Origin of the sequence: Kitasatospora sp. NPDC059648, assembly GCF_042734825.1 — a bacterium.
Lineage (GTDB): Bacteria > Actinomycetota > Actinomycetes > Streptomycetales > Streptomycetaceae > Kitasatospora.
The window spans coordinates 31,335-74,628 of record NZ_JBHWDU010000036.1; the positions used below are offsets into that span (position 1 = coordinate 31,335).

The window sequence follows — 43,294 nt, forward strand, 5'->3', positions numbered from 1 at the left end:
CTTTTTTTTATATCCCCCTGGGCGGCGGGGGGGGGCGGCCGGCCCCGCGGGCCTCCCACCCGGCGGGCGCCTCCAGCCCGGGCGGGCCGCAACCCCCCCCGGGGCGGTCCCCCCGCCCCGCGTCGGTCATCTCGCCGTTGCGGACAGTTGAGACCAGGACCAAATGACGAAATGGCGCCTTACCGAAGCGTCGGTAGGACTGCCACAATGCGCCAGTGCACAGATCAACGGCCTCGCCCACCCACCCTTCGGGCAGAACCCTCGGCCTCAGCCTCGCCCTGGTCTCCGCCTTCGCGTTCGGCGGTTCCGGTACCGCGGCCAAGCCGCTGATCGAGGCCGGACTCTCCCCCCTGCACGTGGTCTGGCTCCGGGTGACCGGGGCGGCCGTGGCCCTGCTCCCGATCGCCTACCGGCACCGGGGCGCCGTCCTGCGCCGCCCCGGCCTGCTGCTCGGCTTCGGCCTGCTCGCCGTGGCCGGCGTCCAGGCCTGCTACTTCGCCGCGATCTCCCGCATCCCGGTCGGGGTCGCCCTGCTCATCGAGTACCTCGGGCCGCCGCTGCTGATCGGCTACGTCAGGTTCGTGCAGCGCAAGCCGATCTCCCGGGGCGCGGCCGTCGGCGCCGGAGTCGCGGTGGCCGGGCTGGCCTGCGTGGTGGAGGTCTGGAACGGCCTCAGCTTCGACGCGCTGGGCGTGCTGTTCGCCCTCGGCGCGGCCTTCTGCCAGGTCGGCTACTTCCTGCTCGCCGACGCCGGCCGCCGCGGTGACCGGCCGGTCGACCCACTGGCCGTCAGCGCGTACGGGCTGCTGATCGGCGCCGTCCTGCTCACCGTGTTCACCCGGCCCTGGCAGGCCGACTGGGGCCTGCTCGGCGGGTCCGTGGTGATGAACGGGCACAGCCTGCCCGCCCTGGTCCCGGCCGCCTGGATGGTGCTGATCGCGACGGTGCTCGCCTACCTGACCGGGGTCGTCTCCGTCGGGTACCTCTCGCCGCCGGTCGCAGGGGTGGTCGCCAACCTGGAGGCCGTGGTCGCCACCGTGCTGGCCTGGGTCCTGCTCGGCGAGCACCTGGGGCTTCCGCAGGTCGCGGGTGGCCTGCTGGTGCTGGCGGGCGCGTTCGCGGCGCAGACGAGCAAGCCGCCCGCGGTGGAGGCGGGGGCTGGTACGGGTGCCGGCGCGAGTGCTGCTGGTGGTTCCGCCCCTTCCGGGGCCACCGCTTCCCGGGCCACGACCGCTGCCCGGGAGCGGGTGGCAACCGCCGACCGCGGGGTCAGCGGCCGGTCCAGCCGAACCAGTCGAGGTGACTGACCGGCCACACCACAGCCGACACCGGGCCGACCACGTTGCCCACCGGCACGGCGCCGCCACCCGGGCCCTGCCGGTGCCAGCGGGAGTCCGCCGAGTCGCTGCGGTGGTCGCCCTCGACCCAGATATAGCCCGAGGGGACCTTCACCGGGCCGAAGTCCATGCCCGCGCAGGAGTCGTCGCCGGGGTGCAGGTACGGCTCGACGACCTTCCTGCCGTCGACGGTCAGCGTGGCGCCCGCACACTGGACGGTCTGGCCACCGGTCGCGATCACCCGCTTGACCAGGTAGTTGTCGTCCTTCGGCGGCACCAGCCCGACGAAGCTCAGCACCGAGCTCACGGCGTTGGTGATCGGGTTCGAGTCGACCGGCTGGGGCGGCAGCCAGTTCCCCGGATCCTTGAACACCACCGGCTGCCCCTGCTGCGGCGTCCAGCCGGTCAGCGGCGCGAGCTTGTTCACGCCGACCCGGTCGCCCACCCGCAGGGTGTTCTCCATCGAACCGGACGGGATGGTGAAGACCTGGAACAGGCAGGTCTTGATCAACAGCGCGACCGCCAGCCCGACCGCCACCATCACCGGCAGCTCGATCCACCACGGCCGGGGACGGCGCGCCGTCCGGCGAGCCTTGCGGTCGCGCGATCCGCCGGCCCGCCCGCGGGCCTCGGCCCGGGCCCCGGACCCGTCCCCTTGGAGCCGCTGGCCGTACGGGCCCTGCTGGGCGTACGGGCCGTTCGCGGCCTGCTGGCCGTACGGACCCCGCTGGTCGTACGAGCCCTGCTGGGCGTACTGGGTGTCCCGGGCGGCTGGTACGCCGGGCTCGGCGGGTTCGCTGGGAGCTCCGCCGGGCGTTTCGGGCAGGTTCACCGCCATCGTCGCTGCTCCACCTCTCCGGCTGGGGAAAGTTGCACGCTACGCCAACCGGGGAGCCTCACGAAATCCGGCGTTTAGCCGCGCCCGACATCGCCGCCTGCGGGTTTCGATGCCGGGCGCCGCCCTCTGTGCCCTCAGGCGCGGGCGATGGCCTCGTGGTGGCGGATCACCTCGGCGATGATGAAGTTCAGGAACTTCTCCGCGAAGACCGGGTCGAGCTTGGCCCCGGCGGCCAGCTCCCGCAGCCGCTCGATCTGGTCCCGCTCCCGGGCCGGGTCGGCAGGCGGCAGCTTGTGCTCGGCCTTGAGCCGACCGACCCGCTGGGTCGCCTTGAAGCGCTCGGCCAGCATGTGGACCACTGCGGCATCGATGTTGTCGATGCTCTCGCGCAGGCTGGTCAGCTCCGCCCGTACCGCGTCGTCGATGCCCTCGGTCACGCCGGCGTCGGGGGTCGTGGGCTGGTCCGTCATCGGGTCGGCTCCCGGTGTCTGGGGTGGGCGCCCGACCGTACGGCGGCCGGGCTCGGGCCCGGGCAAATCTAACAGGGCACCCGGTCCGGACCGGCACCGTTCGGAGGAACCGTCCAGCATCCGGACAGCTCGCCGGACCGCCCGGCACCCGGCTCCGCGGCCGGGCTGCCCGTAGGCTGGTGCGTGCATGACCGGAAGTGACGACTCAGCAGTCCCTCAGCACTGGAGGAACCGATCGTGGCAACCACCCGCACCGCCCGCACCGCCTGGGAGGGAGACCTCCTCCACGGCAAGGGGCAGGTGACCTTCGCCTCCTCCGGGATCGGCGAGTACCCCGTCTCCTGGCCGGCTCGCGCCGAGGAGCCCAACGGCAAGACCAGCCCCGAGGAACTCATCGCGGCCGCCCACTCCGCCTGCTTCTCGATGGCCCTCAGCAACGGCCTGAGCAAGGCCGGCAACCCGCCCACCAAGCTGGACACCAGGGCCGACGTCACCTTCCAGCCCGGCACCGGCATCACCGGCATCCACCTGACCGTCACCGGTGAGGTCCCCGGGCTGGACGAGGCCGCCTTCGTCAAGGCCGCCGAGGACGCCAAGGCCAACTGCCCGGTCAGCCAGGCCCTGACCGGCACCACCATCACCCTCACGGCCGAACTCGCCTGACCGCCTCCCGGCCCGTCCTCCCCCGGCCCGTTCGGGGGGCGCACCTCGGCCCCGCCCCCGCGCGCGACCAGCGCCCGGGGGCGCGGCTTCGGCGCACGCGCTCCCGGCGCACCTCATGTGATGTGCACTGAAGGCAGCCGAACGTTCCGTCATGCATGATCCCAAACGGGGCGAATCACCCTGGCGGCGGTCACCGCGCGTTGTCGCCGCGGCCTATGATCGGCCGAAGCGCCCTGTCCTTCACCCGGGTCCCCGTGCGACAGCGCCCCACGGCGGACGCCCCGCAGCGGACCGACTCCGAAGACTCCGGCAGAGCGCGGAGCCGGCCGCCGGAATCCCGACCGGCCAGGCAGACCATCGTCAAGCGTCAGCAGCGGACGGGAGCATGCCGTGCCGGGCCAGAACGAGGGGGCCGACGCACACCACCCAGGCGTGCGGCACAAGGAATCGTCACACCACCGCCACCTCGCCGCGCCGGCCCTCGATCCGCCGGGTGCGACCGGACCGGCCATCCCCGCGGCCTGCGGCACGCTGGAGGATCCGGAGCTACTGCTCTGCCCCACCTGCTCGGCCCCGTTGACCGACGGTGCGTACCTGGGCGCCGGTGGGGCCCCCGGCCGGGAGGGCGGCGACGACCGGCTGCTGGCGGCACTCCGGGCCAGCGAGTCCCGCTTCCGGGCCGCCTTCTGCGACGCCGTCATCGGCATGGCCCTGATCGACCCCGAGGACCGGATCATCGAGGTCAACCCTGCCTTCGCCGCCCTGATCGGCCGCGGCGTCGGCGAACTGGTCCGCACCCACCTGCACGAGATCATCGACCCGGAGGGCATGCCGTCCCGGCTGTTCACCGCGCTCGTCCACGGCAAGCGGGAACGGTTCCGCGTGGAGAAGCAGCTCAAGCACCGTGAGGGCCACACGGTCTGGAGCAAGGTGACCGTCTCGCTCATCCGGGACCCCGCCGGGCGGCCGCTCTACACCCTCGCGCTGGTCGAGGACATCACCGAGCAGCGCCGGCTCGGCGACCGCCTGGAGTACCAGGCCCTGCACGATCCGCTGACCCGGCTGCCCAACCGGACCCTCTTCTTCGAACGGCTCGACGCCGCCTGCCTCCCGGACCCCGACGACCGCGGGAACCACGGAGGCTCCGGTCGGCCGGTGGCGGTCGCGGAGGGACGGCGGGTGGGTGTCTGCTACCTCGACCTCGACGGCTTCGCGGCGATCAACGAGACCCTCGGCCACCACATCGGCGACGAGTTGCTGATCGCCGTCGCCGCCCGGCTGCGGCGCGGACTCTCCGAACGGGACGCCCACCTGGTCGCCCGGATGGGCGGTGACGAGTTCGCCGTCCTGGTCACCGACAGTGTCGGCAGCGAGCAGCTGACGGCGCTGGCCGGCCGGATCCTGGAGGTGCTGGAACGTCCCTTCGACGTCGCCGGGCACCGGCTGGTGGTCACCGCCAGCGTCGGCGTCGTCGAGCGTTCGGTGCACGAGACCACCCCGACGGACCTGGTCAAGGACGCCGACGCCACGCTCTACTGGTCCAAGGCCGACGGCCGGGCCCGTTGGACCCTCTACGACCCCGACCGTGGCGCCCACCGGCTCACCCGCCAGCTGCTGGCGACCGCACTGCGGCCGGCCCTGGAACGCGGCGAGTTCACCATCGAGTACCAGCCCCTGGTCGGCCTGGCCGACGGCGCGGTGCACGGCGCCGAGGCCCTGGTCCGCTGGCGCCACCCCCGCTACGGAACACTCTCCCCCGACCGCTTCATCCCTCTCGCCGAGGAGTCCGGTGCCATCGTGCCGCTCGGCAAGTGGGTGCTGGAGGAGTCCTGCCGTCAGGCCCGGCAGTGGCTCACCGAGTTCCCGGACACCGAGACCTTCGTGAGCGTCAACCTGGCGGCCCGCCAGATCTGGGACTCCGATGTGGTGGCCGACGTCGCCCAGGCCCTCGAAAGCACGGGCCTGCCCGCCCGGCTGCTGCAGCTGGAGATCACCGAGAGCGCCCTGCTCGGCCCCGGCGGCCGCCCGCTGCAGGCGCTCCAGGCACTCGCTGACATGGGCGTGCGGATCGCCATCGACGACTTCGGCACCGGCTACTCCAACCTGGCCTACCTCTCCCGGCTGCCGGTGCACGTGCTGAAGCTCGACGGGACCTTCATCGAGGGCTTCCGCGACCCGGCACCGGCGACGGCGGGGCACTCCGCCCCGGCTACGGCTGCTCCCTCGGCTGGTTCCTCGGCATCGGAATCAGGATCATCGGCATCGGCATCGGCATCGGCATCGGCGGAGCGTCCGGGTCTCCCGGAACTCCACTCCCGCCGACGCGACGCGGACGAGCAGATCGTCGGCGCGATGGTCCAGCTGGCCCACACCCTCGGCCTGACCGTCACCGCCGAGGGCATCGAGAGCGCCGCCCAGGCCGAGCGGCTCCGGCTGACCGGCTGCGACACCGCCCAGGGCTGGTACTTCGCCCGGCCCGGCGAGGCCGAGCTGGTCGCGGCGATACTCCGGGAGGGCCGCCCCGCCCCGAGCGGCCGCTAGGCCGACGGGGCGGGGGCCGTCGCCGAGGTGATGGCCCCCGGCCGACGCTGTCAGGCCGACGCCGTCAGGCGTCTGCCGTCAGGCCGTACGCCTCGGCGACCAGACCGTAGGAGCGGAACCGGGCCTCATGGCCGTGGATGTGCGAGGTGACCATCAGCTCGTCCACCCCGGTCCGCTTGCGTAGCACCTCCAGGCCGTCCGCGACCTGGCCCGGGGCACCCAGCACCACGTTGTCGAGCCAGCTGTCGATGAAGTCCGCCTCTGCCGGGCTGTACGGGTACTCCTCGGCCTCCTCCGGGGTCGGGATCGGGCCGGGGTTGCCGCGTCGGAGGCGCAGCATGCCCAGGGCCGCGGAGCGGGCGAGGCGACGGGCGGCGGTCTCGTCGTCGGCGGCGACGGCACTCACGCCGATCAGCGAGTAGGGCTCGCTGAGCACGGCGGAGGGGCGGAAGGATGTCCGGTACAGGTCCAGCGCCGGAAGGGTGTTGGCGCTGCTGAAGTGGTGGGCGAAGGCGAATGGGAGGCCGAGGCGGCCAGCCAGCTGGGCGCTGAAGCCGGAGGACCCGAGCAGCCAGACCGGCGGACGGCTCTCGCCCCTGGGGACGGCGGTCAGCCGCTCGTACGGGTGGCCGGAGGGGAAGTCGCCGTCGAGGAAGTGGGTCAGCTCGGAGAGCTGCAGCGGGAAGTCGTCCGCACCCTCGGCGAGTCCGCGGCGCAGGGCGCGGGCGGTGGCCGGGTCGGTGCCGGGGGCTCGGCCGAGCCCGAGGTCGATCCGGCCGGGGTGCAGGGCCTCCAGCAGGCCGAACTGCTCGGCGATGGCCAGCGGGGCGTGGTTGGGGAGCATGACGCCGCCCGAGCCGAGCCGCAGCGTGGTGGTGTTGGCCCCGAGGTGGGCGAGCAGGACGGCCGGGGTAGAGCTGGCCACGCCGGGCATTCCGTGGTGCTCGGCCACCCAGAAACGGTGGTACCCCCACTGCTCGGCCCGGCGGGCCAGCTCGGTAGTGGCGGCCAGGGCCTGGCCGGGCGTGTAGCCGACGCCGACGGTGGCCAGGTCGAGGATCGAGAGCGGAGCGGGTGCCGTGCCGCGGGCGGTGCCCCGGATCACCGCACCGGCCTCCGGTCCGGTCCGCTGCTCCTGCTGGTCCTCGGTGGTCATGCCGTCCGCCCTCCTGGCTGTCCTTGGCCCGGCTCTCCTCCGAGCCGGCCGTCGTGGGCGGCCGCGCGGGTCTCGGTCGGCCCGGCGGTCGCTGCTGCCGACGGGGATCAACCACGGCTGCGGGCCCGCTGTTCCCGGGCCGGCCGCTCGATGCGGCCGCGGCCGGGAGTGACCGGGATGTGCGGTCCGGGGTTCGGCCCGGGTGCGGCCCGAGCGGTTCCACACGACCGCACCGACCGACCGTTCGGATGACGGAGAGCCAGCAGCCCGACACGGTTGGCGACTTCACGCCAGGGTCGGAAGTCGCCAGCCGGAGCGCTCGCGACCGGCGGCCGGCTTCGGGCAGGGTGGTGATCAGGAACGGGGCACCGAGCGGGCCCGCGTTCCGTCGCCGAGATCTTCGGGCTGGACCAGCGCTGAACGATCCCTGCGGGCCCTCGGCGCGGCACCCCGCCCCGGGGGCTCGTTCCATTTGCGGGGGCCTTCGCCCGCGCGCTCCAGGCGCACCTCGCCGGCGACCGCATCAGGGCCGTGAGCTGCGGCCGACTGCGGTGATGCCCGGCACACCGGGGTGCTTCATGGCAGCGTGAAAAGTCGAGGCGCTAGCGTTGACCCCAGCAGCCACCTGCTCCCCCAGGGCGGCGTGGAGGGAGTAAGGCCTTGAATTTCGTGGCGGCGACGGGATCCTCGTGGATCTGCGCCCTTGCGCTCTTCGCCGTACTCGGCGACGCCCTGCTCCCCTTCATCCCGAGCGGAACGCTGGTCATCCTGGCCGTGCTCAAGACAGCACAGATCAACGGCGCCCCGGTGTTGCTCGGCCTGGGCGTGGCGGTGGCCTCCTTCCTGGGTGACCTCCTGCTGCTCCAGCTCGCCCGGCGCGGGGCCCCGCTGCTGCAGCGCCGGCTCGCCCGGCGCCCGAAACTGGCGGCCAGCGTGGCCCGGGTCCAGCAGTCACTGGTCGAGCGCCCGCGCGGCGGGGCGGCCGCGATGGTGGTGGTCGCGCGGTTCGTGCCGGCCGGACGGACCGTCCTGGACCTGGCCATCGGTCACTCCCCCGCCCATCCGCACCGCTTCCTGCACTGGTCGGCGCTGGCGGCGCTGGTCTGGGCCGCCTACATCGTGACGCTGGGCTGGCTGAACAGCCACTGGTTCAACACCGCCTGGCTGAGTCTCGCGGTCTCCTGTGCGGCAGCCACGGCCGTCAGCACCGCGATCGCGCGAATAGTGCGCCGCAACCGGCGGCTGGCCGCGCTCTGACCGGCCCCGGAGCGGTCGGCGACTTTCGGCCGCAGAGCACTGTCGGGAGCATAATTTTCCCTCACGGGCGACGGCCCGTGCCGAGCGCTGACGCACTCTGACCGGTCCTGACAGGGCGGCGGTACCGTACTCCCCTGACGTCGCGCAGCGCGAAGCGTCACAGGACCGCAACAGACGACGGATCCCTGCAGCCCGGTCGGGCGCCCCCGACGTGTTGACTGTCGTCGGAGCCCGGCGGCCTTGGTAGCCGCTGCGCGACATGACATGCTAACGGCGGAATATTCATCAATTGCCCGATTTGACCGGAGCGGCCCAGGGCCGCCCCCACCACCGGCGATCGGCACCCAGGGGAGACCATGACCAGCATCTCGCGCAGGACGGTGCTCAGTGCGACCGCTGCGACCGCGGCCCTCGGCGCGGTCGCCGCCTGTTCCAGCAGCGGATCCGGTTCGGGGCAGGACTCCACCTCGCATTCCTCTGACGGCAGTACGAAGGCCGGGCAGAACGGCAACGCCGACCCGACCCAAACCGTCGTGCCCAAGGGCACCCCGATCGGCGACGGCTCCAACGCGGACACCGGTCCGCAGCCGAACCAGCCCAAGCCCGAGAAGCTCAAGCCGGGCGAGCGCCCGCCGCAGTTCGTGGTGTTCTCCTGGGACGGCGCGGGCGGCACCGACGACGGCCAGTTCCCCCGCTTCCTCAAGCTGGCGGAGCAGTACAAGGCCACGATGACCTTCTTCCTCTCCGGCATCTACGCCCTGCCCAAGGGCAAGTCCGACCTGTACCACCCGCCGAAGCACTCGGTCGGCGCCTCCGACATCCCGTACCTCTCGGACGGCGCGGTCAAGAGCACCCTCAAGCTCGTCAGCCAGGCCTGGCTCGCCGGGCACGAGATCGGCACCCACTTCAACGGGCACTTCTGCTCCAGCCGCCCGGACAAGAACGGGGTCAACATGTGGACCCCGGACGACTGGCAGAGCGAGATCGACCAAGCCATAGCCTTCGTCACCCAGTGGCGGACCAACACCGGCTTCACCGACGTCGACCCGCTGCCCTTCGACTACAAGAAGGAGCTGATCGGCGGCCGCACCCCGTGTCTGGAGGGCCAGAAGGCACTGCTGCCGACCATAGCCAAGCTGGGCTGGAAGTACGACGCCAGTTCCTCGGGCGGCCTCCAGATATGGCCGCAGAAGGTGCAGGACGGCAAGATCTGGGACTTCCCGCTGCAGTCCATACCGTTCCCCGGGCACACCTTCCAGGTCCTGTCGATGGACTACAACATCCTCGCCAACCAGTCCAACGGCAGCACCAAGGGCGACCCGTCCAAGTACGGCGACTGGCGGACCCAGGCCACCAACTCCTACCTGGCCGGCTTCGAGCGGGCCTACAACGGCAACCGGGCCCCGTTCTTCATCGGCAACCACTTCGAGCAGTGGAACGGCGGCATATACATGGACGCCGTCGAGGAGACCCTCAAGACCATCGCGGGCAAGCCCGAGGTCCGGCTGGTCTCGTTCCGTCAGCTGGTCGAATGGCTGGAGGTGCAGGACCAGTCGACCCTGCGCAAGCTGCGCACGCTCAACGTCGGCCAGGCGCCGTCCGGCGGCTGGGAGAGCTTCCTCGGCGCCGCGGGCTGACCCGGCCGTCGCCGTTCCATGCTTCCGGCCGGGCCCGTCACCCGGCGGCGGGGACGTCCGCGAGCAGCTTGCGGACGATGCGGTCGGCTCCGGCCTCGCCCCAGAGGATCGAGTAGTGGTTGGAGTCCGGCACGGGTGAGGCGGGCACCCGGTCCGGATCCAGCCCGGACAGCCCGATCCGCTGGGGGTCGTAGAGGCCCTGCGGCTCGTTGAGCAGGCCGCGCTCCGCCCAGAGCAACTCGGCCGGGCAGGGCAGCCGGTGCACGGCCCCGGCTGCCTCACGGTCCAGCAGGACCTGGGCGCCGTCGGTCTGCACGGCCTCCAGCACGCAGGAGGAGCGCAGTTCGGGCTCGGCGCCGACGAGGTCGCGCTGGGTGTAGGCGTCGATCCCCTCGGACCAGCTGCCGTCGAAGGCCGGGTGACGCTGCCAGAACTCCCGGTAGGCGGCCCGGTCGGGGAAGGTCATCGACAACCGTGCCAGCGCGGGGCCGAGCACTGCGGCCAAGGCGTCCTCCTCCCGGACGCCCTCCGCAAGCGGGAAGCTCAGCGCGCCGTCCACCAGCAGTACCCGGCGGACGAGTTCGGGGTGCCGGACGGCGGTCAGGGCGGTGACCCAGGCCCCCATCGAGTGGCCGACGACCGTCACGGGCGCCACACCCAGGGAGGCGATCAGCGCGGCCACGTCGTCGGCGTGCCGGGTCAGCCCGTACGGTCCGGCGACCGAGCGGCTGGCACTGCGACCCCTCAGGTCGGGCGCGAGCAGGGTGACCCGCCCGGAGAGCCGACGGGCGACCTCGTACCAGGCGAGGCCGTTGGCGGTGATGCCGTGCACCGCCACGACCGTCGGGGCCCCCGGCCGGTCGGCGGACCACCGCAGGACGGCGAGGTCCCCGCCGGGTACGGGGACGGTCAACTCCTCTGGCTTCAGGGGTGGCTGGCTCACGCGGGGGCACCTCCGGTGGGACGGGCGGCGGGCCTGCCGGTCGGCGTGCGGGCCGCCGAGCGGGCGGATCGGGCGGTGCGGATACGGGCGGGGAGTCCGGCCAGGCCGCCGGGGAGCAGGTAGACCACGGCGACGAACAGGGTGCCCATCAGGAAAAGGGGTTGGGAGAGCGGCACGCGCAGCACCGCGGGCATGCCCGCGACGGCGTCCGAGTTGGCGAGGTCGCTGAGCCGGTGGCCGGCCCAGGTGTAGAGCACCCCGCCGAGCAGCGGCCCCCAGCGGGTACCGGAGCCGCCCAGGACCACCATGACCAGCAGCGCGAGCGTGGCGTCCGAACCGGCGGCCTGCGGGGTGGCCCCACCGGTGAGCAGCAGGTAGACCACCCCGCCCAGACCGGCGAGCGCTCCGGAGAGCACGAAGGCGACCAACTTGTAGCCGTAGGGCCGCAGACCGAGCACCTCGACCCGGCGCTCGTTCTCCTTGACGCCCTCCCAGACCCGGCCGGCCGGGGAGTTGACGGCCCAGTGGACCGCGGCGACCGTCAGCACGAGGTAACCGACGGCGATCCAGTAGAGGTTGGCGGTGTTCTCGATCCCGATCAGGCCGGACGGCAGCAGGTCGGCCGGGGCGGACCGGCCCTCCTCGCCGCCGGTGACACCACCGGGGTTGCGCAGGACGAGGATGGCACCGGCCTGGGCGAAGGCGAGGGTGACCATGGAGAAGCCGATGCCGGTGACCCGCAGGCTCACCGAGCCGAGCAGCAGGGCCAGCAGCACGGTGCAGGCGACCCCGAACACCGCGGCGGCGGCGAAGGGGAGTCGCAGTTCGAGCATGCCGAGGTCGGTGGCGTAGAGGCCGGTCGCGAAGTAGAGCGCGTGGCCGAAGGAGAGCAGTCCGGTACGGCCGAGCAGGAGGTCGTAGCCGGTGGCGAGGGCCCCGTAGAGCAGGCACAGGGCGATGAGTTGGAGACTTCCCGGGCTGCCGAGCGGGCCGTCGAGCAGTCCCGGGACGGGAAGCGCACTGTATGGGGCGACAAGGAGCGTGATCAGCAGGGCGATCGGCCACCAGCGTAGCGCTGCGTGCATCCGTGTCCAGCGATTAGTGACCGAATCACCTGTTCGAGGGATGTCGCCGGGCTCGCCCGTTTGTTCACAATGGTTTCCGGCAAGGCTGGTGTCAGTCCCCCCTGCCACAGTGGGGCTGTCGGCGGAGCTGGTGTCAGTCCCCTCTGCCGACACGGCGGTCACGGCAGGGCTGGTGTCAGTCCCCCCTGCCGAGGTGGCGGCGCTGCGGGCGGCCGCGGGGCCACCGGTGCTCGTGATCGGAGTTTCGGCGCTCACGCGAGCCTCCCGGTGAGTCCACGGGGTCGGACCAGAAGCAGCACGGCGAGCAGGACGACGACCGAGAGGTCGCCGAGCCCGGCGCCGGTGTAGTAGTTGGCGAACTGCTGGACGAGGCCGACGCCCACCGAGGCGGCGGCGGCCCCGGTCACGGAGCCCATGCCACCCATCACCACGACGACGAAGGCGAAGATGAGCAGGCTGGTCCCCTGGCCGGGATTGACCGAACCGAAGTAGAGGCCGCCGAGGGCGCCGCCCAGTGCGGCGGCCGCCCCACCGATGGCGAAGACGAGGGTGAACGCCCTTCGGACGTCGATGCCGAGCGCCGTGACCATCGCCCGGTCCTCGACGCCGGCCCGGACGATCAGCCCGTAGCGGGTTCGGGCGAGGAACAACCGAAGAATGAGCAGCAACAGTGCGGCGGCGGCCACGAGCACGAACCGGTTGACCGGGACGGTCGCACCGAGGACGTGCCAGGTGCCGGCCAGTAGGGCCGGTTGGGGGAAGGGGCGGGCGTCCGCGCCCCAGATCCCCATGAGCAGGGCGGGCACGGCGAGCCCGACCCCGACGGTGGCGAGGATCTGGTCGCGCGGGCGGCTGTAGAGCGGCCGGATCAGGAAGAGTTCCAGCAGGACGGCGGCGGCCGTCCCGACCAAGGTGCCGAACGGCACCGCGAGCCAGAAGGAGAGGCCCGCCTCCGTACCGGCCCACCAGGTCGCATAGGCGCCGATGGAGAGCAGGGCGCCGTGCGCGAAGTTGAGCACGTCCATCAGACCGAAGATCAAGGAGAGGCCGGAGGCGACCAGGAAGTACAGCGCGCCGAGACCGAGACCAGTACAGGAAAGGAGAACGATGGTGTCCATCAGGGCTTCACCTCCGTGGTGACGACCGGGGTGGCGGTCGGGGAACCGGCCGCGGAGGCGGCGGACGGCCGGTATCCACCGGCGAGCGGGTGACGGGAGCCGACGCCGAGGAGGCGGCGGGCGGCCTCCTCGTCGGCCAACAGCTCGGCGGTGTCGCCCCGGTGGGCGGTCCGGCCGTCGGCCAGGACGGCACAGGTGCCGGCCAGGCGGCGGACGAGCGCGAGGTTCTGCTCGACCAGGAGAACGGGCACCGCCTCGGCCGCTCGCGCCAGCACTTCGGCCACCTCGGAGACGATCTTCGGCGCCAGGCCCTTGGTGGGCTCGTCGGCGATGATCAGCCGGTTCCGGTTGAGCAGCGTCCGGCCGATCGCCACCATCTGCTGTTGGCCGCCGGAGAGCGTCCCGGCCAACTGGCCGGCCCGCCGCTTGAGTTCGGGGAAGAGCTCGTGGACGAGCGCGTAGTTCGGCTCGCCCGCCTCGGCCCCACCCAGCGCTCCGCGTTCAGCGAGGCGGAGGTTCTCGGCGACCGTCAGCCCGGCGAAGATCCCGCGATCCTCGGGTGCATAACCGATACCACGACGAACAACTAGATGAGTTGGGAAGGAGGAGATTCCAGCACCGGACAGTTGAATGCTCCCGGTGCGCGGCACCAGACCCATGACGGCCTTCACAGTGGTGGTCTTGCCGGCACCGTTGCGGCCCAGCAGTGCCGTGACTCCGGCGGAGGCCACGTCGAAGTCGACACCGTGCAGGATGTGCAGCCCGTCGATGACCACCCGCAGGTCACGGACGGAGAGAAGGGGTTCGGCAGCGGACGAGGGCGAGGACGGCCGCAGCGAGGAGTGCGGATGCGGCGAAGAAGTCGGAGAGGAGGTCACAACGCCTCACCCAGGTAGGCCTGTTGCACTGTCGGATCGGCCATCACGGCTTCGGGGGTGTCCAGGGCGAGCAGGGTGCCGTGGTGCATCACCGCCAGGCGGTCGGCCAGGCCGAGCAGGACGTCCATGTGGTGCTCGACCATCAGGACCGTCCGGCCGAAATCTCGGTGCACGGAACGGATCAGTTCGGTGAGGGCCGGCACCTCCTCCGCGCTGACGCCGGCCATCGGTTCGTCCAGCAGGATCAGCCTCGGATCGGAGACGAGCAGGACGGCGAGTTCCAGCTTGCGCTTCTCGCCGTGGGAGAGCGCTCCGGCCAGGGTGCCCGCGCGATGGGCGAGTTCGGTGCGATGCAGGGTGTCGGCCACCTGTTCCGAGAAGCGGTCGGCGCGGCGCCAGAGGCGGTAGGAGGCTCGTGGTCCGGCTGCCGCCTGGGCGGCTAGTCGGACGTGGTCGGCGACGGTCATCCCCGGCCAGAGGGAGGAGGTCTGGAAGGTGCGACCGAGCCCGCGGCGAGCCCGGGCGTGCACGGCCTCGGTGGTGATGTCCGTGCCGTCGAGGTGGAGACTGCCCCAGGTCGCCGGACAGATGCCGGAGATCAGGTTGAAGAGGGAGGTCTTGCCGGCTCCGTTGGGCCCGATGAAGGCGATGAACTCGCCTTCGCCGATCGCGAAGGAGACGTCCTCGACGATCGGCACGCCGCGGACGGACCAGCCGAGGCCGTCCAGCCGCAGCACCGGAGTAGAGGGAGGACAAGAAGTGAGACGCGGAGAGGAGGAACGCGACACGGAGGAGCGTCGGGCGGAGGGCGGAGGAGTGGAGGCCGGAGGAGTGGAGGCGGCGGGAGCGGGCATCGGGATCAGCCCGCCATCGGGACGACCGGGGGCGCCACCTCGTCGGCGGTCAGGGTCTTCTCCACCGAGGGCTTGGCGGTGGCCCCGGTTCCGGTCAGCCGGACCTGGAACATCGGCTGGAGGAGGGCGTGGTCCTCGGCGCGGACCGCGGTCCGGCCCTTGACCCCGTCGAAGCTCCACCCCTCCAGCGCCTTGACCAGGGCCGAAGTGTCGTCGGCGGAGCCGTGGTTGGCCTCGACGGCGTGCACAATCATCTGGGCGGCGGTGAAACCGTCCGGGGTGAAGATGTCGGGCTTGCCGCCCCCGGCGGTGACGGCCTCAGTCATGGCCTTCTCCACCGGGGTGCCGGCGGCGCCGTCGAAGTAGTGGTTCAGGAAGGAGATCTTCTCGCCGGCCGGGCCGAACAGCGGGTAGGAGGCGGCCAGGTCCAGGCCGGTGACGACCTTGGTGCCGGTGAAGACGTCCTGCTGGTTGAGCGCCGTCCACAGGGCCGACGCGGAGTCGCCCGCCCAGGCGACGAACAACAGGTCGGGCTTGGCGGTCTTGGCCTGGGTCGCGAAGGGGGTGAGGTCAGTGGCGCTCGGCGGGGCGAGCACCTGCTCCACCGTCGCGCCCTGGGCTCCGAGCACGGTCTTCACGGCAGCCACGTTGGCCTGTCCGAAGGCGTTGTCCTGGGCGAGCACGGTGACCTTCCTGCCCTTGGCGTCACCGATGAACGAAGCCGCCGTCCGAATGTCCTGATAGGACTGGCGACCGGAGCGGAAGGTGTACTTGTTCAAGCCGGTGACCTTGTCGGCGGCGGCGGGGCCGCTGATGAAGAGCACCTTGTTCTGGGAAGCGATCGGGCCGACCTGGAGGGCGACACCGGAGGCGGTGGAGCCGGCCAGGACCTTGTAGCCCTTGCCGATCAGGTCCTTGGCGGCGGACACCGCCTTCGCCGGATCACCCGCGTCGTCCTGCTCCTCGAACTCGATCTTGTGCCCGTCGACCTCGCCGGTGCCCTTGGTCGCATAGTCGAGACCGGCCTTGAAGCCGTCCAGGTACTGCTTGCCGTAGGCGGCGAGCGGACCGGTCTTGGAGTACACCAGGCCGACCTTGACCGGGGCCTTCGCACCACCACCGCCCGCCGAGGCGGTCCCGGCGGTGCCGGCCTTGGCGCAGCCGGCGGCGAGCAGGACGCACGCGGCCACTGCGGCGAGCTTCCGGGCCGGGCTGCCGGTCGGGGCCTCGCGCGGGCGGGCGCCGGAGGCGGTCCTGGTGGGGACTGTGGTGCTGCGCATGTGACCGACTCCTGAGGATGCGGCGGGGTGGATGCCGGAACCGTAGGTGTGCGGTGGGACCGGCGACATGTGCCCGGCCGACATAGCAACCCGCTGTGATGTGGCTCCGGTCGACATACCGCCCGCCCGACGCCGCGCTCCGGGCGTCCGGATGTGGCCAGCCGACATGGGTTCGCGCCCGTCCATGGCGGTGGCCGCCATGGCTGCGGTGCCACGCGTCCGGCGACGGTGGAAGCGGCGCGGCGACGGGCGGGTCAGGCTTCTGGCCGCCTGGCCGCTTCGCCCGGCCGCAGTTACCGACGCCACGCCACCGCACTCCACACCACCCCACTCCACGCCTTCCCTCCCCCGCCCTCATGAGGTGATCCCTTGGACAAGGTCTTCGACTCCCCCGCCGCCGCAGTCGGCGACATCCCCGACGGCGCGGTGCTGACCGTCGGCGGATTCGGTCTCTGCGGCATTCCGAGCACCCTGATCGACGCCCTGGTGACCGCCGGCACCACCGGCCTGCGCGTGGTGTCCAACAACTGCGGGGTGGACGACTGGGGGCTCGGCCTGTTGCTCCGGGCGGGCCGGATCGCCCGCATGACCTCCTCGTACGTCGGCGAGAACAAGGAGTTCGCCCGGCAGTACCTCGCCGGAGAGCTGGAGGTGGAGCTGACCCCGCAGGGCACGCTGGCCGAGCGGCTGCGGGCCGGCGGCGCCGGCATCCCGGCGTTCTTCACCCCGGCAGGAGTCGGCACCCAGGTCGAGGAGGGCGGGCTGCCCTGGCGATACGCGGCGGACGGCTCGGTGGCGCTGGCCTCACCGCCCAAGGAGGTGAGGGAATTCGGCGGCCGCCGGTACCTGCTGGAGGAGGCGATCACGGCTGACTTCGCACTGGTCAGGGCGGAGCTGGCGGACCGGCACGGCAACTGCGTGTTCCACGCGGCCGCCCGGAACTTCAACCCGCTCTGCGCCGCGGCGGGCCGGATCACCCTGGTCGAGGCGGACCGGATCGTCGAACCGGGTGAGCTTGCCCCGGACGCGGTGCACCTGCCCGGGGTGTACGTCGACCGGGTCGTGGCCGCCGACCCCGAGGACCGCCGCATCGAGCGCCGGACCGTCCGCCCCGCCCTCCAGGAGGTCTGAACCGATGCCCGTCCCCAGCGACACCACCCTCGCGAGCACCCCCACCCATACCCGTACACCCGCTCCCGCCCGCACGAGCACCTCCAGCCACCCGAGCACCCTCACCCCGCTCGACCCCCGCAACGCTCTGGCCGCCCGCGCCGCCCGGGAGTTGCACGACGGGCAGTATGTGAACCTGGGAATCGGCCTGCCCACCATGATCCCCAACCACCTCCCGCCGGGCGTCCAGGTGGTGCTGCACTCGGAGAACGGCATCCTCGGCGTGGGCCCGTACCCGGTGGAGGGCACCGAGCACCCCGACCTGATCAATGCGGGCAAGGAAACGGTGACGGTCGCGCCCGGGGCGTCCTACTTCGACTCCGCCTTCTCCTTCGGCATGGTCCGGTCCGGGCGGATCGACGTCTCGGTGCTCGGTGCGATGCAGGTGTCCGCCAGCGGGGACCTCGCGAACTGGATGATCCCCGGCCGGATGGTCAAGGGCATGGGCGGCGCGATGGACCTGGTGCATGGCGCCCGGCGGCTGATCGTGGTCATGGAGCACACCGCCCGGGACGGCTCGCCGAAGATCGTCCGGGAGCTCTCGCTCCCCGCCACCGGCAGGCGGGTCGTGGACCGGATCGTCACCGACCTGGCCGTCGTCGACGTGACCCCGGAGGGGCTGCGCCTCGTTGAGACGGCCCCGGGCGTCAGCCCCGCCGCGGTGCGGGCGGCCACGGAAGCCCCCCTCCTGCCGCCGCTCTGACCGTGCGCCACCCGGTTTCCGGAATTCCGCCGCATTAGCACCATCACGAGCCAGAGTGGCCGGGAACCGAGCCATCTTCACGCTTGGGCGGCGATCGTTGCGCCGATCTGTTGCCATCGGGGTTAGGCTCCAGGAGAGTTGAGCAAGCCAAGGGTCCCACCGCGTCCGGAGGGGAAGCTGGACAGCGCACCGGGATCCCGCATTCGAAGCCGCCGCGCAGGCCCACAACTGAACCGGTCGCACACACTCCACGTGCCGGGCTCCGCTCATTGGAATCCGCGCACCGGAGTGCGTGTCGGACAGCCCGGAAACTGTGGGACGGTCCGCAGTTCACCGGGCCGCGTTCTGTCCGGACCGCGCTCTGTCCGGCCGGTTGTGCTGGGGTCGCGTCGTGTCCGGGTGGGGTTCGCGGCCGCCCGGTGCGGCTCCGGGGCGAGGCGGTCAACGCCGAGCACAGCACCTCGCAATACTCCGGGGGGAGCACGTCATGACCAAGCCGTCCTCGCGCCGTAGGGACGCCGCACCGGCCCACCAGGGTCAGGGCCACGAGGCCGTGCTGCGCGACGAGCCGGTGCCCGAAGCCCCTTACGACTACGGCCACTTCAGCCGCCTGGCCGGTCCGGCGGTCGATCCGGACGAGGACCGGGACCTCGGCGGCGGTGTCTACGTCGATCGGCCGGGGCCGGGCAGCGTCCGGAAGTCCGCAGGAACGGGCACGGGCACGGGCGCAGGAACGGGCACGGGAACCGGAACGGGCACGGCCACAGGCGCGGAACCGGCCACGCCGTACCGCGTCCAGTACCGCAGCCTGCTGCGCCACGAACCGCACCGGATCCGGGCCGCCCTTCTGCTGGTGGCCGCCCCGCTGGTGGAGGTGGTCCTGCTGGTCTGGCTGCTCCTGCCGGAGCACTGGCCGGAGCGCCCCGACGAGACGAACGTCCTGGTGCTGCTCGGCGACAAGGTGATGATCGGGATCATCGCGGTGGTCGAGGTGTTCCGGCTGGTCAACGTCGTCTCCAACACCCACGCCACCCTGGTGGCCCGCGACCCCATACCGGTGACGCCGGAGCCCGGCACCCGGGTCGCGTTCCTCACCACCTGCGTGCCGGGCAAGGAGCCACCGGAGATGGTCCGGGCCACGCTGGTGGCGGCCCGTGCGGTCCGGCACGAAGGACCGTACGACGTTTGGCTGTTGGACGAGGGAAACGATCCTGCAATGCGGGCCCTGTGCACCGAGCTGGGAGCCCGCCACTTCAGCCGCTCCGGCCGCCCGCACTGGAACCAGCCGAAGGGGCGGTTCCGCGCCGGGACCAAGCACGGCAACTACAACGCCTGGCTCCAGGCCCACGGCGACGACTACGACTTCTGGGTGTCCGTCGACACCGACCACGCCCCGCTGCCCGACTTCTGCGAGCGCATGCTCGGCTACTTCCGCGATCCGGACGTGGCATTCGTGGTCGGCCCCCAGGTGTACGGGAACTACCGCAGCTCCGGTTCGGCCGTCACCAAATTCTCCGAGAGCCAGCAGTACCTCTTCCACGCCCTCATCCAACGCGCCGGAAACCGTTACGGCGCACCGATGTTCGTCGGGACCAACAACGCCGTCAGAATCCGCGCGCTCCAGTCGATCGGCGGGTTGTACGACTCCATCACCGAGGACATGGCCACCGGTCTGGAGTTCCACCGGAGCCGGAACCCGGAGACCGGAGAGCGCTGGAAGTCCGTGTACACCCCGGACGTGCTCGCGGTGGGCGAGGGCCCGTCCTCCTGGACCGACTTCTTCTCCCAGCAACTGCGCTGGAGCCGCGGCACCTACGAGACCCTGTTCACCCAGTACTGGCGGGTGCTCCGACGGCTGTCGCCCGGCCGGATGCTCAACTACTCGCTGATGGTGGGCTTCTACCCGATGGCGGCGCTCACCTGGCTGCTCGGCGGCCTGTCCAGCGTGCTCTACCTGGGCTTCGGCGCCTCCGGCGTCCACGTCTCCTCGGAGATCTGGATGATGCTCTACAGCGACGCCGCCGCGCTCCAACTCCTGCTCTACACCTGGAACCGCAAGCACAACGTGAGCCCGCACGAGCCGGCCGGCTCCTCCGGGATCGCGGGCATGGTGATGTCGGCGGTCTGCGGCCCGGTCTACGCGGCCTCGCTGCTGCAGGCGCTGGTCCGCCGCCGCAACCGCTTCGTGGTGACACCCAAGGGCCGCTCCGCCAGCACCGACCGGATCGGCACCTTCCGCTACCACCTGTTCTGGGCGCTGGTGTTCGGCGGCGCCGTCGCCGCGTCCTTCCACACCGGCTACGACCACGTCGCGATGCGCGCCTGGGCCTGCATCGCCCTGGCCCTGACCGTGCTGCCACTGCTGATCTCGGCCGGCGACGCCGTCCGCCGCCTCCGCACCCGGCCCACCGCCACCCTCACCGTGACCGGCGGCCCGTCGGCCACCCCGAGCGTCGTGCTGGAGAAGCGCCGCCCGCGCCATGCCCGCCCCGCACCGACCACCATCAGCGGCTCCACGACGCACAGCGGCACCCCGGTGCCCGACAGAGCAGCGCCCGGCAGAACAGCGCCCGACTGCGCAGCGCCCGATGCCCCAGCGTCCGGCACCCCCGCACTCGACAGCCGCACCCTCGACAGCCGCACCCTCAACAACCGCACGCTCGACGGCCCCACACTCGACAGCCGCACCCTCGACAGCCCCACCCTCCAGCTCCGCCTGACGCCCGCCCCGCCCGACCACGCCGGGAGCGGCACGCCCACCCACTGAGCCACTCCCGCCCGTCTCCCGAGGGGAGCACCACCGTGAAGATCCACAAAGTCGGCCGCGCCAAGCGCCTCGCCCTCGGCAGCACCGTCGCGCTGACCGTCGCCGGGATGAACGCCCCGGCCGTGCTCGGCTTCGCCAGCTCCCAGTACCACCGGTACGTGATCAACCGCCCCGAGTACAAGGCGCGGTACGGCCACTGGCAGACCCTGGCGCTGCCCGCCGAGTTCCGGGTCAACGCCGTCCACGCGACCCTGCTGCGCACCGGCAAGGTGCTGATCGTCGCCGGTTCCGGCAACGACGAGAAGCAGTTCGGCGCGGGCACCTTCAAGAGCCTGCTCTGGGACCCTGCGAAGAACACCTACAAGCTGATACCCACCCCCGCCGACATGTTCTGCGGCGGCCACACCTCCCTCCCGGACGGCCGGGTACTGGTGGCCGGCGGCACCCAGCGCTACGAGAAGCTGGACGGCGCGGTGAAGAAGGCGGCCGGAGTGATGCGGGTGCGCAACGAGAGCCCGGATCGCGCCCGCACCTTCCCCAAGGGCACCGTCTTCGTCGCCCCCAACGGCCGCGAATACGCCAGCACCGTCGAGGTGACCGTGCCCGCCGCGACCAAGACCGGCTCCGGGAAGCAGACCGTGGTCACCGCCGGTGAGCAGCACGTGTTCGTCGAGGCGCTCGGCGAGGGCCCGGAATACGTGACCAACTCACCTGCGCAGTACCGGATCAAGGGCCTGACCGGCGCCGACGCCCACAACCTGTACGGGCAGAGCGCGAAGCTGACTCTGGACAAGCAGGACTATCAGGGCATCCGCGCCGCCTTCGAGTTCAACCCGGACACCGAGCTCTACGAGCAGGTCACCGACATGGCGCACGCCCGCTGGTACCCGACCCTGACCGGGCTGGGCGACGGCCGGGTGGTCACCGTCTCCGGGCTGGACGACACCGGTCAGATCCTCGACGGCAACGAGAACGAGGTCTACGACCCGAAGACGAAGACCTGGGCCAAGGCCCCCGACCGCTACTTCCCGACCTACCCGTCGATCTTCCTGACAGCCGCCGGCAAGCTCTTCTACTCCGGTTCCAACGCGGGCTACGGCCCCGCCGACAAGGGGCGCGAGCCCGGCGTCTGGGACCTGTCGAACAACTCCTTCCAACCCGTCCCCGGTCTACGCGACCCGGGCCTGACCGAGACCTCCTCCTCGGTGCTGCTGCCGCCCGCGCAGGCGCAGAAGGTCATGGTGCTCGGCGGCGGCGGGGTGGGCGAGTCCCCGCTCTCCACGGCCCGCACCGACATCGTCGACCTGTCCGCCCCCCAACCCGCCTTCACCCCTGGCCCGGACCTGCCGGCCGGCGGCACCCGCTACCTCAACAGCGTGATCCTGCCGGACGACACCGTGTTCACCACCGGCGGCTCCAGCGGCTACCGCGGCCGGGGCGCGAGCGACCTGCTCAAGGCGCAGGTGTACCACCCTGATTCCAACACCTTCACCACCGCCGCCGAGCCCACCGTCGGCCGCGACTACCACTCCGAGGCACTGCTGCTGCCGGACGGCCGGGTCGCCGTGCTCGGCTCCAACCCGCTGTTCGCCGACAGGGCCGAGACCCAGCCCGGCGGATTCGAGCAGCGCATCGAGATCTACACCCCGCCGTACCTGTACCACGGCGACCGCCCGGAGGTGACCGCCGCGCCGCAGTCGGCGAAGCCGGGCACCACCCTGCGGATCGGCACCGCCCGGCCGGACACGGTGACCACCGCCAAGCTGATCCGGCCGAGTTCGGTGACCCATGTGACCGACGTCGAGCAGCGCTCGGTCGCCCTGGACCTCACCGGGCGCACCGCCGACGGAGTCTCGCTCACCCTCCCGGCCAACCCGAACCTGCTGCCGCCCGGCTGGTACATGCTGTTCCTGACGGACGCCGCCGGCACCCCGTCGGTCGCCCGCTGGGTCCAGGTCACCCGGTGAGCACGCGACCGCTCGGCGCACCTCCGCTGAGCACACGACCGCTCAGTGCGCCGCCGCCTGCACCAGCCCGAGCGCGTACGGCAGCCAGAACTGGCCCGCGGGGGGCTCGCCGCGGCCGCACTGGCCGTCCGACTCCCCGGGGTTCTTGATCCACAGGTAGGCGTCGACCCCGGGCCGCCCGGTCTCGGTGGTCGGCGCCTCACCGAGCGCCCGGCCCGGCGGGTTGCACCAGGAGTCGGCGCCCGCCGAGCCGTTGCCGCTGCGGCTGGTGTCGATGACGAAGTGCTTCTCGCCCAGGGCGGCCGAGAGCCGGTTGCCGTACTCGACGTTCCGGTCGGTCGGGTAGAAGTTGGCGACGTTCACCGCGAAGCCGTCGGCCGCGGCGATGCCCGCCTTGCGCAGCGCGGCGGCCAGGTCGTCCGGGTCCTGTGCCCAGCCGGGGTTGCCCGCGTCCAGGTAGACCCGGACGTTCGGGCGCCTCTTCAACTCCTGGACGGCGAAGGCCAGCAGGCCGTACCGCTCGGCGGCCAGGTCGCCCTTGACCCCGCAGCTGTCCAGGGTGTGGGCGACGGCGTCCGGCTCCAACACCACCCAGGCCTTGCGGTCGCCGAGCGACTGGGCGACGCCGCTGATCCAGGAACGGTAGGAGGCGGCGTCCGGGGCGCCGCCTGCCGAGTACTGGCCGCAGTCCCGGTGCGGGATGTCGTACGCGACGAAGACGGCCGTCCGGCCCGCCTCGGTGGCCCGTCGGCTCACCTGGTCGGCGATCTCCCGGGCGCCCTGCTCGCCGAGCCACTGGGAGGACGGCTGGGCGGCGATCCGCAACAGGGTGTCCGCCTCGGCCGACCGGCCCTGGCTGCGCAGCACGCCGACCTGTTGGGCGGCATTGGTCCGGTCGGAGACGTAGAAGGCCTGTCCGGGCAGCTGGTCGAGGACCACCGGCCCGACCGGCGGGCTACCCGCGGGGCTGCCGGCACTCGTCCCGTCACCGCTCGAACCGGAACCGCTCGTCCCGCCGGCGCCACTCGAACCGGCACCGTGCGAACCGTCCGAGTCGCTGCAGCCGGACACCAGCAGCACCACCGCCGCAGCGATCAGCGCGGCCCCTCGGAAAGCCCTGGCGCTCCGAAACGTCCCTGCCCGCCCCACCCCGCGCACGTACCGCCCCTCCGAAGCCCGAAGCCGGCCCCCGCCCCAGGACCGGTCCGGCGACCGGTCCGCACCAGCTAAGCACACCCGCCCCCGCCCGGCGGCAGCCATCGGTGAACGACAAGTGGCCGTGGGTGAACGGGAATCCGACCCCGCTCAGCCACGGCCACCCGAGACCGAACCCGGCCCGGCTCACCCACGGACCGGCACCCCGCGGTCCGGCACCCCAGGCCCGGCACCGGCCCGGCACCGGCCCGGCGTCAGCCCTGCTTCAGGTCCGGCACCCGCCAGTCGATCGGCTCGCCGCCGAAGTCGTCCAGCGCCGTGTTGATCCGCGAGAACGGACGGCTGCCGAAGAACAGCTTGGCGGACAGCGGCGACGGGTGCGCGCCCTGCACGACCACGTGCTTCTCGGTGTCGATCAGCGGCAGCTTCTTCTTGGCGTAGTTGCCCCACAGCACGAAGACCACCGGCTCCTCGCGCGCGCTCACCGCCTTGATCACCGCGTCGGTGAACTTCTCCCAGCCCTTCGCCTTGTGCGAGTTGGCCTCGTGGGCGCGGACCGTGAGCACCGCGTTGAGCAGCAGCACGCCCTGCTCGGCCCAGTGCATCAGGTAGCCGTTGTCGGGGGCGGGGACGCCCAGGTCGGCGTCCAGCTCCTTGAAGATGTTGCGCAGCGAGGGCGGCGTCTTCGTCCCGGGCAGCACCGAGAAGCTCATGCCGTGGGCCTGGCCGTTGTCGTGGTACGGGTCCTGCCCGAGGACGAGCACCCGGACCTTCTCGTACGGAGTGGCCTCCAGCGCCGCGAACTCCTGACCGCTCGGCGGGAACACCTCGTGCTGCGCGCGCTCGGCCGCCACGAAGGCCGCCAGCTCCGCGAAGTACGGCTTCTCCGTCTCGGCGCCCAGCACCTCGCGCCAGGACTCGGGCAGCTCCAGCCCGCCGCCCGCGCCGGCCTCGACCACGCCCGCCTCGACCGTGTCCGTCACGACATCTACCTCCCACACCGCGGCTGCTGCGCCGCCCGCCCTCTTACACCCCGAACGCTACACAGCCCCACCGACAACTCACTCCACGGGAGCCGACGAGGGATCCGCAGCAGGCCCCGACGGGACCGGACCGGGAACAGGGGAAGACGCAGGGCCGGAAGCAGGCGCAGGGACAGGCGCGGGGGCAGGGGCAGGGGCGCCCGCCGCCCGCGCCACCCGCAGGTACTCCACCCCGTTGAGCACCACCAGCAGCACCGCCAGCACCCCCAGCACCACCAGCGCCGGCAGCCGCACCATCGCGGGCAGCAGCCCCAGCACCACCACCGCCGCGGCGATCCGGGTCGTGGACACCCGCCGGAACATCATCCAGCGGGTGTACCCGAAGGTCAGCAGGTACAGCCCGCACCCGCCGTACAGCAGCGCCACCGATCCGGTGCCGAGCGCCCGCCACGGGTCCGCAACCGTCTCCTCGAAGCCGACCGCCACCCCGATCACCCCGGCGGCGAGCGCCAGGTGCCCGTACTGGAAGATCCGCCGGACCACGTCCCGCCGCGAGTCGGCGACCTCCACGGCGTGCCGCATGGCGTCCGCCGCGAACACGAAGTACTGCCACCACAGGCCGGCCGAGATGGTGAAGGCGGCTGCCACGGCGACCAGTTCGGCCACGTCCAGCCGGGCCGCGGCGGCCGAGCCGCCGATCCCGACGATCGACTCCCCGATCGCCACCAGCAGGAACAGCGCGAACCGCTCGGGCATGTGCGACGGGTGGTAGGCCACGTCCGCTAGCCGCCGCCGGAACACCAACGGCGCGGACAGGTCGCAGAGCGCGGCCAACGCCCACAGCGCCAGCCGCGGGCCGCCCGGCAGCAGCCCGCCGACCAGCAGCAGCGGCCCGCTGACCAGCACCCCGGTCCCGTACGGACCGCGCCAGACGCCCGGGACGCGCACCAGCAGGAGCACCAGCACCACCCGGGCCAGCCAGTACGCGGCGCCGAGCAGCACGCCCCGGCGGCCGTACGCGCCGGGGATCGCGAGCGCCATGAACAGGCCGGTCAGCCCGACCAGCAGGATGCCGAGGCGGTCGCGCAGGTTGTCCACGTCCCGGATGTTGGCCTGCACGGTGGTGCCGACCCAGCACCAGTAGACCGGCACGAAGACCACCAGTGCCCGGGCCAGTCCGGTGAGGTCGTGCTGGTGGTGCAGCAGCCCGGAGACCTGGGTGATCGCGAACACGAAGACCAGGTCGAAGTAGAGCTCCGCCCAGGTGACCCGCTTCTCCCCGGCCCCTGCCGCTTCCCTCGTCGCTTCCCTCGACGCTTCCCTCGACACTTCCCTCGTCGCTTGACCCGCCGTCTCCCCCGCCCCCGTTCCTGCCGTTCCCGCCGCTGCCCCCGTCGCACTCATCCGCGCCCTGCCTCCCCGCCCTGCGGCACATCCACGAGACGAGCCCCGCCCCGGCGCTCGGCCGGGACGGGGCTCACGACTGCACCGCAGAGGCTAGACCAGCTCGACCAGGTCCGCGATCGACTTGACCACCCGGGACGGCCGGTACGGGAAGCGCTCCACGTCCGCGGCGGAGGTCAGCCCGGTGAGCACCAGGACGGTCTCCATGCCGGCCTCCATGCCCGCGACGATGTCGGTGTCCATCCGGTCGCCGATCATCACCGCGGTCTCCGAGTGGGCGCCGGCGGTGTTCAGCGCCTCGCGCATCATCAGCGGGTTGGGCTTGCCGACGAAGTACGGCTCGACGCCGGTGGCCTTGGTGATCAGGGCAGCGACCGAGCCGGTGGCCGGCAGCACGCCCTCGGTGGAGGGGCCGGTCTCGTCCGGGTTGGTGCAGATGAACCGGGCGCCCTGGTTGATCAGGCGGATCGCCTTGGTGAGCGCCTCGAAGGAGTAGGTGCGGGTCTCGCCGAGGACCACGTAGTCCGGGTTGTTGTCGGTCAGGACGTACCCGGCCTGGTACAGCGCGGTGGTGAGGCCGGCCTCGCCGATCACGTACGCGGTGCCGTTCGGCCGCTGGCCCGCCAGGAACTTGGCGGTGGCCAGGGCGGAGGTCCAGATGCACTCCTCGGGCACCTCCAGGCCCATCCCGGCCAGTCGGGCGCTGAGGTCGCGCGGGGTGTAGATGGAGTTGTTGGTGAGGACGAGGAAGGGCTTGCCGGACTCCCGCAGCCTGCGCAGGAACTCCTCCGCGCCGGGGATCGGCGTGCCCTCGTGGATGAGGACACCGTCCATGTCGGTCAGCCAGGACTCGATGGGCTTGCGGTCTGCCACGTGCGTGTCTCCCGAAGTGTTGCAACGTCTTGCGTGGGGCCCTGACCCGGCACAGCCTAATCCGCGCAGGTGACCGGGGACAGAACGTCCCGCTGGGCGGGATGCGGCGACCCGGCGACGCCCCGGCAACGGCCGTGGAGCAACCGTGGAGCGGCCGTCCGACCGGATTCGGGAGCAACCGGGCGCCTCGTGATTGAGTAGGCGCCATGAACCCGCAGACCCCCCGCGCCCCGCACGACCGCCCGCTGCGCGTCGGCCTGATCGGCTACGGCCTGGCCGGCTCCGCCTTCCACGCCCCGCTCATCGCCACCACCCCGGGGCTGCGGCTGGACGCCGTGGTCACCGCCAATCCGGAGCGCCGCGAGCAGCTGCGGCAGGAGCACCCCGGTGCCCGCGCGGTCGACAGCCCCGAGCAGCTGCTCGCCGACCCGGACGCGCTGGACCTGGTCGTCATCGCCTCGCCCAACCGCACCCACGCCCCGCTGGCCCGCGCCGCTCTGCGGGCCGGCCTGGCCACCGTCGTGGACAAGCCGCTGGCCGGCACCGCCGCCGAGGCACTGGAGCTGTGCCGGCTCGCCGAGGAGCGGGGCACCCTGCTCTCGGTGTTCCAGAACCGGCGCTGGGACGGCGACTTCCTCACCGCGAGCCGGCTGGTGCGCGGCGGGGCGCTCGGCCGGGTGCACCGCTTCGAGTCCCGCTTCGAGCGCTTCCGTCCCAAGCCCAAGCCGGGCTGGCGCGAACTGGCCGACCCGGCCGAGGTCGGCGGCACCCTGTACGACCTGGGCAGCCACCTGGTCGACCAGGCGCTCACCCTGTTCGGACCGGTCGAGACGGTGTACGCGGAGATCGACGTGCGCCGCGACGGCGCGGTGGTGGACGACGACGCCTTCCTCGCCCTGACCCACGCCTCCGGCACCCGCTCGCACCTGTGGACCAGCGCCATCACCCCGCTGACCGGCCCCCGGCTGCGGGTACTCGGCGACACCGCCGGGTACGTCAAGCACGGCATGGACCCGCAGGAGGACGAGCTGCGGTCCGGCCACCGCCCGAACGACAGCCACCCGTGGGGCGCCGACCTGCCCGAGCACTACGGCACCCTGGGCACCGACGAGTCCGCGATCTCCCTGCCCACCGACCCGGGCGACTACCCCGCCTACTACGCCGGCATCGCCGCCGCCCTGGCCGTTCCCGGCACCCCGCCCCCGGTCGACCCGCGCGACGCGGTGGCCACCCTCACCGTCCTGGAGGCGGCCCGCACCTCGGCGGCCACCGGGACGGCGGTCCGGCTGGACTGACGGCCGGCCGTCACGGGGGCTCACAATCCGATGACCTCCACCGCCGAGCCGAGGCCCCGGAAGTCCGCCACGTTGCGGGTGTACAGCGGCAGCCCGTGGGCGGAGGCGACGGCGGCGATCATCAGGTCGATCCGGCGGGGGCGCGGCTGGCGTCCGGCGGCGATCGTCAGGGTGACGAGGGTCCCGTAACGGGCGGCGGCGGCCGCGTCGAAGGGCAGCGGGTCGAAGTCGGCCATCGCCGCGCCCAGCACCTCCAGCCGGGCCGCCCGGCTGACCGGGTCGCGGGCCATCGAGACGCCCTGTTGGAGCTCCGCGAAGGTGATCGCGGTCAGTTCCGGCACGGCGGGCAGGTCGGCGGGGTTCAGCAGTGCCAGGTCGATGTAGACGCAGGTGTCCAGCACCCCGGCGGGCCGCCGGCGGGGGGCTCTCCGGCGCTCAGCCACGCCGCCGCTCGAACGGGTCGTCGCCCTCGTCCCCCACCAGTTCCTCGGGCCCGAAGTACTCCTCGGCCTCCTTGCGCATCTCCTGGTAGTCCACCCGCGGCAGCTTCACGTGCCGCGCCACCAGTTCCTCCGCCGTGAGCCGTCGGCGTCCGGACACCGGCCGCAGCTCAGCGACCTCGACCCCGTTCCTGGTGATGTGGAAGGTCTCCCCGGCCTCCACCGCGTCCATCACCGCGGCGGAGTTGTTCCGGAACTCCCGCTGGGTAATCGTCTTCATGGATCCACGGTAGCCCCGCGTAGCACCGGTGGCTACGCTTCGCGCGAGCATCCGCCGCTCCGCCGAGGGAACCCGGCGCACCGTACGATCGTCCTGCTGTACGACCGGGAGCCTGGAGACATCGAGAGGGGCGTGTGCCGTGGGCGTCGTGGCGTTCCTGCTCGGCCTGCTCCGGATGGTGACCGGACAGCTGGTGACCGACGGCGGCGCGCTCACGTCCGTGGCCGCCGTGGCGGCCGTGGCCCTGGTGGCCGGTGCGGTCGCGGGCGCCCTGGCCGGGGCGCGGCTGTTGGGGGCACGGGCCCCCGCGGCGGTGCGCAGCGGAGTACTGCGGCGCCGGGCCTTCCGCACGGCGTTCCTCCCGCAGCGTGATCCGGACGCCCGGGGCAGGCGACGCCCCAGGGCGCCGGGAGCGGCCCCGGCGGCCGCGTAACCCCTCATCGCCCCCATCGCCTCATCAGCCCCGTCGCCGTGGGGTCCTTCGCGGCCGTCCTCCGCCGATCACTCATGTCCCGAGACCCCGGAGGGCTCGCTCCACCATGTCCGTTCTGTCTGTTCTCGACCCGGCCGTCACCGTCGCCCACGCCGTGGTCTCCGCGATCGCCCACGTGCTGCCGACCGCGCTGGCGATCGTCCTGTTCGTCCTCGCCGTACGCCTGTGCCTGCACCCGCTGGCGCGGGCGGCGGCGCGCGGGGAGAAGGCCCGTTCGAAGCTGGCGCCGAAGGTCGCCGAACTGAACGAGAAGCACCGGAACAATCCGGAGAAGGCGCGCGAGGCGCTGGCGGAGCTGTACCGGAAGGAGCAGGTCTCGCCGTTCGCGGGCTGCCTGCCGATGCTGGTCCAGATCCCGTTCTTCTCGGTGATGTACCGGTTGTTCACCACCCCGAACGACCTGCTGGACCACACCCTGTTCGGGGTTCCGCTGGGCCTGCGCGTCGGGGACGCGCACGGCGCCGGGCAGTTCGCGGTGTTCGGCCTGCTGTACGCCGGGCTGGCGGCGGTCGGGTACGTCAACTACCGCCGGGCCCGGCGTGCGGCGGCGGCGCAGACCACTCCGCAGCCCGGGGCGGCGCTGCTGCCGTACCTGTCCTTCGTCTCGGTGCTGTTCGCGATGCTGGTGCCGGTGGCCGCCGGGCTCTACCTGCTGACCACGAGCGTGTGGTCGGCCTCGGAGCGGGCCTGGCTGTACCGGGGTGCGAACCAGGCCCCGACGGCGGCGCTGGCGCTGTGAGGCCGGGGGCGTGTCCGGCGGTTCCCGCCGGGCGCGGACCGTCGGACACGCCCTGCCTCAGAAGTGGCGCAGCAGCTCCGGGAAGGCCGCGAGCTGCAGCGTCGCCTCGTCCGGGCCCAGGTCCGCGTGCTCCAGCACCCAGGTGTGCTCGTGCGGGATGAACACGGTGCGCAGGCCGGCCCGGCGGGCCGGGGCGATGTCCGACTTGGGCGAGTTGCCGATCATCCAGGTCCGGTCAGGGTCCAGGCCGAGTTCGGCGGTCAGCTCCCGGTAGGTGTCCACGGACTTCTCGGCCACGATGTGGATGCCGCGGAAGTGGTGGTCGATGGTGGAGGCCGTCACCTTGGCCTGCTGCTCCTCCTGGTCGCCCTTGGTGAGCAGGAGGAGGTGGTGGCGGTCGGCGAGGGCGGTGATGGTGTCGGCGACGCCCGCGATCAGCTCGACCTCGCCGCGCCGGGTGAGCGGGGCGAGCAGCTCGTCGATCCGGGCCAGCTCGGCCGGGGTGGGGGTGCGGTCGTCGTTCAGCTGCCGCAGGCAGTCCGCGAGGCTCTGCCGGAAGACGGTGGCGCCGTAGCCGAGGGCGGCGGCGTTGGCCGCCTCGATCCGGTCGAGCAGGGTGCGGGCGGCCTCCCGCTCGGCCGGGGCCGCGACCCAGTCCAGGAAGCCGTCGATGACCCGCTCGAAGAGGACGTTGTTCTCCCAGAGGGTGTCGTCGGCGTCGAAGATCAGGATCTGGTCGGTGTGCATCAGGGTCCTCGGGGTCCTTGGGGGGAGGGGTGGTCAGCCGAGCAGGCGGGCGGCGCGGTCGAGGGTCTCGCGGAAGTTCTCCTCGGTGGTCCGCTGCCTGGCCTCCTCGACGGTGAGCCACTCCAGCGGGGAGGCCGGGCTCTCCGGCCGGGCGTCGTCCGGCGTGCCGGTGGCCAGCAGGAAGCGCAGGTCGGCGTGCTCGTGGGCGGGCTCGACGGGTGAGGCCGGGACGGGCACCACGGCGAGGTGGACGAGGGCGGCGTCGGGCCAGGGGGTGAGATCGGTCAGGCCGGTCTCCTCCAGTCCCTCGCGCAGGGCGGTGTCCAGCGGCAGGGCCTCCCCCGGGTCGCCGTGGCCGCCGACCTGCAGCCAGGCCTGCTGGCGGACGTGCCAGCGCAGCAGCACCCGGCGGGTCGGCGGGTGGACGATCAGCGCGGAGGCGGTGAAGTGCAGCGGGGTGCCGCGGTCCCAGGCGTCGGGGGCGTCGACCAGGGCGCGGGCCCGGGCGTGGTCGGCGGTCTCGATCGGGCCCTGCGGCCGGTGGTCGGCCAGGAGCCGGGCCAGGTCGGGGCTCTGCGGGGCGGTACCCGTGGTCACCATGATGCTGGACTCTCCTCGTTCGGCCCCGGGCCGGGACGCACCGCCTCCGTCCGGCCGCGTCACGTCGAGGAACGCCAACGGGCTTGCGGGAAGGGGCGATCGGGGCCGGGTGCTCCGGTTCCGGTGAACCCGCGAAGCCTAGCCCGGGAGCGGTCGGGCGGCCCACCGGTTTTCCCCGCCACCGGGCCGTACCTGCTGGTCAGGGCGCCCACCGGAGGCCGTAGCCTGTGGTGATCGTTTCGGGACAGGTGGAGGGATGTCGTCATGGTGGCTGCTCCGGCGCTCGCCGAGCTGCGCGAGGTGTGCCAGCCTCAGGCCAAGTTGCAGAGCCGCAACGGTGAGCACTGGGCGGGTCGGATGTACATGCGGGCGATCTCGCTGCGGACCACCCGGCAGCTGGTGCGCACCTCGGTCTCGCCGAACACCCTGACCTGGGTGATGGTGGTGTGCGGGGTCGGCGGCGGCGCGGCCCTGCTGATCCCCGGCCCCACCGGCGCGGTGCTCGCGGCAGTGCTGTTCCAGCTGTTCCTGTTGTTCGACTGCGTGGACGGGGAAGTGGCCCGCTGGAAGCGCCAGTTCAGCATGGCCGGGGTGTACGTGGACCGGCTCGGTGCCTACCTGGCGGACGCCGCGCTGATGATCGGCGCGGGCGTACGGGCGGCGCGCGGCGGCTCGGAGCTGTGGGTGTCGGCGGGCCTGGCGGCCGCGCTGGGTGTGGTGCTGCTCAAGGCCTCGACGGACCTGGTGGACGTGGCCCGGGCACGCAGCGGGCAGCCGCCGGCGGACGAGGAGTCGACCCAGCCGCGCTCCCAGGGCATCGCGACGGCCCGCCGGTTCGCCTCGATCTTCAAGATCCACCGGGTGACGAACGGCATCGAGGCCTCGCTGGTGCTGGTCGCGGCGGCCGCCGTGGACGCCGGGCTGCACGACCTGGCCGCGACCCGGTGGACGCTCGCCGGCATCACGGTGATCACCTGGGGGATGGTGGTGGCGCACCTGGCGTCGATCCTGTCCTCCTCGCGGCTGCGGTGACGTCCGGCCACCGCGACCGGTCCGCGACGCGGGGCTGAGACGCCCCTCCCCCGCCGGGGGGAGGGGTCCGGCAGGAACCCGTCGCCGGGCGGACGCCGGGGCGGCGGCCCGGACGGGAGCGTGGGCGCATGACGACGCACCGGCCCGCCACCGCCACCGCCATCGCCGCAACCGCAACCACCTCGGCCGTTCCCGCCGCCGCCGTGCCCGCCCCGCCGCGCTGGGCGGTCCGCGCCGCCCACGCGGCCGCGCTCACCGCGCTGCCGGCCGGGCTGTGGCGGCTCGGGCTGGTCCTGGGCCGGCACGGCGGGTACACCGACGCGGGCTACCACGCGGTGGGCTTCACCGGCTGGGGCGCCGTCTGGCCGCTCACCCTGAGCGTGCTCACCGAGGCGCTGGCCCTGCACCCTCGGCCTGGTCCGGCCGTGGGGCACGGTGCCGCCACGCTGGATCCCGCTCCTCGGCGGGCGCCCGGTCGACCCGCGACGCGTCGTCCTGGCCGCCTCGCTGGGCGCCGCCGGGCTGACGGTGCTCTGGACACCCTTCCTGGCCTGGTGGGCGCTGCCGCACCCGAACATGACCCCGCTCGGGCACCTGTTGGTCGGCTTCCTCTACCTGCCCGCGGTCGCCTGGGGCCCGCTGCTGGCGGCGGTCACCGTCTCGTACCACCGGCGGCACCGCGCGACCGGCGCCTGACTCCGGCGGCACCGCGCGACCGGGCGCCCGGCTCCGGCCGCCGCCACCCGTACCAGGCCGTTGCGGAGCCGGGCCCGTCGTGGGGTCACTCGCTCTCCGGCTCGCCGCCCGGCTCGTTGCGGGCGAGCGCGGCCAGCACGGTGTCGAGCAGCCCGGGGAAGCGCCGTTCCAGGTCCACCGTCCGCAGGGCGGAGAACCGGCGGTTGGCCTCCTCGCGCTGGGTGATCACGCCGGACTCGCGCAGCACCTTGAAGTGGTGGCTCAGGGTGGAGGGCGCGACGTCCACCGGGAAGGTGCCGCAGGCCCGTTCGGGCTCGGCCCGCAGAACGCGCACGATGGTCATCCGGGTGGGGTCGGAGAGCGCGTGCAGGACGTCGTACAGGTCGATCTCCTCGGCCGCCGGGTGTGCGGGCGCCGGGCGGCGGCGGGTGTTGCGGGGCACGCTCGAACCTCCTCCGATCTGCGATGTTCGACAAACGACGAAGCTGGCTGGTACCACTGTGCCACAGCAGTTTCGCCTTTCGTCGAACATCGTAGTCGAGGGGGCCCGACATGCGCGCACTGGTGATGACCGCACCCGGTGGAGCCGAGAACTCCGAGATCCGGCAGAGCGGGGCACCGCGCCCCGGCCCGGGCCAGGTGGCGATCGACGTCGCCTGGGCCGGACTGAACTTCGTGGACGTGATGGCCCGTCGGGGCGACGCCGGCTACACCGCCGAGTGGCCGTACCTGCCCGGCAAGGAGGTGTCCGGTACGGTCCGGGAGCTCGGCGAGGGCGTCACCGGGCTGGCGGTGGGCGACCGGGTGGTCGCCGCGCCGGTGGGCGGCGGACTGGCCGAGGTCGTGGTCGCCGACGCCGTACTGACCCTGCCCGTCCCGGACGGGCTGGAGCTCGGCGTCGCCGCGGCCGCTCCACTCGGCCTCGCCACCGCCGTCCTGCTGCTCACCGACGCGGGCCGGCTGACCGCCGGGGACAACGTCCTGGTCCACTCGGCCGGCGGCGGCATCGGCAGCGCGGTCGCCCAGCTCGTCCCGCTGCTCGGTGGCGGGGGCACGCTGATCGGCACGGTCGGCCGCCCGGAGAAGTCCGCGGCCGCCGTCGACCTCGGCTACCACCACGCCTTCGCCCGCGACAAGAAGCTCGCCGACGCCGTCCGCACCGTCACCGACGGCCGGGGCATCGACCTGGTGCTCGACCCGCTGGGCACCGCCGCGCTGGAGCTCGACCTGGCGGTCGCCGCGCCCGGCGCCCGGATCGTCCTGTTCGGCAACGCGGGCGGGGGCGAGGTCGACACCCTGCCGCCGCTCGGCCGCCTGATGGGCGGCAACCTCTCCGTCACCGGCTTCAGCCACCGCGCCTTCGCCGCCACCGCCCCCGAGCGCCTCGCCCGCGCCATCCGCACCACCCTCGACCTGCTGGCCGACGGCGGCCTCGGCATCCCGCTCACCGAACTGCCGGGTCTGGAGGCCGTACCGGCGGCGCACGACGGGATGCAGGCGGGGCGGGCGACCGGCAAGTACGTGGTGCGGGTGGGCGGCTGAGCCGCCGAAGCGCCCCGGCCGGTCCGACGTCGTGGGCAACGGGCCGGCCGAGGGGGCTGGTAACGGGCATACGCCGGGCCGGGGCGGCGTTGGGTCGGCATGACCAAGATTCTGGTGATCGGCGCGAACGGCAGTGTGGGCAGGCACGTGGTGGCCTCGTTGGCCGAAGGGGGCCACGAGGTACGGGCGTTGGTGCGGAACGCCGCCAGGGCCGCGCTGCCCGTGGGGGCGGAGGCCGTCGAGGGCGATCTGGCGGCGCCCGAGAGCCTGGCGGCCGGCCTGAGCGGCGGAGTGGAGGCCGTCTACCTGATGTGGCCCGGGATCCCGGTGCGGCCGCGCGTGGTGGAGCTGATCGCCGAGCACGCCGAGCGGGTCGTCTACCTCTCGACCGACGTGCCGGACCTCGCCGACGACGAACCGCCCGTGATCTTCCACCAGGAGATCGAGCGGCTGATCCGCAGGTCCGGTTCGGCCTGGACCTTCGTCCGGGCGATCGACTTCGCGGGGAACGTGCTCGGCTGGGCCGACCAGGTCCGCGCGGGCGTCGTCCGCTGGCCGTACGGGCAGGCGCGCCGCTCGCTGATCCACGAGCGCGACATCGCGGACGTAGCCGTCCGGGCGCTCACCGAGGACGGGCACGACGGCGCCAAGTACCTGGTCACCGGACCCGAGTCGATCGCCCACGCCGACCTGGCGCGGATCATCGGCGAGGAGCTCGGCACCGAGGTGCGCTGGGAGGAGCTGGCGCCGGAGACGGCCCGCGAACAGCTGACGGCGGCCTGGGGGAACGCGGCGTTCGTCCGGTCCCGGCTGCGCGCCTGGGAGTCGTTCACCCGTGAGCCGGAGCGGGTGACGGACACCGTGGAACAGGTGCTCGGCCGCCCGGCCCGCAGCTTCCGCTCGTGGGTTCGGGAGCACGCGGAGGCCTTCCGGTAGTCCGCCGCCCGCCCGCCCGGCCGGGGCCCGTACTGCACGACGGACCCCGCGCCGGGGGCGGCGGAGCCCAGGCTCAGGTGTCGAAGGTCAGCACCGCCTTGCCGTGGAGCCGCCCGGCACGCAGGGCCTCGACGGCCTGCGCCGCGCCGCCCCAGCTGCCGCGCCAGGTGACGCCCGGGTCCAACTCCCCTGCCGCGACGCGGTGGGCGAGCCAGCCGAGGTCCCGGCCGAGTCCGGTGCAGCCGAGCAGGAAGAAGGTCACCAGGCTGCGGTCGTGCCGCTGCTGGTCGCCGAACAGCGCGCCGAACGGGAACTCCTCCCCCTTGCCCGCGATGTGCCCGGCAGCGACCAGCGTGCCACCCTCCCCCAAGGTGCCGTAGGCCTCCACCAGTTGGGGCCCGCCGACCAGCTCGACCACGCCGTCGACCGGGCGCGAGGCCTGCCCCGGCGCACCGACCACCTCGTGGGCGCCCAGCCGCTCCAGCATCCCGCCGTTCCGCTCCGGAGCGCCGGTGGACGCGATCACGTACGCCCCTGCGGCGCGCGCGAGTTGGACGGCGTACCGGCCGACGCCGCCGGTGGCCGCCGTCACCAGCACGGTGCGGCCGAGCAGCGGACCGACGCGGTGCAGGGCGCGCAGGGCGGTGGCACCGGCGACCGGAACGGTGGCGAGCGCCGCCGGGTCGGCCCCGGCCGGTGCGACGCCGATCAACTCGGTGTCGACGGCAAGCAGTTCGGCCCAGGCGCCGGCGGGCGTCAGGGTGACCACCGGCGTCCCCACCGGGGGGCCGGAGCCGTCGGCGGCGGCACGCTCCACGACGCCGGCGGCGTCCCAGCCGAAGACCGCGCCGTCGGGGGCCGAGTCGAGACCGAAGGCGATCTCGCCGTAGTTGAGCGAGGTCGCGGCGACCCGGACCAGCGCCTGGTTCGGCGCCGGTTCGGGGTCGGGAGCGGTGCCGAGGCACAGGCGGCCGGGGGCCGAGCGGTCGACCAGAAGTGCACGCATGGAGGATCCTCCCGTGAATTCTGCCACTGAGTGGCATAAGCCTACAGATGGCAATCGCTGCCCGGATACACTGCCGCGATGACCCCCGAGAACCCGGTGCTCCCGCTGCGCGAGCGCAAGAAGCTGCGCACCCGTCAGGCGCTGATCGACACCGCGCTGGAACTGTTCGGCGAGCGCGGCTTCGACCGGGTGACGCTGGACCAGTTGTGCGAGGCGGTCGAGGTCTCCAAGCGGACGTTCTTCCGCGCGTTCAGCAGCAAGGAGGACGTCGCGGCCGCCCCCACCCAGGACCTCTGGACGGCGTTCCTGGAGGTGTTGGAGGACCACCCGCCGCAGGGCCGCCCGCTGGTCTCGCTGTACGAGGAGGTGCTGGTCGAGGCGATCGCCCTGATGCCGCGGGAGATATGGGCCCAACGCGTCCTGGCGAGCCGGAGACTGGCCGCCGACACACCGTCGATGGACGCCCACGGGCTGGCCTTCTGCAACCGCGTCAGCGAGGAGGCGGCGGCCGTCACCGCGCGGCGGTTCGCCCTGGACCCCGCCCGGAAGGACGCCGTCGAGAAGGAACCCGTCAAGAGGGGCGCGGCCGGGGAGGGCACGGCCGAGGAGGGTGTCGCCGCCCTGCGCATCCGGCTCGCGCTGGACATGCTGGTCTCCGCATTCCACCAGGCCCTCGCCGCCTGGGTGGCCCAGCCCGCCGGGCACACCCGCGAGGACCTCACCCGCCGCCTCCGAGCGACCTGCGCCGAACTCCCGGGCGCCCTCGCCGTGACGGCGGAACCGCGCGTCGAGGACGCCGCGCGGTAGCGGTCCGCGTCAGTCCCGCTCGACCGCGAGCTCGATCTCCCGGCGCGTCTCGTCGCCCGGCACCGGTACGGACACGCCGGAGTGCTTGAAGCCGGCCCGCACGTACATCGCCTCGGCGCGGGCGTTGTCCTCGTGGACGTACAACCGGACACGCTGGAGCCGGGGCTCGGTGAGCGACCAGGCCCACTCCTGGGCGGCCCTGATCAGGTCGTGCGCGAGGCCGGTGCCGCGCGCCTCGGGGCGGACGTAGACACCGACCACGTGGGCCTGCGGGACGGTGACGACGTCGCCGGCGAGGGCGCCGTCCCCGCCGGGCTGCTCGACCAGCACGGTCGTGGTGCCGAGCCAGCGCCCGTCGGCGGCTTCGGCGACCGCCTGCCACACGGACTCGCCCTCGGCGGCCCCGGCGGTACGCTCCTGCCAGAACTCGTCGGGCCTGGCGGCGGCGTTCTCGTAGGTGTCCAGGAAGGCGAGGTGCGCGATCGGGTCCTGCAGCGCGGCGAGGCGGATCTCCTTGACCTGCTCCCATTCCCCGGTCCGTACCCGTCTGATGATGATGCTCATCGCACGATCATCACGAGCGCCCGGCCGCGCCGGCAACCGCTTTCGAGTGGTCAGCGGCGCGCGAAGGCGTTCACGGCGTCCTCGGGGGTCTCGATCACGATCGAGGCATGCTGTCGATCCGGGAGACGATCGCCTCGCGCGGTCCCCGGCGCCGGACCTCGCTGCCGTCGGGCCGGCCGACTTCCTGCGCACGACCGCGGGTCGGGCGGTCCGTCTCACCGCCTGGTCGCGAGGGTGCGGCCGGGACCAGCCGACTTGCCCGTGTCCGCCGAGTGCACCACGCTGAGCCCCGAGCACGAGGACTACCGGCGACCCCGGATCGCGCACCGATGGGCTTCCCGCACCATGCCGATCTGTACGCCGGACACCCGCGGACGGGAGGCTGGGCCATGCGGAAACTGAGTTACGGCATGAACCTGACCCTGGACGGCTACATCGCCGCGGCCGGCGACGCCATCGACTGGAGCGGGCCGCCGAGCCACGAGCTGTTCCGGTGGTGGCTCGGCCACGAGCAGGCGAGCGGCCTGTCGCTGTACGGACGCAAGCTCTGGGAGACGATGAGCTCCTACTGGCCGTCCGCCGACCAGCACCCCGACGCCACCCCGGCGGAGATCGAGTTCGCGCGGAACTGGCGGGACACGCCGAAGGTGGTGTTCTCCTCGACGATCGACACGGTCGACTGGAACACCCGCCTGGTCACCGGCGACGCGATCGCCGAGATCACCCGGCTCAAGGCCGAGGACGGCGGCCCGATGAACATCGGCGGCGCGACGCTTGCCGGGGCGGCCATGCGCGCCGGGCTGATCGACGAGTACGTGATCGCCACCCATCCGGTTCTGGTGGGCGGGGGCACGCCGTTCTTCACCGCGCTGGACAGCCGGGTGAACCTGAACCTGGTGGAGACGCGGACGTTTCCCGGCGGCGTGGTCCTGACCAGGTACGAGACGAGGCGCTGAGCGGATTCCCGCTGCTCCCTGGCGTCAACGCCCCGGTCGACGTCGCCGTCCCGCCGGCCCTGCTTGATGCGGGCGGCGAACAGCTCGACCGTGCGCTCCTCCATCCGGTGCACCGGACGGGTCGCCTCCCGTCCCGTCCACCCGGAGGAGTGGCAGAGGCCCCTCCCCTTGGCCACCCCGGTCGCCTCGGCGAGGTCGACTCCTCGACCTGCCCAGGACGGAGGTCGCGGCGAGGCCCCGACCGGATGGCGGTCGGGGCCTCGGCGAACAAGGAGCCCGACGGCTCTAGAAGTTCGGCTTGAGGAAGCTGCCGTAGGTGTAGGAGCCCCCAGCGATCCAGCGCGACGTGTGCAGCGTCGCCGGAGCGGAGGAGCTGCCGTTGAGCTGGAGTGACGAGTCCAGGTAGTAGTAGTCCACGCTCTCCGTCAGGCAGTCGGTCCAGGTGTAGTTGCCCGCGGCGAGCTTGACCGTGCTGCTCACGTACGGGGTCGCGCTGTAGAAGCCCCAGCCGTAGGAACCGGCGGCCAGGGCAAGGGTGCGCGACGTGCACTTGTGCGACAGGCCGCCACCAACCGTCGTCGTCGCCGTGTTGTAGAGGGTGGTGGCCGCGGACGCGGACGTAGCGGTGGCGAGGACGCCTGCGGCGGCCACGGCGACCGCTGCGGTGGCGATCTTCTTGGTGAGCATGAGAAACCTACCCCGTTTCGATGGAGAGCTGTGAACTCGGCTTCTTAGAACTGGAGTTCGCGCGATCACCGACTCTTCCAAGCATGGTGATCGAACGTCAAGTCCCTTGTGGAACAGGGGCGGCGTCCCGCCACTTCAACCGTAGGGCGTTTAGGGATCTTGACTTGAGGCGATGGCGAGTAGGCGTGTACGCAGCAGGTCGATCAGCTCGACTTGCTACGTACAGCTGCGAGTTGGTGCTGCGGTCGGCACGTTGGAGTGGAGACTCCCGGAGAGGGGCCGGGGCATCCGGCTTCCGCCAAGGACGGGAGGACCGGGTTTCGCAGGGAACGTCGAAGGCGGCGGCGAGCAGGTCGAGGATCAGAGGCCCGAGCACCGGTGGCCGCCGCCGTCGCGGTTGCGCTTGTACTCGCGGAGGAGCGCGAGGAGGTTGATGAGGGTGCTCGCGGGGATGTTGCCGAGATTGACGAGCCGACGGCCGCTGAGGTTGACCTCGCCGGGATGGGCGGACGGCCAGAGGAGGCCGAACTCCCGGCTCTCGCTTCGGAGTTCGACGATCAGTTCGGTGAGCTGCGGTCCGGTGAGGTGGAGGAGGGCCGGATCGGCGGGGTGGATGGGATGGCGGGCGCTCACGCGACACCGTCCAGCTCGAACCAGACGATCCTGCCGAGCTTCTGGGGGCTGACGCCCCAGCGGTGGGTGAGACCGGCGACGAGATGGAGACCCCGGCCCGACTCGGAGAGGGGGTCGAGCGAGCGGGGTTCAGGGAGGGCGGAGGAGCGGTCGGCGACCCCGACGCGAAGGGTGTTGTCGCGGAAGAGGATGACGACACCCGGGGAGGGGGTGTCGCCGTGTCGCCAGGCGTTGACGATGAGCTCGACCAGGCAGAGCTGGGCGTCGGCGATGCGGGACGGGGGCCAGCTGACAAGGATCAGGGCTTCCTGGAGCGTGTCCCGGGAGGGAGTGAGAGACGGGAAGTTGAGGTTGTGCACAGGGATCTCCCGCAGGAAGAAGGAGTGCTGACGATCCGCTCGGTGACTGACGTGTTACCGACTGTAGGGAATCACTACTCACATGTGCCACCAGATCCGGAAACGTGGTCCACCAATGGTCGCTGGACTGTTGACGGGTCGGCATAGATGCTTGGGCCATGCCACCACGGACCACCCCAACAGCCCGGCAGGAACGGTTGGGCATCGAGCTGCGGAAGATGCGGGACAGCGCCGGCCAGACGACCGCGCAGGCGGCCGCCGTCTTCGGCCTGGATCGCACGAAGATCACTCAGGTTGAGAAGGGCCACTACCCCATCACGGCCGAGCGAGTCCGGACACTCGCCGAATCCTTCGGCGAGACCGATACCGCGTTCATCGAAGCCCTCGCAGACATGGCCGAGGACCGACGCAAGGGCTGGTGGGACGAATACCGGGGCTTCGTACCGCAGGGCTTTCTCGACATCTGCGAATTCGAGCACCACGCGATGGGCATGTACTCCTACCAGATCTGCCATCCGCCCGGCCCCATGCAATCGGAGCGGTACAGCCGAGCAATCTTCCAGGACAATCAAGTCCAGCTGTCTCCGCGTGCAGTAGAAACACGCGTCGAGCAGCGAATGCGGCGCTCCGAGATGCTGATGGCAAAAGGCACACATCCCTACACAGCGCTCGTCCACGAGGCGGCGCTCCGCATGCAGTTCGGCGGCCGTGATGTGGCACGGGAACAGCTGGACTGGATGCTGGAGTTGTCCCAGCTGCCACACGTCACGCTTCGAGTGATCAGCTTTGCGGCGGGAGGCTTCAAGGGACCTGGGCAGGCCATCAACTATGCCAAGGGGCCCGTAGCCCGACTCGACACCGTCAGTTACGACTCCATGGAGGGGCCGATCTTCCTCCACCTGGCTGAGCACTTGGAGGAGTACCGCTCAGTCATTGAGCAGATGACTGAGCGGTCGCTCTCGGTCGAGGACTCCCGCGATCTGATCGCGAAGATCAAGAAGGAGATATAAGCGATGGAGAACCGCTCCTGGATTCGGCCCAATGCATGCTCCAACGCAAGCAACTGCCCCGAAGTAGCCGTCACTTCTGATGCCGTCTATGTGCGCAGCAGCCTGCTGCCCGACGCCGTCGCCCAACTCACCCCCACCGAATGGCGCGACCTCGTCTCCGCCATCCGCAACGGGGAGTTCGACCTCTAACTCCTCTCCCCGCACCGGCCGGCGCTCCGTCGGCCGGTGCTTCAATGCGGCACCCTGCACTTCGCCGACAGCACCGGCCGCCCGCTCCTCCTGCCCCAGCTGCTCTCGATTCGGAGCACGGTCGCTGAGCTGCTAGTCTTCTTCTCGTCGCGAGGGAGATGATCTCTCGTCAGGCGTCAGCGGTGCTACCAGAGCACGTCCTACTTTCAGTAGGAAGAGTCCGTGCAACCCGGGCCTGGCGCTCCACAGTCGGACGGGCCCGGCACCTCCACAGGTGCCGGGCCCGTCCGCATTGCCACCGAACCGCTCAGGACGGCGTGACGTCCCACAGCGGAGCTGCCGTTCGAGACGGCCCCCCAGGCCCACCGGCGCCCTGGAGGCAGCAGCCCGCCCGCGCCTTGCTCCCGATCAGGAACGCCCGGCCGACGGAGCGCAGAACCCGGTCCCGGGAGGCCCGCGCTGTCGGACGCGTAGGTGACGGCGGTGTCGCCCCCGAGGCCGTTGGCTGCCTCCTCGGTTCGAAGCACAGCCGCTGAGCTGCTAGTCTTTTCCTCGTCGCGAGGGAGATGATCTCTCGTCAGGCGTCAGCGGTGCTACCAGAGCACGTCCTACTTTCAGTAGGAAGAGTCCGTGCAACCCGGGCCTGGCGCTCCACAGTCGGACGGGCCCGGCACCTCCACAGGTGCCGGGCCCGTCCGCATTGCCACCGAACCGCTCAGGACGGCGTGACGTCCCACAGCGGAGCTGCCGTTCGAGACGGCCCCCCAGGCCCACCGGCGCCCTGGAGGCAGCAGCCCGCCCGCGCCTTGCTCCCGATCAGAAACGCCCCACCGGCGGGGTACAGGAACCGCCCTGCGGGGCGGTGCCGCTGTCCCCCCGATCCCCTCGACCGCCTCCTCGGTTCGAAGCACAGCCGCTGAGCTGCTAGTCTTCTTCTCGTCGCGAGGGAGATGATCTCTCGTCAGGCGTCAGCGGTGCTACCAGAGCACGTCCTACTTTCAGTAGGAAGAGTCCGTGCAACCCGGGCCTGGCGCTCCACAGTCGGACGGGCCCGGCACCTCCACAGGTGCCGGGCCCGTCCGCATTGCCACCGAACCGCTCAGGACGGCGTGACGTCCCACAGCGGAGCTGCCGTTCGAGACGGCCCCCCCGGCCCACCGGCGCCCTGGAGGCAGCAGCCCGCCCGCGCCTTGCTCCCGATCAG

At 72.2% G+C, this 43,294-nt stretch carries 43 protein-coding genes; 20 read left to right on the forward strand and 23 right to left on the reverse strand.

Annotation, left to right across the window (positions count from 1 at the left end; all coding sequences use genetic code 11):
* Positions 1–215: 215 nt before the first annotated feature.
* Positions 216–1,307, forward strand: a complete 1,092-nt coding sequence (locus ACFV1W_RS21815; protein ID WP_380418859.1) for a DMT family transporter — start codon at positions 216–218, stop codon at positions 1,305–1,307.
* Here the strand turns inward: ACFV1W_RS21815 and lepB are convergent.
* Together lepB and ACFV1W_RS21825 are read right to left on the reverse strand one after the other, a co-directional pair.
* Positions 1,270–2,175, reverse strand: coding sequence for a signal peptidase I (gene lepB / locus ACFV1W_RS21820; protein ID WP_380418860.1), 906 nt, complete (start codon positions 2,173–2,175; stop codon positions 1,270–1,272). The genes ACFV1W_RS21815 and lepB overlap by 38 nt on opposite strands.
* Positions 2,176–2,309: 134 nt before the next feature.
* Entirely contained in the window at positions 2,310–2,645 is a 336-nt protein-coding gene (locus tag ACFV1W_RS21825) for a chorismate mutase (RefSeq protein WP_380418861.1), read from the reverse strand.
* A 237-nt stretch (positions 2,646–2,882) separates the two neighbouring features.
* On the opposite strand from ACFV1W_RS21825, the gene ACFV1W_RS21830 reads away from it, so the two are divergent.
* Both ACFV1W_RS21830 and ACFV1W_RS21835 read left to right on the forward strand, forming a co-directional pair.
* On the forward strand, positions 2,883–3,308 hold the full coding sequence (locus ACFV1W_RS21830) for an OsmC family protein (RefSeq protein WP_380418862.1): 426 nt from the start codon (positions 2,883–2,885) through the stop codon (positions 3,306–3,308).
* Between the two features lie 432 nt (positions 3,309–3,740).
* Positions 3,741–5,849: a putative bifunctional diguanylate cyclase/phosphodiesterase gene (locus tag ACFV1W_RS21835; protein ID WP_380418863.1), complete on the forward strand. Its 2,109-nt coding sequence runs from the start codon at positions 3,741–3,743 to the stop codon at positions 5,847–5,849.
* A 64-nt stretch (positions 5,850–5,913) separates the two neighbouring features.
* Here the strand turns inward: ACFV1W_RS21835 and ACFV1W_RS21840 are convergent, their stop codons facing one another.
* The gene (locus ACFV1W_RS21840) at positions 5,914–7,005 is read right to left on the reverse strand and encodes an LLM class flavin-dependent oxidoreductase (protein ID WP_380418864.1); all 1,092 of its coding nucleotides are present in this window, start codon (positions 7,003–7,005) and stop codon (positions 5,914–5,916) included.
* Between the two features lie 669 nt (positions 7,006–7,674).
* On the opposite strand from ACFV1W_RS21840, the gene ACFV1W_RS21845 reads away from it, so the two are divergent.
* On the forward strand, positions 7,675–8,262 hold the full coding sequence (locus ACFV1W_RS21845) for a DedA family protein (RefSeq protein WP_380418897.1): 588 nt from the start codon (positions 7,675–7,677) through the stop codon (positions 8,260–8,262).
* 356 nt (positions 8,263–8,618) lie between these two features.
* Positions 8,619–9,899, forward strand: coding sequence for a hypothetical protein (locus ACFV1W_RS21850; protein WP_380418865.1), 1,281 nt, complete (start codon positions 8,619–8,621; stop codon positions 9,897–9,899).
* A 37-nt stretch (positions 9,900–9,936) separates the two neighbouring features.
* Here the strand turns inward: ACFV1W_RS21850 and ACFV1W_RS21855 are convergent, their stop codons facing one another.
* The 6 genes from ACFV1W_RS21855 to ACFV1W_RS21880 form a co-directional block, all read right to left on the reverse strand.
* Positions 9,937–10,842 carry an alpha/beta fold hydrolase gene (locus ACFV1W_RS21855; RefSeq protein ID WP_380418866.1) on the reverse strand — a complete coding sequence of 302 codons (906 nt, stop codon included), beginning with the start codon at positions 10,840–10,842 and terminating at the stop codon, positions 9,937–9,939.
* Positions 10,839–11,927: a branched-chain amino acid ABC transporter permease gene (locus ACFV1W_RS21860; RefSeq protein ID WP_380418867.1), complete on the reverse strand. Its 1,089-nt coding sequence runs from the start codon at positions 11,925–11,927 to the stop codon at positions 10,839–10,841. The genes ACFV1W_RS21855 and ACFV1W_RS21860 overlap by 4 nt, the downstream gene beginning before the upstream one ends.
* 251 nt (positions 11,928–12,178) lie before the next feature.
* Positions 12,179–13,045, reverse strand: coding sequence for a branched-chain amino acid ABC transporter permease (locus tag ACFV1W_RS21865; protein ID WP_380418868.1), 867 nt, complete (start codon positions 13,043–13,045; stop codon positions 12,179–12,181).
* Positions 13,045–13,881 carry an ABC transporter ATP-binding protein gene (locus ACFV1W_RS21870; RefSeq protein WP_380418898.1) on the reverse strand — a complete coding sequence of 279 codons (837 nt, stop codon included), beginning with the start codon at positions 13,879–13,881 and terminating at the stop codon, positions 13,045–13,047. The genes ACFV1W_RS21865 and ACFV1W_RS21870 overlap by 1 nt, the downstream gene beginning before the upstream one ends.
* Before the next feature lie 38 nt (positions 13,882–13,919).
* Entirely contained in the window at positions 13,920–14,660 is a 741-nt protein-coding gene (locus ACFV1W_RS21875; RefSeq protein ID WP_380418869.1) for an ABC transporter ATP-binding protein, read from the reverse strand.
* 122 nt (positions 14,661–14,782) lie between these two features.
* Entirely contained in the window at positions 14,783–16,057 is a 1,275-nt protein-coding gene (locus ACFV1W_RS21880; RefSeq protein WP_380418870.1) for a substrate-binding domain-containing protein, read from the reverse strand.
* Positions 16,058–16,426: 369 nt separating this feature from the next.
* Here ACFV1W_RS21880 and ACFV1W_RS21885 point away from each other — a divergent pair, with 369 nt between their 5' ends.
* From ACFV1W_RS21885 to ACFV1W_RS21900, 4 genes are all read left to right on the forward strand, one after another.
* On the forward strand, positions 16,427–17,188 hold the full coding sequence (locus ACFV1W_RS21885) for a CoA transferase subunit A (RefSeq protein ID WP_380418871.1): 762 nt from the start codon (positions 16,427–16,429) through the stop codon (positions 17,186–17,188).
* A 4-nt stretch (positions 17,189–17,192) separates the two neighbouring features.
* A complete protein-coding gene (locus ACFV1W_RS21890) occupies positions 17,193–17,930 on the forward strand; it encodes a 3-oxoacid CoA-transferase subunit B (protein ID WP_380418872.1) in 738 nt (245 codons plus the stop codon).
* 487 nt (positions 17,931–18,417) lie between these two features.
* Positions 18,418–20,697, forward strand: coding sequence for a glycosyltransferase family 2 protein (locus ACFV1W_RS21895; protein WP_380418873.1), 2,280 nt, complete (start codon positions 18,418–18,420; stop codon positions 20,695–20,697).
* A 107-nt stretch (positions 20,698–20,804) separates the two neighbouring features.
* Positions 20,805–22,664, forward strand: a complete 1,860-nt coding sequence (locus tag ACFV1W_RS21900) for a galactose oxidase-like domain-containing protein (RefSeq protein WP_380418899.1) — start codon at positions 20,805–20,807, stop codon at positions 22,662–22,664.
* A 42-nt stretch (positions 22,665–22,706) separates the two neighbouring features.
* On the opposite strand, the gene ACFV1W_RS21905 is transcribed toward ACFV1W_RS21900, so the two are convergent.
* The 4 genes from ACFV1W_RS21905 to ACFV1W_RS21920 all read right to left on the reverse strand — a co-directional run bounded on the left by ACFV1W_RS21905 (position 22,707) and on the right by ACFV1W_RS21920 (position 27,079).
* On the reverse strand, positions 22,707–23,603 hold the full coding sequence (locus ACFV1W_RS21905) for a glycoside hydrolase family 6 protein (RefSeq protein WP_380418874.1): 897 nt from the start codon (positions 23,601–23,603) through the stop codon (positions 22,707–22,709).
* Positions 23,604–24,073: 470 nt separating this feature from the next.
* Positions 24,074–24,751 (reverse strand): uracil-DNA glycosylase, encoded by a 678-nt coding sequence (locus tag ACFV1W_RS21910; protein WP_380418900.1) that lies wholly within the window; start codon positions 24,749–24,751, stop codon positions 24,074–24,076.
* A gap of 129 nt (positions 24,752–24,880) precedes the next feature.
* Positions 24,881–26,131 carry a low temperature requirement protein A gene (locus ACFV1W_RS21915; protein WP_380418875.1) on the reverse strand — a complete coding sequence of 417 codons (1,251 nt, stop codon included), beginning with the start codon at positions 26,129–26,131 and terminating at the stop codon, positions 24,881–24,883.
* 168 nt (positions 26,132–26,299) lie between these two features.
* Positions 26,300–27,079 carry an HAD-IIA family hydrolase gene (locus ACFV1W_RS21920; protein WP_380418876.1) on the reverse strand — a complete coding sequence of 260 codons (780 nt, stop codon included), beginning with the start codon at positions 27,077–27,079 and terminating at the stop codon, positions 26,300–26,302.
* A gap of 206 nt (positions 27,080–27,285) precedes the next feature.
* Here ACFV1W_RS21920 and ACFV1W_RS21925 point away from each other — a divergent pair, with 206 nt between their 5' ends.
* Positions 27,286–28,374 (forward strand): Gfo/Idh/MocA family oxidoreductase, encoded by a 1,089-nt coding sequence (locus ACFV1W_RS21925; RefSeq protein WP_380418877.1) that lies wholly within the window; start codon positions 27,286–27,288, stop codon positions 28,372–28,374.
* A 20-nt stretch (positions 28,375–28,394) separates the two neighbouring features.
* Here the strand turns inward: ACFV1W_RS21925 and ACFV1W_RS21930 are convergent, their stop codons facing one another.
* Positions 28,395–28,817, reverse strand: coding sequence for a type II toxin-antitoxin system VapC family toxin (locus tag ACFV1W_RS21930; protein WP_033355086.1), 423 nt, complete (start codon positions 28,815–28,817; stop codon positions 28,395–28,397).
* On the reverse strand, positions 28,810–29,094 hold the full coding sequence (locus ACFV1W_RS21935; protein WP_030290733.1) for a type II toxin-antitoxin system Phd/YefM family antitoxin: 285 nt from the start codon (positions 29,092–29,094) through the stop codon (positions 28,810–28,812). Before ACFV1W_RS21935 ends, ACFV1W_RS21930 begins: the two co-directional genes overlap by 8 nt.
* Positions 29,095–29,233: 139 nt before the next feature.
* Between ACFV1W_RS21935 and ACFV1W_RS21940 the strand changes: the two genes are divergently transcribed.
* Both ACFV1W_RS21940 and ACFV1W_RS21945 read left to right on the forward strand, forming a co-directional pair.
* Positions 29,234–29,527, forward strand: a complete 294-nt coding sequence (locus ACFV1W_RS21940; RefSeq protein ID WP_380418878.1) for a DUF6412 domain-containing protein — start codon at positions 29,234–29,236, stop codon at positions 29,525–29,527.
* Positions 29,528–29,633: 106 nt separating this feature from the next.
* Complete coding sequence (locus tag ACFV1W_RS21945; protein WP_380418879.1) at positions 29,634–30,326, forward strand: YidC/Oxa1 family membrane protein insertase; 693 nt, start codon at positions 29,634–29,636, stop codon at positions 30,324–30,326.
* 57 nt (positions 30,327–30,383) lie between these two features.
* Here the strand turns inward: ACFV1W_RS21945 and ACFV1W_RS21950 are convergent, their stop codons facing one another.
* Together ACFV1W_RS21950 and ACFV1W_RS21955 are read right to left on the reverse strand one after the other, a co-directional pair.
* Positions 30,384–31,073 carry an HAD family hydrolase gene (locus ACFV1W_RS21950; RefSeq protein WP_380418880.1) on the reverse strand — a complete coding sequence of 230 codons (690 nt, stop codon included), beginning with the start codon at positions 31,071–31,073 and terminating at the stop codon, positions 30,384–30,386.
* A 33-nt stretch (positions 31,074–31,106) separates the two neighbouring features.
* Complete coding sequence (locus tag ACFV1W_RS21955; RefSeq protein ID WP_380418881.1) at positions 31,107–31,673, reverse strand: NUDIX hydrolase; 567 nt, start codon at positions 31,671–31,673, stop codon at positions 31,107–31,109.
* 264 nt (positions 31,674–31,937) lie between these two features.
* Here ACFV1W_RS21955 and ACFV1W_RS21960 point away from each other — a divergent pair, with 264 nt between their 5' ends.
* Positions 31,938–32,705, forward strand: a complete 768-nt coding sequence (locus ACFV1W_RS21960) for a CDP-alcohol phosphatidyltransferase family protein (RefSeq protein WP_380418882.1) — start codon at positions 31,938–31,940, stop codon at positions 32,703–32,705.
* Between the two features lie 435 nt (positions 32,706–33,140).
* Positions 33,141–33,401: a hypothetical protein gene (locus tag ACFV1W_RS21965; RefSeq protein ID WP_380418883.1), complete on the forward strand. Its 261-nt coding sequence runs from the start codon at positions 33,141–33,143 to the stop codon at positions 33,399–33,401.
* Between the two features lie 85 nt (positions 33,402–33,486).
* Here the strand turns inward: ACFV1W_RS21965 and ACFV1W_RS21970 are convergent, their stop codons facing one another.
* On the reverse strand, positions 33,487–33,843 hold the full coding sequence (locus ACFV1W_RS21970) for an ArsR/SmtB family transcription factor (protein ID WP_380418884.1): 357 nt from the start codon (positions 33,841–33,843) through the stop codon (positions 33,487–33,489).
* 110 nt (positions 33,844–33,953) lie between these two features.
* Here ACFV1W_RS21970 and ACFV1W_RS21975 point away from each other — a divergent pair, with 110 nt between their 5' ends.
* Together ACFV1W_RS21975 and ACFV1W_RS21980 are read left to right on the forward strand one after the other, a co-directional pair.
* Positions 33,954–34,943, forward strand: a complete 990-nt coding sequence (locus ACFV1W_RS21975; RefSeq protein ID WP_380418885.1) for a zinc-binding alcohol dehydrogenase family protein — start codon at positions 33,954–33,956, stop codon at positions 34,941–34,943.
* A gap of 99 nt (positions 34,944–35,042) precedes the next feature.
* Entirely contained in the window at positions 35,043–35,879 is an 837-nt protein-coding gene (locus tag ACFV1W_RS21980; RefSeq protein WP_380418886.1) for an NAD(P)H-binding protein, read from the forward strand.
* A 73-nt stretch (positions 35,880–35,952) separates the two neighbouring features.
* Here the strand turns inward: ACFV1W_RS21980 and ACFV1W_RS21985 are convergent, their stop codons facing one another.
* On the reverse strand, positions 35,953–36,885 hold the full coding sequence (locus ACFV1W_RS21985) for a zinc-binding dehydrogenase (RefSeq protein ID WP_380418887.1): 933 nt from the start codon (positions 36,883–36,885) through the stop codon (positions 35,953–35,955).
* Positions 36,886–36,963: 78 nt separating this feature from the next.
* Between ACFV1W_RS21985 and ACFV1W_RS21990 the strand changes: the two genes are divergently transcribed.
* The gene (locus tag ACFV1W_RS21990; protein WP_380418888.1) at positions 36,964–37,692 is read left to right on the forward strand and encodes a TetR/AcrR family transcriptional regulator; all 729 of its coding nucleotides are present in this window, start codon (positions 36,964–36,966) and stop codon (positions 37,690–37,692) included.
* 9 nt (positions 37,693–37,701) lie between these two features.
* On the opposite strand, the gene ACFV1W_RS21995 is transcribed toward ACFV1W_RS21990, so the two are convergent.
* A complete protein-coding gene (locus ACFV1W_RS21995) occupies positions 37,702–38,256 on the reverse strand; it encodes a GNAT family N-acetyltransferase (protein ID WP_380418889.1) in 555 nt (184 codons plus the stop codon).
* Positions 38,257–38,645: 389 nt separating this feature from the next.
* Between ACFV1W_RS21995 and ACFV1W_RS22000 the strand changes: the two genes are divergently transcribed.
* Positions 38,646–39,212 carry a dihydrofolate reductase family protein gene (locus ACFV1W_RS22000; RefSeq protein ID WP_380418890.1) on the forward strand — a complete coding sequence of 189 codons (567 nt, stop codon included), beginning with the start codon at positions 38,646–38,648 and terminating at the stop codon, positions 39,210–39,212.
* 285 nt (positions 39,213–39,497) lie between these two features.
* Here ACFV1W_RS22000 and ACFV1W_RS22005 read toward each other — a convergent pair whose 3' ends face one another.
* The 3 genes from ACFV1W_RS22005 to ACFV1W_RS22015 form a co-directional block, all read right to left on the reverse strand.
* Positions 39,498–39,899, reverse strand: a complete 402-nt coding sequence (locus tag ACFV1W_RS22005) for a hypothetical protein (protein ID WP_380418891.1) — start codon at positions 39,897–39,899, stop codon at positions 39,498–39,500.
* 360 nt (positions 39,900–40,259) lie between these two features.
* Positions 40,260–40,532, reverse strand: a complete 273-nt coding sequence (locus ACFV1W_RS22010; protein WP_380418892.1) for a hypothetical protein — start codon at positions 40,530–40,532, stop codon at positions 40,260–40,262.
* Entirely contained in the window at positions 40,529–40,891 is a 363-nt protein-coding gene (locus ACFV1W_RS22015; RefSeq protein WP_380418893.1) for an ATP-binding protein, read from the reverse strand. The genes ACFV1W_RS22010 and ACFV1W_RS22015 overlap by 4 nt, the downstream gene beginning before the upstream one ends.
* A gap of 197 nt (positions 40,892–41,088) precedes the next feature.
* Here ACFV1W_RS22015 and ACFV1W_RS22020 point away from each other — a divergent pair, with 197 nt between their 5' ends.
* Both ACFV1W_RS22020 and ACFV1W_RS22025 read left to right on the forward strand, forming a co-directional pair.
* Positions 41,089–41,901: a DUF5753 domain-containing protein gene (locus ACFV1W_RS22020; RefSeq protein ID WP_380418894.1), complete on the forward strand. Its 813-nt coding sequence runs from the start codon at positions 41,089–41,091 to the stop codon at positions 41,899–41,901.
* Between the two features lie 3 nt (positions 41,902–41,904).
* Entirely contained in the window at positions 41,905–42,090 is a 186-nt protein-coding gene (locus ACFV1W_RS22025; protein ID WP_380418895.1) for a DUF397 domain-containing protein, read from the forward strand.
* Positions 42,091–43,294: the final 1,204 nt, after the last annotated feature.

Excerpts from the sequence above, each read along its gene's own strand:
- lepB (WP_380418860.1), bottom strand. The coding sequence starts at position 2,175 with ATGGCGGTGAACCTGCCCGAAACGCCCGGCGGAGCTCCCAGCGAACCC.
- ACFV1W_RS21825 (WP_380418861.1), bottom strand. The coding sequence starts at position 2,645 with ATGACGGACCAGCCCACGACCCCCGACGCCGGCGTGACCGAGGGCATC.
- ACFV1W_RS21840 (WP_380418864.1), bottom strand. The coding sequence starts at position 7,005 with ATGACCACCGAGGACCAGCAGGAGCAGCGGACCGGACCGGAGGCCGGT.
- ACFV1W_RS21850 (WP_380418865.1), top strand. The coding sequence starts at position 8,619 with ATGACCAGCATCTCGCGCAGGACGGTGCTCAGTGCGACCGCTGCGACC.
- ACFV1W_RS21860 (WP_380418867.1), bottom strand. The coding sequence starts at position 11,927 with ATGCACGCAGCGCTACGCTGGTGGCCGATCGCCCTGCTGATCACGCTC.
- ACFV1W_RS21865 (WP_380418868.1), bottom strand. The coding sequence starts at position 13,045 with ATGGACACCATCGTTCTCCTTTCCTGTACTGGTCTCGGTCTCGGCGCG.
- ACFV1W_RS21880 (WP_380418870.1), bottom strand. The coding sequence starts at position 16,057 with ATGCGCAGCACCACAGTCCCCACCAGGACCGCCTCCGGCGCCCGCCCG.
- ACFV1W_RS21890 (WP_380418872.1), top strand. The coding sequence starts at position 17,193 with ATGCCCGTCCCCAGCGACACCACCCTCGCGAGCACCCCCACCCATACC.
- ACFV1W_RS21895 (WP_380418873.1), top strand. The coding sequence starts at position 18,418 with ATGACCAAGCCGTCCTCGCGCCGTAGGGACGCCGCACCGGCCCACCAG.
- ACFV1W_RS21900 (WP_380418899.1), top strand. The coding sequence starts at position 20,805 with ATGAACGCCCCGGCCGTGCTCGGCTTCGCCAGCTCCCAGTACCACCGG.
- ACFV1W_RS21925 (WP_380418877.1), top strand. The coding sequence starts at position 27,286 with ATGAACCCGCAGACCCCCCGCGCCCCGCACGACCGCCCGCTGCGCGTC.
- ACFV1W_RS21935 (WP_030290733.1), bottom strand. The coding sequence starts at position 29,094 with ATGAAGACGATTACCCAGCGGGAGTTCCGGAACAACTCCGCCGCGGTG.
- ACFV1W_RS21945 (WP_380418879.1), top strand. The coding sequence starts at position 29,634 with ATGTCCGTTCTGTCTGTTCTCGACCCGGCCGTCACCGTCGCCCACGCC.
- ACFV1W_RS21950 (WP_380418880.1), bottom strand. The coding sequence starts at position 31,073 with ATGCACACCGACCAGATCCTGATCTTCGACGCCGACGACACCCTCTGG.
- ACFV1W_RS21955 (WP_380418881.1), bottom strand. The coding sequence starts at position 31,673 with ATGGTGACCACGGGTACCGCCCCGCAGAGCCCCGACCTGGCCCGGCTC.
- ACFV1W_RS21960 (WP_380418882.1), top strand. The coding sequence starts at position 31,938 with ATGGTGGCTGCTCCGGCGCTCGCCGAGCTGCGCGAGGTGTGCCAGCCT.
- ACFV1W_RS21975 (WP_380418885.1), top strand. The coding sequence starts at position 33,954 with ATGCGCGCACTGGTGATGACCGCACCCGGTGGAGCCGAGAACTCCGAG.
- ACFV1W_RS21980 (WP_380418886.1), top strand. The coding sequence starts at position 35,043 with ATGACCAAGATTCTGGTGATCGGCGCGAACGGCAGTGTGGGCAGGCAC.
- ACFV1W_RS21985 (WP_380418887.1), bottom strand. The coding sequence starts at position 36,885 with ATGCGTGCACTTCTGGTCGACCGCTCGGCCCCCGGCCGCCTGTGCCTC.
- ACFV1W_RS21990 (WP_380418888.1), top strand. The coding sequence starts at position 36,964 with ATGACCCCCGAGAACCCGGTGCTCCCGCTGCGCGAGCGCAAGAAGCTG.
- ACFV1W_RS21995 (WP_380418889.1), bottom strand. The coding sequence starts at position 38,256 with ATGAGCATCATCATCAGACGGGTACGGACCGGGGAATGGGAGCAGGTC.
- ACFV1W_RS22000 (WP_380418890.1), top strand. The coding sequence starts at position 38,646 with ATGCGGAAACTGAGTTACGGCATGAACCTGACCCTGGACGGCTACATC.
- ACFV1W_RS22005 (WP_380418891.1), bottom strand. The coding sequence starts at position 39,899 with ATGCTCACCAAGAAGATCGCCACCGCAGCGGTCGCCGTGGCCGCCGCA.
- ACFV1W_RS22025 (WP_380418895.1), top strand. The coding sequence starts at position 41,905 with ATGGAGAACCGCTCCTGGATTCGGCCCAATGCATGCTCCAACGCAAGC.